At 59.8% G+C, this 56,906-nt stretch carries 54 protein-coding genes and 3 pseudogenes (1 of these 57 cut by a window edge); 29 read left to right on the top strand and 28 right to left on the bottom strand.

Features of this window, described 5'->3' with window-relative positions; all coding sequences use genetic code 11:
- Positions 1-435: 435 nt before the first annotated feature.
- Both PMI01S_RS04905 and PMI01S_RS04910 read right to left on the bottom strand, forming a co-directional pair.
- Positions 436-663: a type II toxin-antitoxin system RelE/ParE family toxin gene (locus PMI01S_RS04905; RefSeq protein ID WP_235864394.1), complete on the bottom strand. Its 228-nt coding sequence runs from the start codon at positions 661-663 to the stop codon at positions 436-438.
- 46 nt (positions 664-709) lie between these two features.
- Positions 710-954: pseudogene (locus PMI01S_RS04910) on the bottom strand (YlcI/YnfO family protein).
- Between the two features lie 502 nt (positions 955-1,456).
- Here PMI01S_RS04910 and PMI01S_RS04915 point away from each other — a divergent pair.
- On the top strand, positions 1,457-1,819 hold the full coding sequence (locus PMI01S_RS04915; protein WP_084318244.1) for a DUF6124 family protein: 363 nt from the start codon (positions 1,457-1,459) through the stop codon (positions 1,817-1,819).
- A gap of 109 nt (positions 1,820-1,928) precedes the next feature.
- On the opposite strand, the gene PMI01S_RS04920 is transcribed toward PMI01S_RS04915, so the two are convergent.
- The 10 genes from PMI01S_RS04920 to PMI01S_RS04965 form a co-directional block, all read right to left on the bottom strand.
- Positions 1,929-2,771 carry an oxidoreductase gene (locus tag PMI01S_RS04920; RefSeq protein WP_084318245.1) on the bottom strand — a complete coding sequence of 281 codons (843 nt, stop codon included), beginning with the start codon at positions 2,769-2,771 and terminating at the stop codon, positions 1,929-1,931.
- Positions 2,772-2,838: 67 nt separating this feature from the next.
- Positions 2,839-3,549, bottom strand: coding sequence for an SDR family NAD(P)-dependent oxidoreductase (locus tag PMI01S_RS04925; protein WP_084318246.1), 711 nt, complete (start codon positions 3,547-3,549; stop codon positions 2,839-2,841).
- A gap of 43 nt (positions 3,550-3,592) precedes the next feature.
- Complete coding sequence (locus tag PMI01S_RS04930; protein WP_084318247.1) at positions 3,593-4,249, bottom strand: DsbA family oxidoreductase; 657 nt, start codon at positions 4,247-4,249, stop codon at positions 3,593-3,595.
- The gene (locus tag PMI01S_RS04935; RefSeq protein WP_008025002.1) at positions 4,246-4,467 is read right to left on the bottom strand and encodes a tautomerase family protein; all 222 of its coding nucleotides are present in this window, start codon (positions 4,465-4,467) and stop codon (positions 4,246-4,248) included. The genes PMI01S_RS04930 and PMI01S_RS04935 overlap by 4 nt, the downstream gene beginning before the upstream one ends.
- Positions 4,468-4,795: 328 nt before the next feature.
- Positions 4,796-5,569, bottom strand: a complete 774-nt coding sequence (locus PMI01S_RS04940; RefSeq protein WP_084318248.1) for a DeoR/GlpR family DNA-binding transcription regulator — start codon at positions 5,567-5,569, stop codon at positions 4,796-4,798.
- Positions 5,570-5,624: 55 nt separating this feature from the next.
- Positions 5,625-6,626, bottom strand: a complete 1,002-nt coding sequence (gene pdxA, locus PMI01S_RS04945; RefSeq protein WP_084318364.1) for a 4-hydroxythreonine-4-phosphate dehydrogenase PdxA — start codon at positions 6,624-6,626, stop codon at positions 5,625-5,627.
- Between the two features lie 5 nt (positions 6,627-6,631).
- Positions 6,632-7,912, bottom strand: a complete 1,281-nt coding sequence (locus PMI01S_RS04950; protein ID WP_084318249.1) for a four-carbon acid sugar kinase family protein — start codon at positions 7,910-7,912, stop codon at positions 6,632-6,634.
- Entirely contained in the window at positions 7,909-8,922 is a 1,014-nt protein-coding gene (locus PMI01S_RS04955; RefSeq protein ID WP_084318250.1) for a 2-keto-3-deoxygluconate permease, read from the bottom strand. The genes PMI01S_RS04950 and PMI01S_RS04955 overlap by 4 nt, the downstream gene beginning before the upstream one ends.
- Positions 8,923-9,216: 294 nt before the next feature.
- Positions 9,217-10,503 carry an OprD family porin gene (locus PMI01S_RS04960; RefSeq protein ID WP_084318251.1) on the bottom strand — a complete coding sequence of 429 codons (1,287 nt, stop codon included), beginning with the start codon at positions 10,501-10,503 and terminating at the stop codon, positions 9,217-9,219.
- Positions 10,504-10,744: 241 nt separating this feature from the next.
- A complete protein-coding gene (locus tag PMI01S_RS04965; protein WP_084318252.1) occupies positions 10,745-11,413 on the bottom strand; it encodes a DsbA family protein in 669 nt (222 codons plus the stop codon).
- A 256-nt stretch (positions 11,414-11,669) separates the two neighbouring features.
- Here PMI01S_RS04965 and PMI01S_RS04970 point away from each other — a divergent pair, with 256 nt between their 5' ends.
- The gene (locus PMI01S_RS04970) at positions 11,670-13,763 is read left to right on the top strand and encodes a TonB-dependent receptor (RefSeq protein ID WP_084318253.1); all 2,094 of its coding nucleotides are present in this window, start codon (positions 11,670-11,672) and stop codon (positions 13,761-13,763) included.
- Between the two features lie 211 nt (positions 13,764-13,974).
- Here PMI01S_RS04970 and PMI01S_RS04975 read toward each other — a convergent pair whose 3' ends face one another.
- From PMI01S_RS04975 to PMI01S_RS04990, 4 genes are all read right to left on the bottom strand, one after another.
- Positions 13,975-14,187 carry a hypothetical protein gene (locus tag PMI01S_RS04975; protein ID WP_084318254.1) on the bottom strand — a complete coding sequence of 71 codons (213 nt, stop codon included), beginning with the start codon at positions 14,185-14,187 and terminating at the stop codon, positions 13,975-13,977.
- 244 nt (positions 14,188-14,431) lie between these two features.
- Positions 14,432-15,538 carry an agmatine deiminase gene (aguA, locus tag PMI01S_RS04980; RefSeq protein WP_084318255.1) on the bottom strand — a complete coding sequence of 369 codons (1,107 nt, stop codon included), beginning with the start codon at positions 15,536-15,538 and terminating at the stop codon, positions 14,432-14,434.
- Positions 15,539-15,542: 4 nt separating this feature from the next.
- Positions 15,543-16,421 carry an N-carbamoylputrescine amidase gene (aguB, locus tag PMI01S_RS04985; RefSeq protein WP_084318256.1) on the bottom strand — a complete coding sequence of 293 codons (879 nt, stop codon included), beginning with the start codon at positions 16,419-16,421 and terminating at the stop codon, positions 15,543-15,545.
- Between the two features lie 314 nt (positions 16,422-16,735).
- On the bottom strand, positions 16,736-19,648 hold the full coding sequence (locus PMI01S_RS04990; protein ID WP_084318257.1) for an aminotransferase: 2,913 nt from the start codon (positions 19,646-19,648) through the stop codon (positions 16,736-16,738).
- A gap of 176 nt (positions 19,649-19,824) precedes the next feature.
- Between PMI01S_RS04990 and rfbB the strand changes: the two genes are divergently transcribed.
- Genes rfbB through PMI01S_RS05025 form a run of 7 tightly spaced genes read left to right on the top strand, consistent with a single transcriptional unit; the run spans position 19,825 to position 26,910 of the window.
- Positions 19,825-20,907 (top strand): dTDP-glucose 4,6-dehydratase, encoded by a 1,083-nt coding sequence (gene rfbB / locus PMI01S_RS04995; protein WP_084318258.1) that lies wholly within the window; start codon positions 19,825-19,827, stop codon positions 20,905-20,907.
- A complete protein-coding gene (gene rfbA, locus PMI01S_RS05000) occupies positions 20,904-21,779 on the top strand; it encodes a glucose-1-phosphate thymidylyltransferase RfbA (protein WP_084318259.1) in 876 nt (291 codons plus the stop codon). The genes rfbB and rfbA overlap by 4 nt, the downstream gene beginning before the upstream one ends.
- Positions 21,776-22,321 (top strand): dTDP-4-dehydrorhamnose 3,5-epimerase, encoded by a 546-nt coding sequence (gene rfbC / locus PMI01S_RS05005; RefSeq protein ID WP_084318260.1) that lies wholly within the window; start codon positions 21,776-21,778, stop codon positions 22,319-22,321. The genes rfbA and rfbC overlap by 4 nt, the downstream gene beginning before the upstream one ends.
- Entirely contained in the window at positions 22,318-23,187 is an 870-nt protein-coding gene (gene rfbD, locus PMI01S_RS05010; protein ID WP_084318261.1) for a dTDP-4-dehydrorhamnose reductase, read from the top strand. Before rfbC ends, rfbD begins: the two co-directional genes overlap by 4 nt.
- A gap of 36 nt (positions 23,188-23,223) precedes the next feature.
- Positions 23,224-25,032, top strand: coding sequence for a sensor histidine kinase (locus PMI01S_RS05015; RefSeq protein ID WP_084318365.1), 1,809 nt, complete (start codon positions 23,224-23,226; stop codon positions 25,030-25,032).
- Positions 25,029-26,414 (top strand): sigma-54-dependent transcriptional regulator, encoded by a 1,386-nt coding sequence (locus tag PMI01S_RS05020; RefSeq protein WP_084318262.1) that lies wholly within the window; start codon positions 25,029-25,031, stop codon positions 26,412-26,414. Before PMI01S_RS05015 ends, PMI01S_RS05020 begins: the two co-directional genes overlap by 4 nt.
- 40 nt (positions 26,415-26,454) lie before the next feature.
- Positions 26,455-26,910, top strand: a complete 456-nt coding sequence (locus PMI01S_RS05025; RefSeq protein ID WP_084318263.1) for a thioesterase domain-containing protein — start codon at positions 26,455-26,457, stop codon at positions 26,908-26,910.
- An 87-nt stretch (positions 26,911-26,997) separates the two neighbouring features.
- Here the strand turns inward: PMI01S_RS05025 and cysQ are convergent, their stop codons facing one another.
- Both cysQ and nudE read right to left on the bottom strand, forming a co-directional pair.
- On the bottom strand, positions 26,998-27,825 hold the full coding sequence (gene cysQ, locus PMI01S_RS05030) for a 3'(2'),5'-bisphosphate nucleotidase CysQ (protein WP_084318264.1): 828 nt from the start codon (positions 27,823-27,825) through the stop codon (positions 26,998-27,000).
- Positions 27,822-28,388 (bottom strand): ADP compounds hydrolase NudE, encoded by a 567-nt coding sequence (nudE, locus tag PMI01S_RS05035; protein ID WP_084318265.1) that lies wholly within the window; start codon positions 28,386-28,388, stop codon positions 27,822-27,824. Before nudE ends, cysQ begins: the two co-directional genes overlap by 4 nt.
- A gap of 89 nt (positions 28,389-28,477) precedes the next feature.
- On the opposite strand from nudE, the gene yrfG reads away from it, so the two are divergent.
- A complete protein-coding gene (gene yrfG / locus PMI01S_RS05040) occupies positions 28,478-29,140 on the top strand; it encodes a GMP/IMP nucleotidase (RefSeq protein WP_084318266.1) in 663 nt (220 codons plus the stop codon).
- Positions 29,141-29,882: 742 nt separating this feature from the next.
- Here the strand turns inward: yrfG and lysM are convergent.
- Positions 29,883-30,323 carry a peptidoglycan-binding protein LysM gene (lysM, locus tag PMI01S_RS05045; protein WP_084318267.1) on the bottom strand — a complete coding sequence of 147 codons (441 nt, stop codon included), beginning with the start codon at positions 30,321-30,323 and terminating at the stop codon, positions 29,883-29,885.
- 136 nt (positions 30,324-30,459) lie between these two features.
- On the opposite strand from lysM, the gene PMI01S_RS05050 reads away from it, so the two are divergent.
- The 4 genes from PMI01S_RS05050 to PMI01S_RS05065 all read left to right on the top strand — a co-directional run bounded on the left by PMI01S_RS05050 (position 30,460) and on the right by PMI01S_RS05065 (position 35,461).
- A complete protein-coding gene (locus PMI01S_RS05050; RefSeq protein ID WP_084318268.1) occupies positions 30,460-31,347 on the top strand; it encodes a LysR family transcriptional regulator in 888 nt (295 codons plus the stop codon).
- A gap of 93 nt (positions 31,348-31,440) precedes the next feature.
- Positions 31,441-32,280, top strand: a complete 840-nt coding sequence (gene fdhD / locus PMI01S_RS05055) for a formate dehydrogenase accessory sulfurtransferase FdhD (protein WP_084318269.1) — start codon at positions 31,441-31,443, stop codon at positions 32,278-32,280.
- Complete coding sequence (locus tag PMI01S_RS05060; protein ID WP_084318270.1) at positions 32,277-34,625, top strand: FdhF/YdeP family oxidoreductase; 2,349 nt, start codon at positions 32,277-32,279, stop codon at positions 34,623-34,625. Before fdhD ends, PMI01S_RS05060 begins: the two co-directional genes overlap by 4 nt.
- A 359-nt stretch (positions 34,626-34,984) precedes the next feature.
- Positions 34,985-35,461: a glycine zipper domain-containing protein gene (locus PMI01S_RS05065; protein WP_084318271.1), complete on the top strand. Its 477-nt coding sequence runs from the start codon at positions 34,985-34,987 to the stop codon at positions 35,459-35,461.
- Between the two features lie 69 nt (positions 35,462-35,530).
- Here the strand turns inward: PMI01S_RS05065 and PMI01S_RS05070 are convergent, their stop codons facing one another.
- From PMI01S_RS05070 to PMI01S_RS05085, 4 genes are all read right to left on the bottom strand, one after another.
- Complete coding sequence (locus PMI01S_RS05070) at positions 35,531-35,962, bottom strand: acyl-CoA thioesterase (protein ID WP_084318272.1); 432 nt, start codon at positions 35,960-35,962, stop codon at positions 35,531-35,533.
- 176 nt (positions 35,963-36,138) lie between these two features.
- Positions 36,139-37,365 (bottom strand): 3-hydroxyacyl-CoA dehydrogenase, encoded by a 1,227-nt coding sequence (locus PMI01S_RS05075; protein WP_084318273.1) that lies wholly within the window; start codon positions 37,363-37,365, stop codon positions 36,139-36,141.
- Between the two features lie 228 nt (positions 37,366-37,593).
- Positions 37,594-39,528 carry a RecQ family ATP-dependent DNA helicase gene (locus PMI01S_RS05080; RefSeq protein ID WP_084318274.1) on the bottom strand — a complete coding sequence of 645 codons (1,935 nt, stop codon included), beginning with the start codon at positions 39,526-39,528 and terminating at the stop codon, positions 37,594-37,596.
- Positions 39,529-39,812: 284 nt separating this feature from the next.
- On the bottom strand, positions 39,813-40,316 hold the full coding sequence (locus tag PMI01S_RS05085; RefSeq protein WP_084318275.1) for a polysaccharide deacetylase: 504 nt from the start codon (positions 40,314-40,316) through the stop codon (positions 39,813-39,815).
- 295 nt (positions 40,317-40,611) lie between these two features.
- Between PMI01S_RS05085 and PMI01S_RS05090 the strand changes: the two genes are divergently transcribed.
- The 8 genes and pseudogenes from PMI01S_RS05090 to PMI01S_RS05125 all read left to right on the top strand — a co-directional run bounded on the left by PMI01S_RS05090 (position 40,612) and on the right by PMI01S_RS05125 (position 45,232).
- Positions 40,612-40,887 carry a hypothetical protein gene (locus PMI01S_RS05090; protein ID WP_084318276.1) on the top strand — a complete coding sequence of 92 codons (276 nt, stop codon included), beginning with the start codon at positions 40,612-40,614 and terminating at the stop codon, positions 40,885-40,887.
- 64 nt (positions 40,888-40,951) lie between these two features.
- Positions 40,952-41,131: a type II toxin-antitoxin system RelB family antitoxin gene (relB, locus tag PMI01S_RS05095; protein ID WP_090473877.1), complete on the top strand. Its 180-nt coding sequence runs from the start codon at positions 40,952-40,954 to the stop codon at positions 41,129-41,131.
- A gap of 171 nt (positions 41,132-41,302) precedes the next feature.
- Positions 41,303-41,599, top strand: a complete 297-nt coding sequence (locus tag PMI01S_RS05100) for a hypothetical protein (protein ID WP_084318277.1) — start codon at positions 41,303-41,305, stop codon at positions 41,597-41,599.
- A 111-nt stretch (positions 41,600-41,710) separates the two neighbouring features.
- A pseudogene (locus PMI01S_RS05105) lies at positions 41,711-41,866 on the top strand (YhfG family protein); the annotation flags it as partial.
- Between the two features lie 88 nt (positions 41,867-41,954).
- Complete coding sequence (locus PMI01S_RS05110) at positions 41,955-42,308, top strand: DUF1493 family protein (protein ID WP_084318279.1); 354 nt, start codon at positions 41,955-41,957, stop codon at positions 42,306-42,308.
- A 204-nt stretch (positions 42,309-42,512) separates the two neighbouring features.
- Positions 42,513-43,007, top strand: coding sequence for a helix-turn-helix domain-containing protein (locus PMI01S_RS05115; protein WP_084318280.1), 495 nt, complete (start codon positions 42,513-42,515; stop codon positions 43,005-43,007).
- Positions 43,004-44,275, top strand: a complete 1,272-nt coding sequence (locus tag PMI01S_RS05120) for a type II toxin-antitoxin system HipA family toxin (protein WP_084318281.1) — start codon at positions 43,004-43,006, stop codon at positions 44,273-44,275. Before PMI01S_RS05115 ends, PMI01S_RS05120 begins: the two co-directional genes overlap by 4 nt.
- Before the next feature lie 102 nt (positions 44,276-44,377).
- The gene (locus PMI01S_RS05125) at positions 44,378-45,232 is read left to right on the top strand and encodes a DMT family transporter (RefSeq protein ID WP_084318282.1); all 855 of its coding nucleotides are present in this window, start codon (positions 44,378-44,380) and stop codon (positions 45,230-45,232) included.
- Between the two features lie 60 nt (positions 45,233-45,292).
- Here the strand turns inward: PMI01S_RS05125 and PMI01S_RS05130 are convergent, their stop codons facing one another.
- Both PMI01S_RS05130 and hslO read right to left on the bottom strand, forming a co-directional pair.
- Entirely contained in the window at positions 45,293-46,834 is a 1,542-nt protein-coding gene (locus PMI01S_RS05130; protein WP_084318283.1) for a phosphoenolpyruvate carboxykinase, read from the bottom strand.
- A 179-nt stretch (positions 46,835-47,013) separates the two neighbouring features.
- Complete coding sequence (gene hslO, locus PMI01S_RS05135) at positions 47,014-47,916, bottom strand: Hsp33 family molecular chaperone HslO (protein WP_084318284.1); 903 nt, start codon at positions 47,914-47,916, stop codon at positions 47,014-47,016.
- A gap of 101 nt (positions 47,917-48,017) precedes the next feature.
- On the opposite strand from hslO, the pseudogene PMI01S_RS31965 reads away from it, so the two are divergent.
- Positions 48,018-48,242, top strand: a pseudogene (locus PMI01S_RS31965) (phosphatase PAP2 family protein); the annotation flags it as partial.
- A gap of 160 nt (positions 48,243-48,402) precedes the next feature.
- On the opposite strand, the gene PMI01S_RS05145 reads toward PMI01S_RS31965, so the two are convergent.
- A complete protein-coding gene (locus PMI01S_RS05145) occupies positions 48,403-48,810 on the bottom strand; it encodes an RNA-binding S4 domain-containing protein (protein ID WP_017335914.1) in 408 nt (135 codons plus the stop codon).
- A gap of 116 nt (positions 48,811-48,926) precedes the next feature.
- On the opposite strand from PMI01S_RS05145, the gene rimA reads away from it, so the two are divergent.
- From rimA to rimK, 3 genes are read left to right on the top strand one after another with little or no spacing between them, the layout of a single operon-like run.
- Complete coding sequence (rimA, locus tag PMI01S_RS05150) at positions 48,927-49,706, top strand: S6 modification regulatory phosphodiesterase RimA (RefSeq protein ID WP_084318286.1); 780 nt, start codon at positions 48,927-48,929, stop codon at positions 49,704-49,706.
- A gap of 16 nt (positions 49,707-49,722) precedes the next feature.
- The gene (gene rimB / locus PMI01S_RS05155; protein WP_084318287.1) at positions 49,723-50,202 is read left to right on the top strand and encodes a retropepsin-like aspartic endopeptidase RimB; all 480 of its coding nucleotides are present in this window, start codon (positions 49,723-49,725) and stop codon (positions 50,200-50,202) included.
- Complete coding sequence (gene rimK / locus PMI01S_RS05160; protein ID WP_007949201.1) at positions 50,199-51,104, top strand: 30S ribosomal protein S6--L-glutamate ligase; 906 nt, start codon at positions 50,199-50,201, stop codon at positions 51,102-51,104. Before rimB ends, rimK begins: the two co-directional genes overlap by 4 nt.
- A gap of 127 nt (positions 51,105-51,231) precedes the next feature.
- Here rimK and PMI01S_RS05165 read toward each other — a convergent pair whose 3' ends face one another.
- Positions 51,232-52,545, bottom strand: coding sequence for an ATP-binding protein (locus tag PMI01S_RS05165; protein WP_084318288.1), 1,314 nt, complete (start codon positions 52,543-52,545; stop codon positions 51,232-51,234).
- A gap of 103 nt (positions 52,546-52,648) precedes the next feature.
- Positions 52,649-53,389, bottom strand: a complete 741-nt coding sequence (gene ompR, locus PMI01S_RS05170; RefSeq protein WP_008032260.1) for an osmolarity response regulator transcription factor OmpR — start codon at positions 53,387-53,389, stop codon at positions 52,649-52,651.
- Between the two features lie 360 nt (positions 53,390-53,749).
- On the opposite strand from ompR, the gene PMI01S_RS05175 reads away from it, so the two are divergent.
- From PMI01S_RS05175 to gshA, 3 genes are all read left to right on the top strand, one after another.
- Positions 53,750-56,074, top strand: coding sequence for a Tex family protein (locus PMI01S_RS05175; RefSeq protein WP_084318289.1), 2,325 nt, complete (start codon positions 53,750-53,752; stop codon positions 56,072-56,074).
- A complete protein-coding gene (locus PMI01S_RS05180; protein ID WP_017335909.1) occupies positions 56,074-56,457 on the top strand; it encodes a PaaI family thioesterase in 384 nt (127 codons plus the stop codon). Before PMI01S_RS05175 ends, PMI01S_RS05180 begins: the two co-directional genes overlap by 1 nt.
- Positions 56,458-56,715: 258 nt before the next feature.
- On the top strand, positions 56,716-56,906 hold the beginning of the coding sequence (gene gshA, locus PMI01S_RS05185) for a glutamate--cysteine ligase (RefSeq protein WP_084318290.1). It continues 1,393 nt past the right edge of the window; the window shows 191 of its 1,584 coding nt (coding positions 1-191); it begins with the start codon at positions 56,716-56,718; the stop codon falls past the right edge of the window.

The following is a 56,906-nucleotide window of genomic DNA, read 5'->3' on the forward strand; positions in this document are numbered from 1 at the left end:
TCTTCAGGCCACGATGCGGAGGCGCGGCATCAAAACGCCATTATTCCATACACCTCGGCGCCAATGGTAGATACTTGATCAGGCCATATAGGAGACGATCGAGCTTCCTTTCACCGGACGACGCGAGACCATCCTTCGTCCGCTCTTGGCTAAGGGAGTCCTCTACCAGCTGCACCTTTGGGTTATCCACAGGAACCAATATTCGAAAGAGTGGCTGCCACGCCTCAAGGAGGCAATTCTTGAGTAAATCTCCTGGCATGAGTGAAAGGTTGGGCTGCCTTTAAAAGGATATTTTTAGAGGTAGAACGGGGAGTAACTTTATAAAAATATATACAGAACATATAGTTAGAGTTAATTTCGACTCCTGGTGCCGCACCATATAAAACGAAGCCCCCGTAAAAATACGAGGGCTTTTTTTGTTTTCGGGGGTCTCTCTTACCACTTGGTACGAGGGCGTTGCCGAGTGTGAAACACACCAAGGATTTGCAGGCGATCACCGCGTACCCGGTACGGAATGAGATAGGACCAGTTGGGTACTGCCCATTCGCGTGTGTTTTTGACTCGACCTTCACGGCCCATGGCTGGAAATTCGACCAGCTTGTCTACGCTGGCAAAGATCGCATTGGAGAAGTCGTCAGCAGCCTTGGGGTTTTCAAGGGCAATTTAGCTAGCTTCGTCTTCCAAGTTTTTGAGGGCTTTTTCCAGCCACTCAACCCGCACTCCTACTACAGCGCCGGGCGCGCATCGCTGCTACTTGATCACATCGGAGGCGAATTTACCCTGATCGGCCTCTTCCACCGCCAGCTTGATCTGTGCGGTCAGTGTCTTCTCGTGTTCGATGTCGTCGCGAAGAACATCCATCGCCAGGTAGCTCACACTTTGGCCATTCATCCTGGCCAGATCGGCGAGAGAGCTCGAAAGATCTTCCGGCAGGTTCAGGGATATTCCGGTCATAGCAGCCTTGATAGGGAGCGTTGGTTGGGCATCTTATACCGTCGTCGCCCAACACGGGGTGCAGCTCAATTAGTGAAAAATCGTCGGAAATTTCCTCGTTGCTCGGTGGAATACTCCCTTGAAAGTCTTGTATGTCGGATGAATGCCTTGCTTAACGATGCTTGTTTAAAAGCATTGCGCGTCACTTCCTGAAAGCTACAAAACCTTGCGGCATTGCCTACAGGTACGCCAGACTCCGCCGGCTTGTGCGGCTTTACCACGAACTCTATCGTTGACCTGCCACTGCTCATCAGTGGTCGGGCTTAGCGGCCCGCGGTATTTCGTTTGCACGTGCATCCATCCCACAGGTGTTTTTTCATGCCTGCGGTTTGATGGTGGCTGTATGCAGGGCGCCTTCGGGCGCACCGGCTTTACGAAGTTCCCCGGTCCGCTAACCTGCGTGCAGCTGCCACCCTTTTCGCTTAGCGGCAGAAAAGGGTTGGCACCCAGTAGGGAACTTCCTATGCGTAAAGTGACCCCTGATCCCCCGGATGCAGATAACGCATCTCCGAACGAAGGCCCCGAAACACAAAAGCGCGACGAAGCGACCAACCGCAACGACGATGATCACCACGCCTCCTTCGCCGACATCCGAGCCACCCCACGCACACCTTGCACGATGTACATCGTCAACCCTGAAGTCGACGTTCAAACGCTGCTGGGCTCTGTGTCCGAATCGCTGGCATCCGCATGCGTAATTACTATGGATCTGGCAGACCGAGAGACGGGGACAAGTCGCAACACGTTGTTGGGCATTTTTGAAATCATCATGCTGGCGGAAATCTCGGTGAACCGGGCACTGGACCAACTCGATCCTATTGAATAGAACGCGACACTTAAAAAGCCACGCTCAAATTCCGTGAAATCCCCAACTGTAGAAAACGGGCATTTCACGGATTTCATTCAATGGGTCGGTGAGCTGTGTCTGTATGAACTCAGTCGAACTCCGTCGATGCGGAAAGGTGTTCCCAGGCATCAATCTCTGCCTGAAGCCGCGCAATCTTCTCCCGCACCAATCTCACCGCATCTTTGCCCAGTAACAAATGAACCGGCGGTTTCTCAGCCGCCACCAGGGCCAACAATGCCTGCGCCGCCTTGTGCGGATCACCCGCCTGCTTACCACTCTTCTCTTCACGCGCCTTGCGCACCGGATCGAACACCGCGTCGTACTCACTAAAAGCGCGACCCGAGCGGGTCATCGAGCGCCCCGCCCAGTCGGTTCGAAACGAGCCTGGCGCCATGGCCGTCACGTGGATTCCCAGACTTTCCACTTCCTTGGCCAGTGCTTCACTGACGCCTTCAAGGGCGAATTTGCTGCCGCTGTAGTAAGCGATGCCCGGCAAAGTGATGAAGCCCGCCATGGAGGTGATGTTGACGATATGCCCGCTGCGTTGTTCACGCATGCCCGGCAAAACCGCCTTGATCATGGCGACCGCGCCAAACACGTTAACGTCGAACTGGCGCTGCATTTCCGCCAACGGCGATTCTTCGAGAATCCCCTCATGGCCATAACCGGCGTTGTTCACCAACACGTCGATCCGGCCCACTTCGCGCAGGATCTCGGCGACCAGCGGTTCTATCGCCGGGTAATCGGTGACGTCGAGCACGAATGCCTTGGCGCGATGGGCGTCCAGCGCTTCGAACGCAGCACGTTCGGATTCGCGTCGCACGGTGCCGGCCACCGTATGCCCCGCCGCCAGCGCCGCTTGCGAAAAGGCCAGGCCGAAGCCGGAGCTGACCCCGGTAATCAGGAAAACCTTGTGAACGTGGGTGTTCATGGTGCGCTCTCCAAATGAAAACGCCGTCGATAGAGATCGACGGCGCTGCGGACAGTCAGGTCAGGTTTTAGTGACCGGCGCTCTGCCCACCATCCACGTGCAGGATTTCGCCAGTGACAAAGTTGGCGCTGTCCAGATACACAACGGCCTGAGCAATGTCGCTGATCTCGCCCATGTGCCCGACCGGGTGCAGAGCGCCCAGCGCTGCGTGGGTTTCTTCGCCGTGCATCGGGGTTTTGATGATGCCTGGGGAAACCGCGTTCACCCGAATCCCGCGCTTGGCGTATTCGATGGCCAGGGATTTGGTCGCCGCGTTCAGACCACCTTTGGTCAGCGAAGCCAGTACCGATGGCACGCCGTCGATGGCGTGATCGACCAGGCTGGTGGTGATGTTGACGACGTGGCCGCTGCCTTGTTTTTCCATCTCGGTGATTGCGAGTTGGGTGATGTAGAAGAAGCCGTTCAGGTTCACCGACAGCACATTGGCGTAGTCTTCAGCGGTGTACTGGGTGAACGGTTTGGCGACGAAGATCCCGGCGTTGTTGATCAGGGTGTCGACGCGGCCGAAACGTGCGATGGCTTCGTGGATGACTTTTTGAGCGACTTCCGGGTTGCCGATGTCGCCGGCCACGGTGAGGATGTCCGGGTCGGTGGATGGTTTGATCGAACGTGAAGTGGCGACGACTTTGTAATCCAGATCACGGAATGCCTTGACCATGCCTGCGCCGAGACCTTGGGAGGCGCCAGTGATAACGATGACTTTTTTCGAATTGCTCATGATGAACCTCTACTGATAAATGATGGTTTGAAAAAGTAATGAATCAGGCTTCGGCGGGTTCCTTCGCCATTTGTCTCAACATCTGTTCGTAGTACTCGACCGACTGTGAACCGGACACCAGGTGACGACCGTTAAGCACCATGGCCGGAACCGAGTTGATGCCGCGTTGCTGGTAAAACGCTTCAAGTTCACGCACTTCTTTGTCGAACGCGCCGGACGCCAACACTTCTTGAGCCGCTGCCGCGTCCAGCCCCGCTTCTGCTGCCAAACGAACCAGCGTCTCGCGATCGCTCGGGTTCTGGCCGTCAGTGAAGTAACCGCGCAGCAGGATTTTCTTCAGTGCAACCTGCCGCCCTTCCTGCAGCGCCCACAACAGCAACCGGTGCGCATCAAACGTGTTGTAGAAGTGGCTGCGCTTTTCCAGATCGAAGGTGAAACCGATGGCCTCACCGCGAGCGATCTGCATGGCTTTGCCCGCGGCGACGTCTTCGGCGGTGCGCCCGTATTTGCGCATCAAGTGCTCGACGGCTTTCTCGCCTTCCGGCGGCATGTTCGGGTTCAACTCGAAGGGCTTGTAGGTCAGCTCCACCGAGACTTCACCGGCCACGTTCGCGATCGCTTGCTCTAACGCCGTCGCGCCCAATGCACACCAAGGGCACACCACGTCGGAGATGAAATCGATGGAGACCGATGCAGTCACGACTTGCCCTCCTTTTCAGCCAGTTGCTTGCGGTACTGGGTGGTGGTGATGCCGGCGTAACCCCAGTTATCGGTGTCGACTTCTTCGATCACGATGTGGGTCAGGTGCGGGTCCTTCTTGAGGACGCGTTCCAGTGTTTCAGTGATTTCAGCGATCACCTGAGCTTTCTGCTCAGAGGTAACGCCATCGCGGGTAATGCGTACGCTTACAAAAGGCATGAGGAAGATCTCCAGTGACCTGCTCATCGGGATGATGGGTAGGTGTTGGAGCTCAATGTAGGAGTTTGGGGGGTGGGGATAAAGGTGGGGGCGGGAACATCATTAGTTACGTGGTGTAATGCATGACTCCGTAACGCGTCGCAATTTTTCACCTTCTGCGACACGAATTGGGAACATGTCGTCGCAGACGACAGGTGGGCGACAGGTGTTACCAAAATAGGCTTTCGGTGACATGAGCGTGGAATCGCTTTTCGTAGGAGCCGGCTTGCTGGCGATGGCGACTTCGAGGGCGCCATCGCCAGCAAGCCGGCTCCTACGGTTCGGTGTTTTAACCGACGGTCACGGTTTCCACGGTGATTTGCTTGAGGGCATGAAACGGTGCGAGAGCAGCTTCATCGGCGGTGGCACCGGTGATCAACCGCCACTCCCGCTCAATCGGCGTCCAGTTTTGCTGGCGGGCGCGGCCGAGTTTATCGGTGTCGGCAAGGACGACGATTTGCGCCGCCCGTTTGATGATGCATTCCTTGAGATACGCCTGCTGCGCGCTCGCCTCGCACAGACCAAATTCCGCGACCACGCCATCCGCACCGAGGAAGGCTTTGTCGACGCTCAACCGGCTCAACGTCAGCTCGGCCAACGGCCCCAGCGTGCTCATGCTCGAACCACGCAGATCACCGCCAATCAAGGTCAGGCGAATACCCGGCGCGTTGGCCAGGGTCATCACGGCGAGCAAGTTATTGGTGACCACATGCACGTCTTGTCGCGAGCATAAATGGTGGGCCAGTGCGGCGCAGGTGGTGCCGCCGTCGAGCAGCACAGTATCGCCGTCCTGGACATGCGCCGCCGCCGCCTGGGCGATCGCATCTTTTTGCTCCCACTGAGACGTCTTGCGTTCTTCGAGGGAGGCTTCCGGTTCATGGACGCCGACCACGGCAGTGGCGCCGCCATAGGTGCGCACCAGGTGCCGCTGTTTGGCGAGCATGGTGAGGTCGCGGCGCACCGTGGCTTCCGAAACCCCGAGCGCCGCGCTCAATTGCTCGACGTTGGCATCGCCAATGCGTACGAGGTCGAGGATGGCGCGGTGGCGTTCGGAGGCTTTCATGGCAGGTCTCGCGTGGGGGACGGTGGTCGATCTTACACGACAGCGCCCGTGCGGCTCATCCCCGTCGCGTGGCCAGCTCGGCACCCTGGCGCAGCGCTTCGAGCAGGCTGCGCTCATCGGCGATGCCTTTGCCGGCAATGTCGAACGCGGTGCCGTGGTCGACCGAGGTGCGGATCACGTCGAGGCCTACGGTGACGTTCACGCCGGCTTCAAGACCGAGCACTTTGACCGGGCCATGGCCCTGGTCGTGATACATCGCAACCACCAGATCGAAATCACCGCGGCCGGCGCGGAAGAACAGTGTGTCGGCCGGCAGCGGACCGGTGACGTCGAGGCCGCGTTCCTGCAACAGCTTCACCGCCGGGATGATTTTTTCTTCCTCTTCGCCATAACCGAACAGGCCGTTTTCACCGGCATGCGGGTTGATCCCGCACACGCCGATGCGTGGACGGGCAATGCCGGCCTTGATCAACGTTGCGTTGCCGCGCTCGATGGTGCGCTGAACCAGGCCCGGCTCGATCTTGCGGATCGCGTCGATGATGCCGATGTGGGTGGTGACGTGAATCACCCGCAGCTGCGGCGCCACCAGCATCATCGACACCTCGTCGACGTTGGTCAGGTGCGCAAGCATTTCGGTGTGGCCGGGGTACTTGTGACCACCGGCGTGCAGCGCTTCCTTATTGAGTGGCGCGGTGCAAATGGCATCAATCTGGCTGGCCTCGGCGAGTTGCACCGCACGGGCGATGTACTGATAAGCAGCATCACCGGCGATGGGCGACAGTTCGCCGAACGGCAGGTCCTCGGGGATCAGGTCGAGGTCGATGCAGTCGATGATGCCGGCCTCGTAACGCGCTTCGGACGCGTCCTTGATGCGGCGCACTTTGGCGTTGCCGCCGACGATGACATTGGCTTGTTCGAGCCGTCGCGCATCGCCGATCACCAGCGGCCGGCATTGTTGATAGACGATGTCGTGAGTCAGGCTCTTGACGATGATTTCCGGACCGACACCCGAGGCGTCGCCCATGGTGATGCCGATGACGGGGAGGTAATTGCTCATGATGTTCATTCGAGTCCTTGGATTCGTGTGCGTTGGGGCGGGGAGCGATCGGCGCTGTCGCTCAGGTGATGCCATGCCGCGTACAAGGCGTTATCGGTGCCGAATGCGCCGGCCTTGGTCACAATGCCGGGGCGATGTCCTTGCCGGGAAACCGTTGGCCGGGCGTAGGCAACCCCGGCTTCGATTTCGGTGAGTAGTTGCAGGCTGTCGATGCCGACGGTGGTCAATATGGCCCGTGCCGTCTCGCCCCCCGTGGCGATCAGGCCGCCGACCTTGGCGAAGTGTGGTTCTACCAATACGGCCAGCATGGTCGAAAGTTGCGCGCCTTCCTGCGGATCGAACGCTTCATCGCGGCCGATGCGCAACAGCAGGTCACTCCAGCCATCCAGTTGCTCGCCGATCCGCGCTTGCCACAACGCCCAGTCGCCATGGGTTGTGCCTTGGCGAAGGACCTGGGGCGGGACGACCAGTTCGCTGACGCCACCACGTTCCTTGAGCAACGCGCATTGCCGCTCGCAGACGCCGGACAGGCTGCCGACGAGGATCAGAATCGGCGCCTGGCTTTTTTCCTGCACGGTCGGTTCGATGGTCGTGAACCGTGCTTCCGAGAAGTCCGGAAGGCTGGCGATTTCCCGCGCCAGACCACCCGAACCGATCCAGAACAGCGGCTGATCCATCGACGCGGTCAGGCGAGCGAGGGTCAGCAGATCGTCTTCGGTTTGTGCATCGACGATCAGCGCCTGCGTGCCGTTGCGGGCGACTTCGGTGATGTGCTGCGCGAGCGCTTTTTCGTTGCCGCGCAAGGTGTCGAGGTCCAGCTTCGCGGTGCTCAGGCCGGCGGCGATGAGCATCGCTTCGACGTCGGCTGGACGATCAGCGTTTTCGAGTTTCCAGGTATCAGTGGTTTCCAGCGGTTGACCGTTCACGAACACCCGACCGCCGCGCAATGTGCGCCCCGTAGCGGGGAACGCCGGGGCAACGATGGCCAGGCCGGCCAAGGGTTGCAGGGCAGCGACTTCCGCCGCCCAGTTGCCGCGCAAGGTCGAATCGATTTTCTTGTACAACCGCTGCCCAGGCTGATGCAGCGCCTTGAATGCAGCGACGGTGCGCTCAGCGGCCCGCGCCGGTGACAGGCGCCGGGTGTCCGTATCGGCGGCAATCACCTGAGCATCGGCCTTGTCATTCAGAGGATCGAGCGTGACGACCGTTTGCATGCCCACGCTCGCAAAGCCGATGGCACAATCCGCCGCGCCGGACAGGTCATCTGCGATGATCAGAATCCTCATCGCAACGCCTCCTGCTTTGGCGGTTCGATCTCCGGCTCGGGGATGACGACGGGGTTACGCTGCTGCACGCGCTTGGCGACGGCGGCGGTGAGTATCGGGGCAAGGATTGCGGTGACCACGACGCAGGCGGCCACCAAAATCGTCGCGCTCTTGGCCGCTTCGGCGTAGACGGGGTTGGCCGCTGCGATCAGCGCCGGAACCGCCGCAGCGTTCCCGGCGGTGGTGGCCGCCGCGACACCGGCGACACCCGTGCCACCGGTCAGGCGGTCGGCGAAGAACAGCGGAATGCCGGTCAGCACAACGACCGCAACACCCATGCCCAGACCCAGCAAACCGGCCTGCCAGACGTTATGCAGGTCCAGGCTGGCGCCCAGTGCCAACGCGAAGAACGGGATCATCACCGGAACGGCCTTGGCCAGAAAGTCGCGCATGTCACGGTCGAGATTACCCAACAACATGCCCAGCGCCAGCGGCAGGATGCTGCCCACCAGCGTCGGCCACGGGAACGCCGACAGACCGGCGATGCCCAGGGTGACCATGGTCAGAAAAGGCCCGGACTCCAGGGACATGACCGAGTAGGCACCGACGTCTTCAGAGCGACCGTACTGACCCATCAGCGCCATGTACAAACCGCCGTTGGTGTCGTTCATCGCGGCGACCACCGCCAGTGTTGAAATGCCGGCGAAGAGTCCTGACGAAATCGGCTGCTCGCCCAGGAAGTGCCCAAGCACGATGCCGATGAGCACAGCGATACCGACTTTGGTGATCAGCAGCGTGCCGCCCTTCTTGAGCAGGTAAGGCGTGGCTTTGATGTTGATGCTCGCGCCCATGCAGACATAGAACACCGCGAGGATAGGTAGCGCCCCGGTGAACAACGCATTGGTGAATGAGCCGAAAAATTTTGGCGTGTCAGGCAGGAAGGTTGCCACCAGCGAACCGATCAGCAGAGGCACGATCATCATGCCGCCCGGGATGCGTTCTATGGTGCGCTTGATAGGAATCTGGGCCACGAGGGTCTCCTTTTATAATTGTTGGGTAAGACGTGTTTCACCTCGAAACTGACTGAACTGATCAGGCAATGATTGATTCAGTCAAATTCATCTTAGGCTCTCGCTTAAAATTGCGCAAACCAATCATTCAAATGATCGTTTTGATCATTTCGATAGGAAAATCTGGCTGTGAAAAGCGGAGCGAGTCGTCCTGCGGTGCTGTCTAGAGCCTTGCAGTGCCCACAAAAAAGCCCCGAACCAGTCGGGGCTTTTCTTTTTCAGCCTTGAATCAGGCTTCGATGCTGCAACCGATCATCAGAAAATGTTGATCGGGTAGTCCACGAACACACGCACTTCGTTGCCGCTGACGTTGTACTCGCTGGATTTCTGCGAAACACGCAGGATCGAGCTGCGCAGTTTCACGCTCAGGTCTTTGGCAGGGCCGCTTTGCACGACGTACTTGAACTGGTTGAAGATTTCGCGCTCGGTACCGCCTTCGCTGGTGGAGGTGGTGATGTTGTCGCCGCGCACGTAAGCCACGTTGTAGCTCAGGCCCGGGACACCGAACGTGCTGAAGTCCAGACCGTAGCCCACCTGCCAGCTGCGTTCGTCTTCGGCGTTGAAGTCGGACCAGTAGGAGTTCGCCAGGTAGATGGTGTTGCCGCCATCGCCGACGCGACCTTGATCTTTCTGGTAGCCGCCGTAGGCGTAGCCCAGGTTGCTGTCGCCAGTGCTGCGCTGGTGCGCAACGGTGAACGAGTGCGGGCCGGTGGCGAAGGTCGCTGCCAGGCTCCAGATTTTGTTGTCGTCACCGGTCGCACCGCTTTCGCGGACGTAGGAATCTTCCAGCTTGGTGCGGTAGCCGTTGAAGTCGAGGGTCAGGGACTGATCCTTGTCGATCGGGAACACGTAGTTGGCGTTCACGTATTGCTTCTTCAGTACATCTTCGACGTCGGACGCGTACAACGCTGCTTTGAACTGTTCGGTGAACTGGTAGCTGCCGCCCAATACGTTGATCGACTTCAAGCCACCGCTGTCACGACCTTCCGCGCTCTTGCGCGATTCGGCGGTAAAGCGACCGGCGTTCAGCTCCAGGCCTTTGATCTCCTTGGAGGTGATCAAGGTGCCGGTGTAGCTTTCCGGCAGCAGGCGCACGTTGTCGTAGCTCAACACCGGCAGGGCCGGCATCTGGTCGCCGTAAGTCAGCGTGGTGCTGGAGAGACGGAACTTGACCGCTGCGCCGCCCTTCGACAGGTCATCAGCCGCGTTGCCGCTGTCGCCCTTTTTGAAGAAGTCGATACCTTGTGCGCCGGTGCGACCCTTGCCGCCATCCAGACGCAGTGCGTACAGACCGAATGCGTCCACACCCACACCGACGGTGCCTTGGGTGAAACCGGACGAGAACGTACCGATAGCCGCCTGGCCCCACTCGGCTTTGTCCGGTCGACCGTCTTTGTAGTCACGATTGATGTAGGCATTGCGCAGCAGCACTTTGAGGCTGCTGTCTTCAACAAAACCCTTGGATTCGGCCTGGTCGTTAGCCATGGCCTGTGTCGCGCTCAACATCCCCAGAGCGATCAGGCTGATTCGCTTGTTCAACATTTTGTTCTTTTCCTTATTACGGGTTGATACGCGCTGCGTCGAACGGCTGAAACGGCGCTATCGCACTCTTTTTTCACCCCGAAACAAAAAGGCCCGCCCACGAAAAGTCGTGGCGGGCCTTTTTATTATTTTGAGTCATGGCGGTTGGCCACAGGCGTTGGGGCGAATCCTAGTCGCGCCCTGAACCCTGTGTCAATTTCATGAATCGTCTGTGAATAGGCGAAAATCGTCTAAGAACTTCCTAATCGCAGCCGTTGAGCCCACAGGTTTGAAGCCCGGATGCAGCCGCATGCGCAGGAAGTGACTGACTCAACCAGGCCGCGAAGGCTTGCGGCTTGCCGAGCCAGGGTCCGATGTCGACCAGCGTGAACTGGCCATCCTCCTCCAGTGCGAAGGTCGGGAAACCATGGCCACCGATGTTGGCCAACAGGTCGCGACTGGCCTTGATGTGGCGATCGGTCTCGGCGTTTTTGAACGCAGCCTGGAAGGCTTCAGGTTCCAGGCCGAGGTCGCGAGCGAGCTCAAACAACACCGCTTGATCGGCAATGCGCCGACCTTCCACGTAATGCGCGCTCTGCAAACGCCCCAATAGCTCCAGTCCACGGCCAGCGACCTGCTCGGCCGCGAGCACGGCGGCAATCGGCGGCGCGGAATCGAACACCGCCGTCTCATCGCGCAGCAAACCTTCGAAATACGCATCGCCGAATGGCTGGGCGGTGTACTCGGCGATACGCCGGTCGTGAGGCATCACGTAGTTGCGCAAGTGTGGCGAGACGTTCTTGCGGTTGGCGCCGGTCATCATGCCGCCGCCATGGGCAATCACCGGCAGAACTGCCTGGGCGGCTTGCACCAGTGGTTTTGCACCGTAGCACCAGCCGCACAACGGGTCGTAAATGTAGTGAAGGATCATTGGAGGCTCCGGCCAGAGGGTAGAAATCTGATGCCGGCAGGTTAGTCCTCCTTCTATTTCTGAAAAACGCCGGAATAGCTTTCAGTCTGTTTCAGGAATCGGTCGAATACCTGAAACAGGCGGTGTAACAACTTGGACATAAATTGAAACAATCAAACCAAGGAACTTTTCAGGAATAATTAACGGAAGCAAATAGCACGCATTATCATTCGCGCCCTACACGCTACACCCCAAAACCCTACGGACGCGTCCTTCAATGCCTGCCCCTTTTCGCCTAACACCCTTCAGTCTTGGCCTCTGCACTTTGCTGTCTGCCGGTTTTTCCTACGCCGCCCCTACAACATTGCCAGAAACCTCCATCAGCGCCGAAGCGGAAGCCGACGACCCACGCGTAAAAGAAACCAGCACCGCGACCCGCACCGCCACACCGGTGCGCTACGTGCCACAAGCCATCGACTCGATAAAAACCTCGAACGTCGTCGATTACGGCACCAATGATCTGGGCACCGCCCTGAGCGGCATTCCCAACGTCAGCAGCGGCGCCGACACCCGCTTCGACAGCCTGCGCATCCGCGGTTTCGACGCCAGTAACGATTTCTATCTGGACGGCATTCGCGACGACAGTCAGTACGTGCGCGACCTGCACAACATCGAACGCATCGACGTGCTCAAGGGCCCGGCAGCGGTGTTGTACGGCCGTGGCAGCCAGGGCGGGATCGTCAACCGTGTCAGCAAGTTGCCGGAGTTCGGGCGCCGCTCCTCCATTGAAGCCCAGGGCGGCAGCAACGATTTGCGCAGCCTTTACGCCGACCTGAGCACCGATCCCAGCGAGAACATCAGCCTGCGCCTGAACATGGGCAACATGGACCAGAACAGCTTTCGCGATGGCGTCAGCGGCAATCGCCAGTTGTTTGCGCCGTCGATGAGCTGGCAACTGACGCCCGACCTGAATTGGTTGGTGCAGTACGAATACAGTCGCTACAACCGTACGCCGGATCGCGGTATTCCCGGTGTAAACGGACGCCCGGCCGACGTCGGACGGGATACGACCTACGGCAGCGATCACGATTTCATCGACGACAAGTCGCAATCCCTGCGCTCGAAACTCAGCTACGACATCAACGAAGACTGGCAACTGCGCCAGACGCTGGGGGTGTTCAAGCTCGACAGCGATTTCGACAACACCTACCTCACCGGCTACACACCGGCGACCAACCGGGTCACGCGCCAGCACTGGCAGCAGGACCTGACCACTCGCAACGTCTACAACAACATTGAGCTGGAAGGCGGTTTCGACACGTTCGGCCTTGAGCATCGCCTGCTGACCGGCGTTGAAATCGGCAGTCAACGCCGTGACCCGAAGCTCTACACAGCGGCCACTACCGGGCCTGGCCGCCAGGCCGTGCCGTCGCTGGATCTGTATAACCCGGATCGGGATTTGCGCCACACCGGGCGCATGCAAGTGTCCAGCGACAACCACACCGAAGTCGAAAGCCGTGCGGTGTACGTGCAGGATCAGCTACGCCTGAATGATCAATGGCAATTGCTGGCCGGCCTGCGATACGACACCTTCGACATCGAGTCGACCAACAAGCTGCGCAACATCTCCGAAGACCGCGACAGCCACAGCACCAGCCCGCGTGCAGGACTGGTCTGGACGCCCCTGCAAAATCATTCCTTCTACGCTTCCTGGACCAAGACCTTTTCGCCGGCCGGCGGCGGTTTGATCGGCATCACCCCGGGCGCTGCCGGCAATACCAACGACCTGAGCCCCGAGCTGACCAAGCAGAAAGAAATCGGCGTGAAGAGTGACTGGCTCGACGATCGCCTGAGTACCACGCTGGCGATCTACGAACTGGAACTCTACAACCGTCGCACCAGTGACCCGCTCAACCCGACCATCACCTTGCTCTCCGGCAAGCAACGTTCCCGCGGGATCGAGCTGACCGGCACCGGCAAGATTGCCGGCAACTGGTACGTGCGCGGTGGCGTGGGCGTGCAGGACGCGACGGTCGAAAAGGACAACAACGGTTTTGAAGGCAAGCGCATCAGCAATGTGGCCAAGCACAACGGCAGTCTGTTCCTGACCTGGAAACCGGAAATGGGCTGGTACGCCGAAACCGGCCTGACCCTGGTCGGCGACCGCTATGCGGATAACCTCAACACCACCGTTCTGCCGGGTTATGGCCGCTGGGATGCATTGGCCGGATTCCGTCAGAAGGACTGGGATTTGCGCGCGGCGCTGAACAACATCAGCGATAAAACCTACTACTCGTCCGCCACCAGCGCTGCGCAGATTCAACCGGGTGAGCCGCGCAGCCTGGTGGTGACCGGGACTTACAGCTTCTAAACACCCCAGACTCCGAGATCACGCTGATCCCTGTAGGAGCCGGCTTGCTGGCGATAGCGGTCTTCCAGTCAATGTCTTTATTGACTGGGTCAGCGCTATCGCCAGCAAGCCGGCTCCTACAGGGGGTCAGCGTCACTCGCATAAAATCATGGCCCATAAAAAAGCGCCGCCTTCCCGGCAGCGCTTTTATCAATCCTTTGTCGTTCTTTTTTTATCCTTCCATCACATCCCACAACGCATCCAGCTCCGCCTCGCTGAATAAACCAGCGGGATAGCGCTCGATCATCATCCGGCGCGGATCAGGCTCCCTGATCTGACGCGTTCCATTGGACTTCAACCAGTGCGCCAGGATCTGGAGCGATTCGCTGTTGACTGCCAGGGGATGCAGTGCCCGCTCGCTCACTACGTTCATTTCGGCGTTCATTTCCGCGCTCTCTCCTGGTTTGTGAGCGGCTAACTTATCCAAGGTTTATGACAGAACATCGAAGTTCTCCCCTCCCTGTTTCTCGTCAGGAGAGATACAAGAGCTGTGCCAATGTGTCGGAACGGTCGACCAGCGGATACAAAAAAGCCCGCAGTCCTGATGGGCTGCGGGCTTCTTGCAAGGCGTCGAAGGAAAACCGTTGTCCGAGTGATTTTCCAGTCAACTCAGGCTGTTACAACTGCACTCACTCTTTGTGCGGTGCAGGCTGCTGTTGGGTAAGGCAGTGGATGTTACCGCCGCCCAGTAACAGTTCGCGGCCCGGCACCATGACGACTTCGTGCTGCGGGAACAGGCTCTGCAAAATCTCTTTGGCCGGGCCGTCCAGTGGATCGTCGAAGCTCGGCGCGATGATGCCGCCGTTGACGATGAGGAAGTTCACGTAGGAACCGGCCAGACGAACGGTCGGATTGCGCTCCTGGGTTCCGTCTACCGGGTCCACGCCGGCGCACTCTTCTTCGGTCGCATACAGCGGCCCCGGAATCGGCATCTTGTGCACCGTGAATGGGCGCCCCTTGGCGTCGGTGCTGCTTTCCAGCACTTTCATAGCCGCCTGGCAGCGCGGGTAGTTCGGGTCTTGCGGGTCGTCGGTCCAGGCCAGCAACACTTCACCCGGACGCACGTAGCAGCAGAAGTTATCCACATGGCCGTCGGTTTCGTCGTTGAACAAGCCATCCGGCAGCCAGATGATTTTATCCACAGCCAGGTTGGCGCTGAGCACCGCTTCGATGTCTGCACGGTTCAGGTGCGGGTTGCGATTGCGGTTGAGCAGGCATTCTTCGGTAGTGATCAGCGTGCCTTCGCCATCAACGTGGATCGACCCGCCTTCGAGCACGAAGCCCTCGGTGCGATAACACGGGCTGCGTTCAATCTCGAGGATCTTGCCGCCGACCTGCGAATCACGATTCCACGGCGAGTACAGGCCACCGTCAAAACCGCCCCACGCGTTGAAATCCCAGTTCACACCACGGACTTCGCCACTGTTATTGATGACGAACGTCGGCCCTGTGTCGCGGACCCAGGCGTCGTCACTGGACATCTCGACCACCCGAATATTCGGTACATCGAGACGGGCACGCGCGTTTTCGTACTGGCCAGCGGAAACCGCCACCGTCACGGGTTCGAAACGTGCGATGGCCTTAGCCACCGCCACGTGTGCGGCTTGCGCCGGTTTGCCACCCAGGCGCCAGTTGTCCGGACGCTCGGGCCAGATCATCCAGGTCTGGGTTTGGGGCGCCCACTCGGCAGGCATGTAGAAGCCGTCGGCGCGCGGGGTGCTGTTTAAAGTGGTCATGCAGTCAGGACTCCAGGGAACCGTCGAGGGTTTTGAGCGCATTGTATAGGTTCGGGCGACGATCACGGAACGAGCCCCACGCGCTGCGAATGTGCTCCAGTTCGTCGAGGTCGAAGCTGTGAACCAGCACGCCTTCTTCGGTTTCATCGAGTTCCTGGACCTTCTCGCCGAACTGGTTGGCGATGAACGACGAGCCGTAGAAGGTGATGTCGTACCCGTCCTGCTCCTCATTGCCGATGCGGTTGCTGGCGATCAGCGGCATCAGGTTGGCGCCGGCATGGCCCTGTTGCACACGCTGCCAATGGTCACGGGACGAGATGGTCTTGTCGTGCGGCTCGCTGCCGATGGCGGTCGGGTAGAACAGAATTTCCGCACCCAGCAACGCCATGCTGCGGGCGCACTCGGGGAACCACTGATCCCAGCAGATGCCCACGCCGATTTTCGCGTAACGGGTGTTCCACACTTTGAAGCCGGTGTCGCCCGGGTTGAAGTAGTACTTTTCGTGGTAGCCAGGGCCGTCCGGGATATGGCTTTTACGATAAATCCCGAGGTTGCTGCCGTCGGCATCGATGATCGCGATGCTGTTGAAACGCGCGCGGCCGGCCCGTTCATAGAAGCTGATCGGCAGCACCACTTGCAGTTCCCTGGCGATTTTCTGGAAATGCTTGATGGCGACGTTCTCTTCCACCGTCGTGGCCAGTTGCAGGTAATCCGGATTGGGTTTCTGGCAGAAGTACGGCGCCTCGAACAGTTCCTGGATCAGGATGATCTGCGCGCCTTTGGCTGCGGCCTCACGGACCAGCCTTTCAGCGGTTTCGAGGTTGGCTTCAAGGTCCCAGGAACAGGCCATCTGGGTGGCGGCGACGGTAACGATACGGCTCATGAATCATCTCCGGGCAAGTGCTTTAAGGTCGAGTGTGGCATCGACCGATGACAGAAAAGGAAGTGGCGGGCGTGATGAGGCACGCCGCGGCAATGGCGACTTTATAGCCGATAAAAATCGGCTTTAAAAGCGATTAATCTTCCTTCCGTCGAAAAAAACAGCACTTAAACCCGATAACAATCGATGTTTTGTCAGTGTTTTTGATGACGCCTTCGCGGGCAAGCCCGCTCCCACAGGTTTCGCGTCGTGCTCATTATCAGCATCCGACATAAAACCTGTGGGAGCGGGCTTGCCCGCGAAAGCGATTTCAGGCCTTACAAACCTTCATCCAACACCTTCGCCATCATGTCGACAAAGAAATCCACACTCTGGCGCGACGTCACCATCGGCGGTTTGATTTTGAGGACGTTCAGATAATCCCCCGTCGGCTGCATGAAGATCCCCAGCTCCCGCAGGCGATCGCACAACGCCGTGGTTTCTTCGGTCGCCGGCTCCAGGGTCTCGCGGTCGCGGATCAATTCAACGCCCAGATAAAAACCGGAACCGTGCACCGCGCCCACCAGCGGATGAAGATCGATCAGCGCCTCAAGACGCTCCTTGAAATACCCGCCCACGACCTGGGCGTTTTCCCAAAGTTTTTCCTCTTCCATCACATCCAGAACGGCCATGCCGATCTGGCAACTGACAGGGCTGCCACCCGCCGATGAGAAGAAATAACCTTCGGCTTCCAGCGCTTCGGCGATTTCCCGGCGGGTGATCACCGCGCCCAGCGGTTGGCCGTTGCCCATGCCCTTGGCCATGGTGATGATGTCCGGCACCACACCCTGTTCTTCGAAGCCCCAGAAGAAGTGACCCATGCGCCCGTAACCGACCTGTACTTCGTCGGCGATGCACACGCCGCCTTGGGCGCGAACCATCCCGTAGACCTGTTTCAAATAACCCGGCGGCAGCGAGATACCGCCGGCATTGCCGTACACCGGTTCGCAAATGAAACCGGCCAGCTGGCGTCCTTGCGCGGCGATTTTCGCCAGGTTGTGTTCGACGCTACGCACATAATCCGGCGCACTGTCCGGGCCCCGGAATTCACCGCGATAGGTGTTCGGTGCCGTCACCGGGTGCACCCAGTCCGGGCGGCTGCTCAAGGCCTTGGGGTTGTCGGCAATCGACGTCGACACCGCGTCCGCGCCCACCGTCCAGCCGTGATAGGCCTCCAGCACGCTGACGATGTCGCGACCGCCGCTGTAGGCCCATGCCAGGCGAATTGCCAGGTCATTGGCCTCGCTGCCGCTGTTGACCAGGAACACCCGGTCCATGCCATCCGGCGACAGCTTCAGCAAACGCTCGGAAAATTCGGCAATCGCCGCGTAGTTGAACCGCGAGTTGGTGTTGAGCAGCGACCACTGACGGCTGGCCACCGCGGCCATGCGTGGATGGCCGTGACCGAGCACCGCGACGTTGTTGAGCATGTCGAGGTAGGAGCGCCCCTGCATGTCGATCAGGTGATTGCGCCAGCCGCGTTCGATGCGGGGCGGGTCAACGTAATAGTGTTTCTGGGTCCGGGCGAAACTGGCATCGCGGCGCGCCAGCAAGGTCTGCGAATCAAGCTCCGCTTCAGCGTCGCACGCCAGCCCCAGCAGCGATGCCGGCGACGGACACAACGCTTGCCAGGCCGCCGCGCGCGAAGGCGTGCAAAACAACGGCGCGTCGAACGAGGCGCCTCGGCACAACTGCACCCGCAACGGACCGCTGACCGCGCCCAACACCTGGCCTTTGACCAACGCTGCGCCGGTGTGCAGCGACGGCGTCACGCCCCACAGCCGCACGCTCAGCTGTGGACCGTCGAGTTGCAACACACCCGGCGACGGTTGATGGACCACACCGGCAAACGGCGATTCGACCGCCGTGCCCTGGGGCACTCGCAACTCGACATGCAGCGGGCACGTGTCCGGTTCGCTGGCACTGTCGGGGCGGGTGCGGGACAAACGGTATTGTCCGTAACGGCTGGCAGCCAGGCCGTGCGCTGCAGCCGCTTCGCTCAACAGGCGCTGATCGATTCCTTCCTGCTCCCAGTTACCGGCCTCGAAATGCGGGCTGAGTACGCCCAGGTCGATCAAGGCGAATTCACGTCCGACCAGGCTCGGCAGCAACGGCGCAAAGCCTTCGCTGCCAATGTCTGGCAGGCTCTGGCCGACAGACGTGAGGATCGCCGCTTCCATCAACGCCAGCGGCACCGAGGTGGCCACGCGGAAAATTTCCCACTCGTGGGTCAGGTTGTCGCGACTGTACTGGTTACCCGGATCGATGCTGACCTGCTGTTCGCCGCTGAGCACCAGCACCGCCGCCCGCGAGACGATCAGCGGCCACAGCGCCAGCAGTTCTTCGTGTTGCAACGGATTGACCGCGTGATAGGCCTGGACCGCCGGCAAGATGTAGAACGGATCGCCGCCGGCATGATGCAGCAGCGCCGCGCAGGTTACCGAGAGGTCGGTGATGCGCCAGGTGCGGATCAGGTCGCCGAAATCGATCACCCCCTGCAGTTGCCACTGGCGTTGCGAATCACGCTGCCAGACCACGTTGTCATCGGTGATGTCCATGTGGATGGCCTGCATCGGCAACTTGTCCACCAGCGGCTGCAAATGCCGCTCGGCCTGTTCGGCCACTTGCGCGATCAAGGCTCGCTGCGCGTCATCTTCAATGACCGGCAGCAAATGTGCGATCAAGGCGTTGGCGTGACGCGCATCCCACTGAAGGGTGCGCTGGAGACCCGGATGGTTGAAATCGGCCAGCGCCTGGTCCATTTCACCGCAGAGCCGGCCGAAACCGGCCACCACGGATCCGGGCAGATGGTCCAGGTGTGTGAGCGATTGGCCCTCGATGTATTCGAGCAGGCGCACATGCACCGCTTGCCCGCCGACTTCAAGTGACAGCAGGTCGGCGCCGTTCTGGGCGGCAATCACTCGCGGCACCGGCACACCGGAGTGCTCGGCCAGATGTTTGAGCCCGGCGTGCTGGGCTTGCAGTTCCAGCGCTGAATAGTCGCCACGGCAGATTTTCAGGACGAAACGCCCATGCTTACTGTCAACGCGGTAGTTGAGATCCTGCTGGCTGCCGAGCGCCTGCAATCGCCCGCTCAGCCCGTAATGCCCCTCGAGCAGCTCTAGCGCTTGCACCGCAGACACCTGCGGGCTGGGCAAACTGGCGCGATGAATCAACGTAGCGAGCGGCATACAACGACCCCTGAAATTTTATTAGGCACCTATATCGCCACTGCGTCGGTCGATAATCAACCCCCGCGCATCCATCAAAATCCAAATAGCCGTCACAACCCTATTGCACCACCCCTCTCCTGCCGACAAGCTATGCTCATTTGCTTCAATCGTCTTACAGATAAAGGCTGGCCAACATGCGTATTCTCATCACCGGCGGTGCCGGTTTCATTGGCTCTGCCCTGGTTCGCCACCTGATTCGGCACACTGAGCATGAAGTGCTCAACCTGGACAAACTGACCTACGCTGGCAATCTGGAATCGCTGACCAGCATTGCCAACGACACACGCTACGAATTCGTGCAGGCCGATATCGTTGATCAGGCCACCGTCAGCGCCGTGCTGGCACGTTTCCAGCCGCATGCGATCATGCATCTGGCGGCCGAGTCCCACGTCGACCGTTCCATCGACGGTCCGTCGGATTTCATTCAAACCAATATCGTCGGCACCTACAGCCTGCTCGAGGCCGCTCGCGCCTACTGGCAGACCCTGGCCGAACCGCAGAAAAGCGCTTTCCGCTTCCACCACATCTCCACCGATGAGGTCTACGGCGACCTGCATGGCGTCGATGACCTGTTCACGGAAACGACCCCGTACGCGCCGAGCTCACCGTATTCCGCCAGCAAGGCAGCCTCCGACCACTTGGTCCGCGCCTGGCAGCGCACCTACGGCCTGCCGGTATTGCTGACCAACTGCTCGAACAACTACGGGCCGTTCCACTTCCCCGAAAAACTGATCCCGCTGGTGATTCTCAACGCCCTCGCCGGCAAGCCGCTGCCTGTCTACGGTAACGGCCTGCAGGTTCGCGACTGGCTGTTTGTCGAGGATCACGCCCGCGCACTGTTCAAAGTGGTCACCGAAGGCGTGGTCGGCGAGACCTACAACATCGGCGGTCACAACGAGCAGAAGAACATCGACGTGGTGCGTGGCATCTGCGCACTGCTCGAAGAGCTGGCACCGAACAAGCCTGAAGGCGTCGCGCACTTCGCCGACCTGATCACTTTCGTCCAGGACCGTCCTGGCCATGACCTGCGCTACGCGATCGACGCCAGCAAGATTGAGCGCGAACTCGGCTGGACGCCCGAAGAAACCTTCGAGACCGGCCTGCGCAAAACCGTCCAGTGGTATCTGGAAAACCTGGAGTGGTGCCGCCGTGTTCAGGACGGCAGCTATCAGGGTGAACGACTGGGCGCCATCAATACCAAGGAGTTGATCGCATGATGAAAGGAATTGTGTTGGCCGGGGGTTCGGGCACACGCCTGCACCCGATCACGCTGGGCGTGTCCAAACAGCTGCTGCCGATCTACGACAAACCGATGATCTACTACCCGATCTCGGTCCTGATGCTGGCCGGCATCAAGGAAATCCTGGTGATCTCCACCCCGCAGGACCTGCCGCAGTATCGCAATCTGCTGGGGGATGGCAGTCAGTTCGGCGTGCATATCAGCTACGCCGAACAGCCTTCGCCGGATGGCCTGGCCCAGGCCTTTCTGATTGGTGAGGAATTCATTGGCAAGGATCCGGTGTGCCTGATCCTCGGCGATAACATCTTCCATGGTCAGCGCTTCAGCGAACAGTTGAACAACGCCGTCAATCGCCCTTCTGGTGCCACCGTGTTCGGTTACTGGGTCAAAGACCCGGAGCGCTTCGGCGTGATCGATTTCGACGACGAAGGCCGCGCCCTGTCGATCGAAGAAAAACCGACAGTACCGAAATCCAGCTACGCCGTAACCGGCCTGTACTTCTACGACAACGATGTGATCGACATCGCCAAGGCCGTGAAGCCCTCGCCTCGCGGTGAGCTGGAGATCACCGACGTCAACAATGCCTACCTCAAGCGCGGCGATCTGCAGGTCGAGCGCTTCGGTCGCGGTTTCGCCTGGTTGGATACCGGCACTCACGACAGCCTGCTCGAAGCGTCCCAGTACGTGCAGACCATCGAGCATCGCCAAGGGCTGAAAGTCGCCTGCCTCGAAGAAATCGCTTACGAAAAAGGCTGGATCGACCGCGAGCATTTGCTCGAGCGCGCCAAGTATTTTGGCAAGACCGGTTATGGTCAGTACCTTTACAAACTGGCTGAGGGTGGACAATGAATGTGATTGAAACCGCGCTGCCCGGTGTGTTGATCCTTGAACCCAAGGTCTTCGGCGACGAGCGCGGCTTTTTCTACGAGAGCTTCAATGCCAAGGCGTTCGAAGAGGTCACCGGCCTGAAGAGGCAGTTCGTTCAGGACAACCACTCTCGCTCGCAAAAAGGCGTCCTGCGGGGCCTGCACTATCAACTGGAAAACACCCAGGGGAAACTGGTGCGGGTAACGGTTGGCGAAGTGCTTGATGTCGCGGTGGACGTTCGTCGCAGCTCAGCGAATTTCGGCAAATGGGTGGCGGTGCGTCTGTCCGCGCAAAACCGTCACCAACTCTGGGTACCCGAAGGTTTTGCCCATGGGTTTGTCGTGTTGAGCGATGTCGCCGAGTTCCTCTACAAGACCACGGACTATTACAACCCGTCCGCCGAACGTTGCATTCGTTGGGACGACCCGACGCTCGCCATCGATTGGCAGCTGGATGAAGCACCCCAGCTTTCGGCCAAAGACCAACTAGGCAAAACCTTGCAAGAGATCGATCTGTTTCCATGAGAATTCTTATCAGCGGTCAACATGGACAGGTTTCAAGTGAGTTGCAGAAACGCCTGAAGGTTTTGGGGGAGCTGGTGGTTCCAGGTCGCGATCAGCTTGACCTGGCTCAACCGGAGCAGATTCGTCGGCAGGTGCGGCACGTTCGTCCCGACCTGATCATCAACGCCGCGGCTTATACGGCGGTCGACAAGGCTGAAAGCGATGCCGCAGCCGCTTTCGTCGTCAATGCGCAGGCCCCGGGTATTCTGGCTGAAGAAGCTGCGGCGCTTGGCATCCCGTTGATCCAATACTCCACCGATTACGTGTTCGACGGCCGCAAAGGCGCGCCGTACACCGAAACAGATGCGACCAACCCGCTTGGCGTTTACGGTCAGAGCAAACTGGCCGGTGAACAGGCGATCACAGCAGTACAGGGCAAGCACCTGATCCTGCGCACCAGTTGGGTCTACTCGGCACACGGCCACAATTTTCTGCTGACCATGCAACGCCTGCTGCAGGAAAAACCGGAGTTGCGCATCGTCGCCGACCAGATCGGAGCCCCCACCTGGGCCGGCACGATCGCCAACAGTACCCTCGCCCTGATCGAACGCTGGCAGGCTGGCGAGACTGGCGCCTGGGGCACTTATCACCTGACCGCGCAGGGTGAAACCTCGTGGTTCGGTTTCGCCCAGGCCATCGGCGAAGCGCTGCGGGAACAGGGAAAGCCGTGCGCAAACCTGCTGCCGATAACCACCAGCGACTACCCGACACCCGCCACCCGCCCGCTGAACTCACGACTCGATTGCAGTCGCCTGCAGCGCGAATGGGGCGTCAGTCAGCCTGACTGGCAAACTGCGCTGCGCGAGTGTCTTGCCGGACAAGCCTAGGCATAATGCGCCTGTACCCACAGGCGCCTGATGCTCATGAACTCGACCCTTCCCCGCCGACCCCGCTGGCGCAGCCTGGCCCTGCTTGCGCTGTGCCTGGCGCCATTGCTGTGGCCGCTGGAGCATCTGGCCGAGCGTTACTACCGCAGCGAACTGGCCGGACAGAACCGTCAGACCCTCGACCTGTACGTCGCCAACCTGCTGGGCACACTGCATCGCTATGAAGTGATGCCACAGATTCTTGGCGACCTGCCGGCCCTGCGCGCTGACCTGTCTGCACCGGACGACGGCGTAACCCAGGGCAACGCCAACCGACTGCTGAAGAACATCAGCGCCCAGACCGGTGCCGAAGTCATGTACCTGATGGACACCACGGGCAAGACGCTCGCCGCCTCCAACTGGGACAAGCACGACAGTTTCGTCGGGCGCAATTTCGCCTTTCGGCCGTATTTCAGTGAGGCCATGGCCGGGCGTCTGGGGCGCTTTTTCGGCCTGGGCACCACGTCGGCCAAACGCGGTTACTTCTTCGCGGCAGCGGTCCGTGATCGCGAAAAAATCATCGGTGTGCTGGTGGTCAAGGTTGACCTGGACCATACCGAAAGCCTCTGGGGCAAAACCCCGGAACAACTGCTGGTGACCGACCACAACGGCGTGGTCATTCTCACCTCGCGGCCCGAATGGCGGTTTCGCGCGACCCGTCCGTTGAGCGACGCCGAGCGTGAGGCGATCACCGCGATTCAGCCCTACCCGACCCGCGACCCCAAGCCTTTGAACCTCGATCCGGACGCGTGGCTGACCCAGACCCGGCAGATCGACGAAACCGGCTGGAGCGTCAGCATCCTTGCGCCGCGCACCCTGATCGACCGCCCGGTGCGCACGGTGGTCGCCATCGGTGGCGCGACGCTGCTGGTGTTGATGCTGCTGCTCGGCCTGATGATGCAGCGCCGTCGTCACTACCTCGATCGAATCGCCTTCGAAGCCAAGGCCCGTCGGGAACTTGAAGGCCGTGTCGCCGAACGCACCAGCGACCTCGAAGGCCTCAACCGTCGGCTGAAACAGGAAGTGCTGGAGCGTGAACATGCCCAGCAGGAACTGGTGCGTGCCCAGGATGATCTGGTGCAGGCCGGCAAGCTGTCAGCGCTGGGGACCATGTCGGCGAGCATCAGCCACGAACTCAATCAGCCGCTGGCAGCGATCCGCAGCTACGCGGAAAACGCCGAGGTACTGCTTGATCACGAGCGCACCGACGATGCGCGTGGCAACCTCAAGTTGATCAGTGAACTGACCGGGCGCATGGCCTCGATCATTGCGCACCTGCGGGCCTTTGCCCGACGTGATCGCCACGCCCCGGAAAGTGTCGCGCTGCAACCGGCGCTGGATGACGCGCTGGCGCTGTTGGCCAAGCGCCGGCGGAGCATGGAGGTCGAGCTGATCCGCGACTTGCCGGCCGCCACGCTGTGGGTCGAAGCCGGGGAAACCCGATTGCGCCAGGTGCTCGGCAACCTGCTGGCCAACGCGCTGGACGCGCTGACGGAAAAAGGTCCGCCGCGTAAACTCTGGTTGAGTGCCCAATCCACCGCCGACGGCGTCATTCTGTACATTCGCGACAACGGCCCCGGCTTTTGCATGGAAGCCCTTGGCCGCGCCAGCGAGCCTTTCTACACCACCAAGACCCGCACGCAGGGGCTGGGTCTGGGGCTGGCGATTTGCGAGACCCTGATGCGCGCCTTCGGCGGTGAACTGTCGTTCGCCAACCACAAGGAAGGCGGCGCCCTGATTACCCTGAAACTGCGCGCAGGCGCACCGGGCGTGAGCCTGCAACCGTCCGAGGACCGAAGTGCATGACCATCGACAACCGCATCCAGGTCGTGTTGATCGACGACGATCCCCATTTGCGTCAGGCCCTGAGCCAGACGCTGGACCTGGCGGGCCTGAAAATCCTGCCGCTCGCCGAAGCCAAGGGCGTGGCCGGGCAACTGGAGCGCGACTGGCCGGGGGTGGTGGTCAGCGATATCCGCATGCCGGGCATGGACGGTCTTGAGTTGCTGACCGAACTGCACGCGCAAGACCCCGAGCTGCCAGTGCTGCTGATCACCGGCCACGGCGACGTGCCGCTGGCGGTGCAAGCGATGCGCACCGGCGCTTATGACTTCCTGGAAAAACCCTTCGCCAGCGATGCCCTGCTCGACAGCGTGCGCCGCGCATTGGCCTTGCGCCGGTTGGTGCTGGATAACCGCAGCCTGCGCCTGGCCCTGAGCGACCGCAATGAACTGAGCGCGCGACTGGTCGGGCAATCGGCACCAATGCTGCGCCTGCGCGAGCAGATCGGCGCATTGGCGGCGACCAAGGCCGACGTGCTGATTCTCGGCGAAACCGGTGCCGGTAAAGAGGTCGTGGCCCGGGCGCTGCACGATTTGTCGAGCCGGCGTAACGGCCCGTTCGTGGCGATCAACGCCGGCGCCCTGGCCGAGTCGGTGGTGGAAAGCGAACTGTTCGGCCACGAGCCGGGCGCTTTTACCGGCGCACAAAAGCGCCGCATCGGCAAGTTCGAATTCGCCAACGGCGGCACGCTGTTCCTCGATGAAATCGAAAGCATGAGCCTGGACGTGCAGGTGAAGTTGCTGCGCTTGCTGCAAGAGCGGGTGGTCGAGCGCCTGGGTGGCAATCAACTGATCCCGCTGGACATCCGCATCATCGCCGCGACCAAGGAAGACCTGCGTCAGTCCGCCGATCAGGGGCGCTTCCGTGCCGACTTGTATTACCGTCTCAACGTCGCGCCGCTGCGCATTCCACCGCTGCGCGAACGTGGCGAAGACGCGCTGATGCTGTTCCAGCATTTCGCCGATGAAGCCAGTGCCCGCCATGGTTTGCCGCCCCACGAACTGCAACCGGGACAGCGGGCGTTGCTGCTGCGTCACACTTGGCCGGGTAACGTGCGGGAGTTGCAAAACGCCGCCGAACGTTTTGCCCTGGGCCTGGAACTGGCGCTGGACAACAGCGCGCCGGAGGGCGGGGCGAGCACATCGGTTGAAGTAGTCAGTGGCGGGTTGAGCGAGCAGGTGGAAAACTTCGAGAAATCGCTGATTGCCGCCGAACTGGCGCGCTCTCACAGCTCGGTCCGCAGCCTCGCCGAAGCCCTCGGCATCCCGCGCAAGACCTTGCACGACAAACTGCGCAAGCACGGGCTGAACTTTGCCGACCATCACCCCACCGACGAACTCGATTGAGCGACCGTCAATCCTTCCTCTTCAAGCAAAAGGCCCCTTCATGAACCGCGACAGTCGTCACCTGGAATCAGTCCTCCACCGCGACATTCCCCTGACGCAGGCCATGGGCGTCAAAGTGCTCGACTGGCACGACCAGCAGTTGCGCCTGTACTTGCCGCTGGAAGCCAACGTCAATCACAAGAGCACCATGTTCGGCGGCAGCCTGTATTGCGGCGCAGTGCTGGCGGGTTGGGGCTGGCTGCATTTGCGCTTGCGCGAAGAAGGGATTGAGGATGGGCACATCGTGATTCACGAAGGGCAGATCAGCTATCCGCTGCCGGTGACCACGGACGCCACAGCGATTTGCCAGGCGCCGAGTGCGGCGGTGTGGAAGAAATTTCTGGCGATGTATCAGCGTTATGGAAGAGCACGACTGACGCTGCATTCACGGATTGTGAATGCCGATAGCGGTGACGATGCAGTGACGTTTACCGGGCAGTACGTCCTGCACCGGTAAACCTCTGTGGGAGCCGGCTTGCTGGCGATCCAGGCGACGCGGTGAAACTGATAAACCGCGCTGCCTGGATCGCCAGCAAGCCGGCTCCTACAGATTAGCGAGAGTCAGCAGTTTTTCACGCCAAGCCGCTTTGGCCGGCAGCGCCAGGAAGAACTCGTTCCGCAAAGACTCCCGCGCCGGATAGCTGAACGGTACACCGCTCAACTCCAGCACTTCGCCGCCCGCACCTTCGAGAACGCCTTGCGCAGCCGCCGTATCCCACTGCGAAGTGGGCGCCAGACGCGGATAACAATCCGCCGCCCCTTCCGCCAGCAGGCAAAATTTCAGCGAACTACCGATATTCGCCAGTTGCAGCTCACCGAGACTGTCACTCAATCCGGCCAGCAAACGTTCCTGCTCCGGGCTTGAATGCCGACGACTGGCGACGACCGTGAAGGCCTCGCCCGGGGCGGGCACGGTGCGAACCTGAATCGACAATGGCTCGGCGCCTTTATCGCCACGCCACGCGCCCAGCCCTGCACCACCGACGTAGAAACGCCCGTTGGTCGGCATCGACACCACACCAAACACCACGCGACCTTGCTCGATCAGCGCGATGTTGACGGTGAACTCTTCACTGCCCGAGATGAATTCCTTGGTCCCGTCCAGCGGATCGACCAGCCACCAGCGCTGCCAGCCGGCACGCACGCTCTGGGGGATGTTGGCATCTTCTTCGGACAACACCGGAATGCTCGGGTCCAGCGCGGTCAGCCCGGCCAGAATCAGATGATGAGCGGCCAGATCGGCTGCAGTGACCGGTGAATCGTCGGCCTTGGCGGTCACCGCTGTGCCGGTACGCCAGAACGGCAGGATCGCGTCGCCAGCCTTCAATGCCAGTTCGACCACCGGCGCCATCAATGGATGCGGAAAATTCATGGCAGGAACACTCCTCGCTGAGTCAGCAGATCACGGGCCAGGTAGAGCGCCGCCAAGGCACGGCCCTCAGTGAATCGCGGGTTCTGGGCCAGGCCGGACAGTTCGCGCAGATTGATCTTGTCCACGCCCATCGGCTCGGGCTCGTCGCCCTCCAGTCGCTCTTCGTACAGGTCGGTGGCGAGCACCACCTGGATTTTCTGGCTCATGTAACCCGGGGACAGGGACAACTCGGTCAGGTGTTCCAGCTGTCGCGCGCCATACCCGGCTTCTTCCTTGAGCTCACGCTCGGCCGCCGCCAGCACGTCTTCACCCGGCTCGACCAAGCCTTTGGGCAGCGACAGCTCGTATTCATCGGTGCCGCCGCAATATTCCTCGACCAACACCGCGTGGTCCGAATCGATCATCGCCACGATCATCACCGCGCCATACCCGGCGCCTTTGCCGACCAGTCGCTCATAAGTGCGCTCCGCGCCATTGGAGAAGCGCAGTTTCAGCTCTTCGACGCAGAACAAACGGCTGGTGGCGACAATCTCGCGGGCGAGGATGGTGGGTTTCTGGCGCATGAGCGGCTCCTTGACGATAGCGGGTTACTATACCCGGCCTATCCTGATTGTTGACCTCGGATATTTTTTTACCGTTGGAGAAGTTTTTTATGTCACTGCTGCCGTGGCGCGACATCGACACCGTTCTGCTGGACATGGACGGCACGCTGCTGGACCTGCACTTCGACAATCATTTCTGGCTGGAGCACTTGCCCCAGCGTTACGCCGAGTTGCACGGGGTGAGCCGGGCCATGGCCGAGATGGAATTGCAGCCGCTGTTCGAACGCAACGCCGGTCAGTTGCAGTGGTATTGCCTGGATTTCTGGAGCGCCGAGCTGAAGCTGCCGGTGCGCGAGCTGAAACTGGAAACCGCCCACCTGATCGCGTTGCGCCCCGATGCGGACACGTTTCTGGAGGCCATCAGGAAGGCCGGCAAACGTGTGGTGATGATCACCAATGCGCACCGTGATTCGCTGTCCCTGAAACTGGAACGAATTGAACTGGCGCCGTACTTCGAGCGGTTGATCAGCTCTCATGACTACGGCTTCCCCAAGGAGAATCCGCAGTTTTGGGAGGCATTGCAGGCGGACATCGGCTTCGATCCGGCGCGCAGTCTGTTTATCGACGATACGTTGCCAATCCTGCGCAGTGCGCGGGATTTCGGTGTGACGCATTTATTGGCAGTGAGTGAGCCGGACAGTCGCAAGGGGCCAAAGGATACGGCGGAGTTTGCAGCGGTGGTCGATTATCGGGAGTTGATTGCCGGGCTTTAGGCCGAGGCGTCTGTATCGCCAGCAAGCCGGCTCCTACGGGGTTTGTGTCGTTCACAAATAATGCGTACGACTCAATCTGTAGGAGCCGGCTTGCTGGCGATGGTCATCACACGGTCCTGAGCCTTACTCAGCAATCCGCAACGACTGCCCCGGATAAATCTTGTTCACACCCTTGATGGCCTCGAAGACTTTTTGCCGGGCTTTAGACCGAGGCGTCTGTATCGCCAGCAAGCCGGCTCCTACGGGGCTCGTGTCGTTCACAAATAATGCGTACGACTCGATCCTGTAGGAGCCGGCTTGCTGGCGATGGTCATCACACGGTCCTGAGCCTTACTCAGCAATCCGCAACGACTGCCCCGGATAAATCTTGTTCACACCCTTGATGGCCTCGAAGACTTTTTGCCGGGTTTTAGACCGAAGCGTCTGTATCGCCAGCAAGCCGGCTCCTACGGGGTTTGTGCCGTTCACAAATAATGCGTACGACTCAATCTGTAGGAGCCGGCTTGCTGGCGAGGGTCATCACACGGTCCTGAGCCTTACTCAGAAATCCGTAACGACTGCCCCGGATAAATCTTGTTCACATCCTTGATGGCCTCGAAGACTTTTTGCCGGGCTTTAGACCGAGGCGTCTGTATCGCCAGCAAGCCGGCTCCTACGGGGTTTGTGTCGTTCACAAATAATGCGTACGACTCAATCTGTAGGAGCCGGCTTGCTGGCGATGGTCATCACACGGTCTTGAACCTTACTCGGGAATCCGCAACGACTGCCCCGGATAAATCTTGTTCACATCCTTGAGCATCGGCTTGTTGGCCTCGAATATTTTTTGATACTTGTTGGCATCGCCATACACGCGCAAGGAGATCGCACTGAGTGTGTCGCCCTTCACCACCGTGACAAAGGTTGCGGCCTTCACCACCGGCCCGGTCACCGTAATCTGGTCATCCACGCTACCGACCCCGGCGATATTGCCCACCGCCAGCAGGATCTTTTCCTTCTCTTCCTGGCTCGCCACTTCACCGGTCACCGTGACCTTGTCGCCATCCACTGTCGCCTGCACATTCGGGTTTCCCAGGCCGACCTTGCTGATGTGTTCCTTCAACTGCTCGCTGGCATTGGCGTTGCCGGGCGTCAGCAGGTCGATAAGCTTTTCACCTGCTTCTTTCACAAAGCTAAAAATACTCATGGTGCACTCTCCTTGGTTTTCAGATTCCAGACGCAAAAGCCTAGACCAAGGTTGCAACCCTCGGTTCCCACCCGACCAATGACGCCGCTTGCCCCCAAGGGCTAGAATCCCGACCTTCCCGCGCCCTGGAGCGAAGATGGACATCAAGCAGCTGAAATTCCTCATCGCCCTCGATGAAACCCGCCACTTCGGCCAGGCCGCCGCACGTTGTCACATCACCCAGCCGACCCTGTCCATGCGCCTGCGCAGCCTCGAAGAAGAGCTGGAGTTGCCATTGGTCAACCGGGGCCAACGCTTCGAAGGCTTTACCGCGCCGGGCGAGCGGGTGCTGGCCTGGGCGCGCACCGTGCTGGCGGCCTGTGACGGTTTGCAGGCCGAGGCCGCTGCCTGTCGCGGCAACCTGGTGGGTACGCTGCGTCTGGGCGTGGTGCCATTGTCGAGTTTCGATCCGCTGCCCTTGCTGCAACGCCTGCACGCCGAACACCCGAACCTGCGGTTCGAACTCTCGGCGCTGAGCTCCGAGCAGATCCTCGAACAACTGGCGAACAATCGCCTGGACCTCGGCGTGTCGTACCTGGAACGCCTGGACGCCGAGCGCTTCGATTCCCTGACCTTCAGCGAAACCCGCATGGGCCTTCTCTACGATCAGCGCTTTTTCACGTTCGGCGAGGCGCCGCTGAGCTGGGAATCGTTGATCGAACTGCCGCTGGGCATGCTCACCAGCGGCATGCATTTCCGTCAGTCCATCGATCACAATTTCCACAGCCGCGGCCTCACCCCGCAGCCGCTGTTGCAAACCGATGCCGTGCATCAACTGTTACAAGCTGTGCACGGTGGTTTGTGTTGCGCCGTGATGCCGCTGGATGGCGGGCTGGAAAACCTAACCGATCATCTGCGTTTACAACCGATCGAAAACGCGCAGACCCTCGGCCAACTGGGGCTGATCATGCGTCGCAGCGCACCGCGGTCGGCGCTGGCGGAAGCCTGTTTTGCGATCTATCAGAAATCGCCAACCATCTCTTGATCGACGCCATCTATCGGCAGATCAGTAATAGCGATTAGACGCGACAACTTGACGCGCATAGGCTTAAACCTGACCAAACCGTCGGTGATGCTCATGAACGCCAAGCGTCCTGTTTGTGCGGCGCCAGCCCTCGAAACGCCCGCGCCCTCCGCCAGCCAAACGTACAGTTACAGCGATCTTCAATACGTCGAATCGGCCAGCACCGCGCTGGCGGAAGAAGTTGCGCTGGCGATTGCCTATAACGGCATCAGCCAGGCGGTGATGCTGGTGACACCGACAGACCTGGAAGACTTCATCGTCGGTTTCAGCCTCGGCAGCGGCATCATCCAGGACGCTTCCGACATTTATGACCTGCAACTCAGCGGCTCGGGGTCGGCGCAATACGCGCAAGTGACCATCGCCAACCGCGCCTTCTGGAACCTCAAGCAGCAGCGTCGGCAACTGGCCGGCACCAGCGGTTGCGGGCTCTGTGGCGTGGAAGCGGTCGAGCAGGCCTTGCCGGATCTCGAGGTGTTGCCCGGCGCGCCCCTTCCGCCCGCCGAATGGCTCGACGGCCTGCGCCAGCGCATCGGCGCGTTCCAGCCACTCGGTCAGCATTGCGGCGCCGTGCATGCGGCAGTGTTCATGAACGCCAATGGCGAATTGCTGCTGGGTCGCGAAGACATTGGCCGACACAACGCCCTCGACAAGCTGATTGGCGGGCTGATCCGGCAAAAAATACCAACCACCGGCGGCCTGGCGATTGTCACCAGCCGTTGCAGCCTGGAACTGATCCAGAAAGTGTTGCGCGCAGGCATCCAGACCCTCGTCAGCCTGTCGGCGCCCACCGGCCTTGCCGTGCAATGGGCCCGTCGTCACAACTTAAACCTTATCCATTTGCCACAGAAGAATGCGCCGCGGGTCTATAGCCCAGCGTTGGAGAATCAAGCGTGAGTCAACACCGTCAAGCCGACCAGACACCCGTCCCCCGTTACAAGCCCTACAAAGGCCCGGCCGGTGGCTGGGGCGCGCTGATCAGCGTTGCCCAGGCCTGGTTGACCAGCGACAACGCGCTGAAAAACCTGCGCATGATGCTCAAGACCAATAAGAACGGCGGGTTCGACTGCCCCGGTTGCGCCTGGGGCGATTCCAATGAAGCCGGCATGGTGGCGTTCTGCGAAAACGGTGCCAAAGCGGTGAACTGGGAAGCGACCAAACGCCGTGTCGACGGCAAGTTCTTCGCCAAACACAGCGTCACTCAGTTGCTGGAGCAGAGCGACTACTGGCTTGAATATCAGGGCCGCCTGACCGAGCCATTGAGGTACAACGCCGAAACCGATCGCTACCAACCGATCAGCTGGGATGATGCGTTTGCCCTGATCGCCAAGCATCTGCGCGGTTTGTCGAGCCCGAATCAGGCCGAGTTCTATACCTCGGGGCGTGCCAGCAACGAAGCGGCGTACCTCTATCAGTTGTTCGTGCGCGCCTATGGCACCAACAACTTCCCCGACTGCTCGAACATGTGCCACGAGGCCAGCGGTGTCGCGTTGGCGCAGAGCGTTGGCGTCGGCAAAGGCACCGTGACCTTCGACGACTTCGAACACGCCGATGCGATTTTCGTCTGGGGCCAGAACCCCGGCACCAACCACCCGCGGATGCTCGAACCGCTGCGTGAAGCGGTCAAACGTGGCGCACAAGTGGTGTGCATCAACCCGCTGAAAGAGCGGGGGCTGGAGCGTTTCCAGCACCCGCAACACCCGATCGAAATGCTCACCAATGGCGACAAGCCGACCAATACCGCGTACTTCCGTCCGGCACTGGGCGGCGACATGGCGATCATGCGCGGCATGGCCAAGTTCCTGCTGCAATGGGAGCGCGATGCGCAGAAGGCGGGTGAGCCTGCGGTGTTCGACCACGACTTCCTCAATGAACACAGCGTCAACGTGCTGGACTACCTGAGCATCGTCGACGACACGTCGTGGGAACAGATCGTCGAGCAATCCGGCCTGCCCCTTGTCGAGATCGAAAAAGCTGCGCGCATGTACGCCAAGGGCAAGAACGTCATCATGTGTTGGGCCATGGGCATTACCCAGCATCGTCATTCGGTGGCGACCATCCAGGAAATTGCCAACCTGATGCTGCTGCGCGGCAACATCGGCCGGCCGGGCGCAGGCCTGTGCCCGGTGCGGGGCCACAGTAACGTGCAGGGCGACCGGACCATGGGCATCAACGAGCGTCCGCCGGTGGCGTTCCTCGACGCCCTGGAACGTCGCTTCCAGTTCAAGGTGCCGCGTGAAAACGGCCACAACGTGGTTGAAGCGATTCACGCCATGGCCGAAGGTCGGGCAAAAGTGTTCATCGCCCTGGGCGGCAACTTCGCCCAGGCCACCCCCGACAGTCCACGGACCTTCAAGGCTCTGAGCAATTGTGACCTGACCGTGCAGATCAGCACCAAGCTCAACCGCAGCCACCTGGCCCACGGTAAAGACGCGCTGATCCTGCCGTGCCTGGGCCGGACCGACATCGACCGGCAAACCGAAGGCCCTCAGGCAGTGACCGTCGAAGACTCGTTCAGCATGGTCCACGCCTCCAATGGCCAGTTGGAGCCGCTGTCGAACCAGATGCGCTCGGAGCCAGCGATTCTTGCCGGTATCGCGGCCGCCACGCTGGGCAGCCACCCGGTGGACTGGAACTGGCTGGTGGCGGACTACAGCCGCATCCGCGACCTGATTGCCGACACCATTCCCAACTTCAAGAACTTCAACGAGAAGATCAAGAACCCTGGTGGTTTTTACCTCGGCAACAGTGCCGGTGCGCGTAAATGGAACACCGCGTCAGGCCGGGCCAATTTCCGACCGAACGTATTGCCCAAGGACCTGGTGCACGAGCGCACTCGCGCCACTGGCGTATTGCCGGACCTGATCCTGCAGTCGATGCGTTCCCACGATCAATACAACACGACCATCTATGGCCTGAATGACCGTTACCGCGGTGTGAAAGGTCAGCGCGACGTGTTGTTCGTCAACGAAGCCGACATCATTCGCCTGGGCTTCAAGCCTGGCCAGAAGGCCGACATCGTGTCGATCTGGGACGATGGCGTTGAGCGCCGGGTGAAGGGCTTCACGCTGCTGGCGTTTGATATTCCTGCTGGGCAGGCTGCCGCGTATTATCCGGAAGTGAACCCGCTGGTGCCGCTGGAGAGCACCGGGGACGGCAGCCATACGCCGACGTCGAAGTTTGTCGCGATTCGGTTGGAAGCGGCGAGTGAGACTGGGTTGATCATGGCGAAGTCGGCATAATGCTTCGCCTGATCTGACGCAATCGCGAGCAAACCCGCTCCCACAGGATTTGTGTGTTGAACACAATAACTGTGACCCACAGAGATCTCTGTGGGAGCGGGCTTGCCCGCGAAAGCGTTTGACCTGCCAACTCTTATCTCGACACTGTTCCAGCACTTTCCAAACGCCCACAAAAAAGGCCGTTTTTTCACAAAAACGGCCATTCCGAAGTAGCTAAAGACCGGCGAAAAACACTTAAGTTCCAGCCAAAAAACAGCAACTTAGGTATATTTTCTGAAGTCGTGTCATTCGTCGGATATCGATTGTAAGCACCGCGCCTCAGCCTCAGGATCGCGCCGTCATCCCCTTGAGGTTCCTCTATGAAGTTCTCCTCGATTCTCTTGTTGTCCCTTGGCCTGGTCAGTGGCTTCGCTTCTGCCGGAGGCACCACCGAAGCAGGTGTGGGCGGCGCATTGGGCGGGGTTTTGGGCTCGGTCGTCGGTCAATCGTTAGGCGGCAACACAGGTTCAACCATTGGCGCAGCCCTGGGCGGCGCGGGTGGTAGCGCAGTCGGCGCAGACAAACGCAGCCGTGGCGAAGCAGCCATTGGCGGTGCGTTGGGCGCAGCGGGCGGTAACGTGGTCGGCCGCAGCATGGGCGGCACCACCGGCAGCCTGATCGGCTCCGCAGCAGGCGGCGGCGCCGGTGGCGCGCTGGGTAACTACATGGGTAACAAGAGCGATGACTACGATGATGATCGTCGTGGCCGTGGCGATCGCCGTTACTACCGTGATGGTCACCATGATCGTGGCCACCACTACGGTCACCGCAAGCACAAGCATCGCTATCGCGACTGAGGCTTGAATCGCCTCGCTTACCGGTAGATCAAAAAATCGCAGCCCTCGGGCTGCGATTTTTTTTGCCCCTCAAACCACCAACCGCTCCAGCGCCCCGCGTAAACCGACAGGAATCGCCACCGGCTGATTCGACGTCCGATCCACAAACACATGCACGAAACGCCCCGCCGCACAGGCTTCGTCTTCGCCGGCCTTGAACACCGCCAGCTCGTATTGCACAGAGCTGTTGCCCAACTTGCCCACCCGCAAACCGATCTCGATCCGGTCGGGGAAAGCGATGGAGGCAAAGTAATCACACGCCGAACTCACGACAAAACCCACGACTTCGCCGTCATGAATATCCAGGCCGCCGACTTCGATCAGATAAGTGTTCACCGCTGTGTCGAAGAAGCTGTAGTAGGTGACGTTGTTGACGTGACCGTAGGCATCGTTGTCGTGCCAGCGAGTGGTGATGGGCTGGAAATGCGGGTAATCGGTGCGTTGGGGCGTCGGGTTGGACATCAATGTCGGTTCCTTGAGTGGGACTGCGAGTTTAAGGCGAAAACCGCGTTATCGTTCTTCGCGAGCAAGCCCGCTCCCACAAGGGATCGTGGTTCATCCACAAACTCTGTGTTCACAGAAGATCAACTGTGGGAGCGGGCTTGCTCGCGAAGACGCCGGCACAGGCGCTGGGCCAATCACCTGTCAGCAAACCCCTTCCCCACCGCCGCCAACTCCCCAATCAACCGCGCCGGCTGCCAGTGATCGCCTTGCCGGGTTTCAAGCGCCAACAACCGCTGATGAATATCCGCCAACCCCTGCTGATCCGCCCAGGCCATCGGCCCGCCCTTGTCCGCCGGAAAGCCATAGCCGTTGAGGTACACCAGGTCGATGTCGTGCGCCGATTCGGCAATCCCTTCCTGAAGAATCTTCGCCCCCTCGTTGACCAGTGCCAGCAAACAGCGCTCCAGAATTTCCTCAGGCCCGATCTCGCGACGCTGGAAGCCCAATCCTTCGCTGACTGCCAGCACCAGCGCATCCACCTCCACATCGTGCTCAGCCTGGCGACTGCCCGCTTCGTAGTGGTAATAACCGTTGCCACTCTTCTGGCCGAAACGCCCCAGTTCGCACAGGCGATTATCCACCTGAACCTGCGGCGCATCCTGCCCGACACCGGCCAGTTCCCGCGCGCGCCATTGCAGGTCGATACCGACCACATCGAACATGCGAAACGGCCCCATCGCGAAACCGAAGCCCTGCAGCGCCGCATCCACCTGATAGGGATAAGCGCCCTCAAGCAGCATCTTGCGCGCTTCGAGCACATAGGTATTGAGCATGCGATTGCCGATGAAGCCCTCGCAGTTGCCCGACACGACGCTGACCTTGCCCATGCGCTTACCCAGTTCCAGCGCGGCATCCAGCACTGCCGGCGCAGTCTGTGCGCCACGAACGATTTCCAGCAATTTCATGATGTGCGCCGGGCTGAAGAAATGCAGGCCCAGCACTTGTTGCGGACGGCGAGTGGCCGCGGCGATCGCGTCGATATCCAGCGCCGACGTGTTGCTGGCGAGAATGGCTTCGGGCTTGAGCAGGCCATCCAGTTCGCGGAATATTTTCTGCTTGAGCTCAAGGTTTTCGTACACCGCTTCAATCACCAGATCGACATCGCGGATCGCCGCGTAATCGGCAGCCGCCGAGATCCGTGCAACACGAGCGTCGGCCTCGGCCTGATCGATCCGCCCCTGACGCACGTTGTGCGCGCAGGTCTCGGCCACGGTGGCCAGAGCCTGCTCAAGCATCTGCGGATTGTTATCGACCCACTGCACCGGCACCCCGGCGTTGGCCAGGCACATGACAATGCCACGGCCCATGGTGCCCGCCCCGATCACGGCGGCGCGCTGAATGTTGAACGGTGTCTGGCTCATGGTTGTTCTCTTGTTGGCGATCCAAAGACAGCCCTCACCATAGTCAGCCACCGGGCTTTTTAGAAATTTATTCCTGTGATGGGGGACATTCAGCGGATGGATGCGCCTCAGCCAGACACTGAGATCCCTGTGGGAGCGGGCTTGCTCGCGAAAGCGGTGTATCAGCCGTCATCAATGTTGAATGAAAAACCGAATTCGCGAGCAGGCCCGCTCCCACAAGGTCACCGTTCATTTGGGTAAATGCGCTTCAGCCCACCCTCGCACTTCGCCATACGGATAATCCTCCAGCACCCCAAACCCCGAAATCGAGCGTACCTTGAGCTTGGTAAACAGCGGCACACTGATCCCGCACAAAAACCGCGTCACGCGCTCGGCTGAGGGAATACTGCCGACGTGCTGTTCATGCTTGTGGATAAAATCACCGCACAGCGCCTCGAAGTTTTTATCCACAAGCGCCGGTAACTCGGGTGGTGCGGGCAATCGCGCCACGTTCCCGTGACACACCGAACAATGCCCGCACTGCTGCGGCGCGTTTTCGTCGCCGAAATACTCGGCCAAGCGATAACCCAGGCAGACGTCAGTGGCGAACAGATCCAGCATGGCGTGGATCCGCGCGATCTCGGTGCGTTCGTGCTGGGTGAAACAGGCATGCAGTTCGGCACTCAACGCCTGACTGTCGAAGTCCGTTTGCAACAGGCTGTAGACCTCGGTCATCTGCTTGCTTTCCAGCTCGACCCAGCCTTTCTCCTGGAAATAATCCAGTGCCTTGACCACCCGATCGCGCTCGGCCCGATGCTGCTCGTACAACGCATCGAAATTAACCGTGGCCCAGGTCCGCGCCCGAGTGGACGTCTGGATGATTGCCGCCACGAAGTCCTTGCGCTCACCTTCGAAGCGGGCGAGCACGTCTTCCGGCTCCTGCAAATACTTGAAACGGTATTCGGCGTAATAGGCGTAACGCGGGGCGATGATTCCACGCAGCTCCAATTGCACCAGCAAGGTCTTTAGCGGTAGCTGGCGGATGTTGCTCTGGTCCGCCAACGGCCCCAGCAGAAACTCCCATTGCCCCTCAGGCGCAGTGGCTTGCAATTCGTCGAGCACGTGACGGATGCCGTCCCGTTCCGGCGTGTCGCCGTAGACGAAGTTTTCCAGCACGTTGAGGCTGTCGCGGTTGGCCAGTACCAGGCAGTCCGATGGCTGTCCGTCACGCCCGGCGCGACCGATTTCCTGACTGTAGTTTTCGATGGATTTGGGCAGGTCGAAATGCACCACGTTGCGGATGTCACTCTTGTCGATGCCCATGCCAAACGCGATGGTCGCGACGATGCAATTGGACTGTCCGCCCATAAAGCGCTTTTGAATCGCTTCCCGTTGTTCATGGGGCAAACCGGCGTGATACGCCTCGGCCTGCACGCCGTTACGCCCCAAGTGTTCGGCGATGTGCTCGGCGGTTTTCTGCAGGGTGACGTAGACGATACTCGGCTGGCCGGGACGTTCACGCATCCATTCGACCAGGCGTCGGCGTTTGTCGGGACCGCGCACCGGCTCCACCAGTAAATTGAGGTTCGGCCGATAGAAGCCGGTGGTGACCACGTCTTCAGGGGCGATGGCGAATTTGGCCTGCATATCCGCGATCACTTTCGGGGTCGCAGTGGCGGTCAGCAGCAACGCTTGAGGGATGTTGAACTGACGCTGGTAGTCCGGAAGCTTGAGGTAGTCGGGGCGGAAGTTATGGCCCCACTCCGAGATGCAATGCGCCTCATCCACCACCAACAGTGAGATCGGCACTTGCTGCAAGAAATTGCGAAAGCGCTCGTTCTTCAGACGCTCCACGGAAATCATCAGAATCTTCAACTCGCCGGACTTGGCGCGGGCCATCACATCGCTGGCGTCGTCGCGGCTCTGGGCCGAATCGATACTGCCCGCCGCGATACCGTGTCGCTGCAGAAACGCCAATTGATCCTGCATCAACGCCAGCAGCGGCGAGACCACCAGCGTCAGGTGCGGCAGCAACACCGCCGACATCTGGTAACACAGGGACTTGCCTGAACCCGTGGGAAAAATCGCCGCCGCCGAGCGCCCGGCCAACACCGCGCTGATCGCCGCCTCCTGGCCGGGCCGAAACTGTGGATAACCGAAAACCTGTTCCAGGGTGTTGTGCATAAGCTGTCACTCCGTTGACCGCTGCGAAGCCCAAAGCCTAGCCGGCGATCGCAGCGAGTCGAGAAAAGGTCGGGGTCAAAAACGATACGGGATGATACAGCGGATGGTGCGGGGGGATGGCGGGGCTTGAGGAATTGGGCGATGGGCTGGCCTCATCGCGAGCAAGCCCGCTCCCACAGGTGATCTTCAGTGAACCCGGGGGTTGTGTACGACCCAAAACCCTTGTGGGAGCGGGCTTGCTCGCGAAGAGGCCAGCAAAAACACTGCAAAAACATCGGGCAAACTCAGGGCACCAACACCGCCACCCGCAGCTGCTCATTCAACGCCTGCTCATGAAACACCTGACTCTTGCTCGCCCAAGCCGCATGAGCCGGGCTGATTTCGCCAGTGAACGCCGCCGCCAACTGACGCAAATCAGCGACGCTTCGCACACGCGGGCAGAACGGTTCGCCGTCGCAGTTCTGGCTGGCGTTACGGTAGGTGGTCAGCAATCGATCCCACAAGCCATCACGCACCTGTCGCACAGACTTGAGCTTAACCGCCTGCACGCCCAGACGCTGCTTCAGACCCTGTTCGTCCAGCGCTTCACTGGCCAGCAGCGCCTTGCCGAACATCAACACATCGGCGCGGGACGCGGTGTCCATGTTCGCCTGAGTGGTGAGGGCGTCCGGCCAGCCGGTGCGGTCCATGTTGGCCAGCACCATCGAGTTACCCGCGTCAGCCGCGCCCGTCAAACGACAAACACCCGCCCATAACAACAAAACCGAGGCCATACGTAGCCACTGCATACCTAATTCCCTTTAAGTGCTTAACCAGGCATTTTCGAAATGCCCTACAGATTCTGGCGCGCACGATACAGAGGTTTGCTGCGCTGCGCCTGACAAACACGTAGGAAAATTCACCAGTAAGGGTTTTGATTAAAAAAACCTCGGGAAACGCGTAGGGCGAATGCCCGAAGACCAGTAAATCCCCTACAAGCTGTGTCGATTGCGCCCGTATTGCCGCATCGCGTCGTCCGCTTCATAGTTTTCGGCGCGGCTGAAACAGTGTCGGCCTGCCAGACTTCCTACAGGACTGACCCAGATGCAAGACCGCTATTGCCCACTCAAAAGCCGCTACAGCGACACCCCGATCCTGGTCATTGATACCGAGGCCGACCCACACGAAATCCTCGACGCCGCCCGCCAACGCATCCGCGCCGCCAGCGACCTGCTCGAAACGCTGTACTGCCTGTGCTTCAAACAGGCGGACGCCAGCGACATCCCCAACATCGTCAACGCGCTCTACCTGCTGACCCAGGACGGCAACGAACTCCTCGAAATCGCCCGCCAACGCCTCCCGAAAATCACCACTGGTTAATGCCCTACCACCTACCCCTGTGGGAGCGAGCCTGCTCGCGATGAACGATAACGCGGTGAACCTGATGAAAACCAAAATCCCCGAAACTCAACTATCGCCAGAAGAAAAAGCAGCCTACGACGCATGGTTCCGAGCCCAGGTACAAGCCAGCCTCGACGACCCACGTCCAAGCGTTTCAAATGAAGAAGCCAAGCGACTAATGGCGGCCAAACGAGAGAAAATTAAGAAAGCGATAAGTCCGTAGGCAACGCCCTATCAAAGCTTCGTCCCGGTCCTACAACAGAAGACACCTTGTCGCCTATCGCCAACTGGAACTCGTATCTATAGTCGGACTGTCGCTGCCAATTCAGCCGACTCGGGCTTGGTCACCCGAAAAGAGAGAGCTCACTTTCCCATTACGTTGAGGTGTTCTTCAGTGACCACATTAAATCCGTTTCCAAGCCGCTACCGCCCACTCAAAACAAACCTGACCGATACCCCGGCGCTGATCATCGACACAGAGGCCAACCCCCAAGACCTCCTCGAAGCAGCCCTCCAGCGTGTCCGAGCCTCCAGCGAACTACTCCGAACCCTGCACTGCCAATCCTTCGAACAAGGCGATCTCGAAGACATCCCGCATATCACCCACGCGCTCTACCTGTTGGCCCAAGACGGCTGCGACCTGCTCACGGTCGCCCAACAACGAATGATGGGCTGGAAAGCTCCTGCCTGACGCCCAGCACCAACAGGCAAGCCGCGCCCTTGTGGGAGCTGGCTTGCCTGCGATGAACACGACGCATAATTTCGGCCCAGAACAGGCCAGCTAGCAGCACGGAAAATCGTGATGAGCGAACTAACCTTCAAACAAAAACAAGCACACTACGAAAACGTCCGCCGTTCAAACTACTTGGCGAGCCTACGGCTCGCAGGATTCGACACGTCGCCAGCAGATCTCAACCAACCACTTCCGACACGAAAAGAAGTGCTCGCCAAATATCGACAAGACGAGCCGTCAAAATTTGCTCCCGTCCTTCCCCCCAAACCTGACGACCAATAAGATCCGCCCAAGCCCAACCGGACGCACCCGAATGATCCTCGCCCCCAACTTCCCCGACGACCACACCATGCACCTGCTCATGCAGTTGCTACACGAAGAACTCGGCCTGCCCGAACGCAAAACCATCAGCCTCGCCACCTCGATCAACTTCGATTTGAGCTGCGACGGCGCTGACGCCCGGCAACTGATGGAAGCGCTGGAAGAACAGTTCGGTATCGACTTCGTGGACTACGATGCCTATCGCTACTTTCAGCCGGAAGGGTTCGATGTGCTTCTCAAGCGAAGGGCAAAGGGTCGCGGCGAGAAAGTCCCACTAACCATTGGCATGCTTTACCAAGCCGTAAAGTCGCAACGCTGGGATACCCAAACGCTTGAAGGCCTCTAGCGGAGCGCATAAGTAGCATTATTCTGGCTGTTTATCGAAAATTTAGTTGGAATAATGGCAGTTTCAATAAACTGCCTTCCTTGCGTGTCGGCAGCACCGTATGACCAGACAGCACCTTGAAACTCATTGAGGCAGTCCAGCAAATCACCACACAAGTGCTATTATTCTGGCAGTTAACTTCTAAAAGCGAAGGAATAATGGCACATGGCTAAGAAAACAGCGCCCCTGCTGCCAGCCTCATCCAGACTGCTCGCAGAGTTTGGCGAACGACTGAAACTCGCTCGATTACGTCGCAGGCTGACAGCCAAGCAAGTCGCTGAGAGAGCAGGCATGTCACTGACAACGCTTCGCTCCCTTGAGTCCGGCGGCTCAGGCGTGACGATGGGGGCCTATGTTTCTGTGATGCAGGTCCTCGGCCTTGAGAAAGACTTGAGCAAGCTCGCCGAAGCGGATGAGTTGGGACGCCAACTGCAAGATGCGCAATTGATTCCCCGAGCGAACGCAGCAACCAGTAAACGCCAACGAGTGCGCAACGTGATTTCAACGAAAGCGCCGTCCCCCATCCGCGACAGGACGACTGAAGCACTGGAAAACCCTATCTCCGAATTGGATATCGAGGCTGATTTCCCATTGAACACCCAGTCCTTTTCCAGTTTGTTTGACGATAAAAAATCCAGACCCAAGACGGAGAAAAAATGACACTGATCGCGGTGTATGCCGATTGGGAATCGCTGAATGGGCCAAGGCGCCTTGGGTTCCTGCATGCCACTAAGGCTCGCGCTACCAACGTGTTCGAGTTTGAGTACGACACTGCCGCATTGACCGATCCCGAGTTGAACTTCACGACGCTGGATCCCCGCATCAGGCTCTTCGAAGGGCGACAATTCCCTGGACAGCGCCAAACCCGCTTCGGTGTTTTTGCCGACTCAAGCCCGGATCGCTGGGGGCAATTGCTGATGAAGCGCCGACTGGAGCGGGACATTCGCGACGGCTTTGTGCCCAAGGGCAGCAAGCTGTACGAGTCGGACTTCCTGTTAGGTGTTCATGACCTCTATCGAGTCGGTGCTATCCGCTACAAGCTCAATGACGAAGGCCATTTTCTGGATGATCGAGATGGGTTGGCAGCGCCACCCTTTATCGAACTGCGTACGCTGGAGCAGGCAAGTCGAGCGTTGGAAAACGACCCGGACAACACCTCACTCGATGGGCGCGAATGGCTGAGAATGTTGATCGCCCCCGGTGGCTCACTGGGCGGTGCCAGGCCGAAGGCCAGCGTTGCTGACAAAAATGGTCACCTGTGGATCGCCAAGTTTCCGAGCACCCGGGACGACTATGACGTCGGCGGATGGGAATTCGTGGTGAATGTCCTGGCGAATCAATGCGGTCTGCGAGTGGCGAACGGTCTTGCGCAACGCTATGCAAGCGACCATCACTGCTTCATGGTCAAGCGCTTCGACCGCACCGCAACCGGTGGCCGGCTACATTTTGCCTCAGCCATGACCATGACCGATCGCGTGGACGGGGACGACGCATCCGTAGGTGCCAGCTATCTGGAGCTGGCAGAAGTACTCATGAAACACGGCTCGGAAACCGACAAGGATCTTCGAGAGCTGTGGTCGCGCATCGTGTTCAACATCCTGGTCTCGAATACCGACGATCACCTGCGTAACCATGGATTCCTCCTGGATCCCGGTCGTGGCTGGCGACTGTCTGATGCTTACGACATGAACCCTGTGGCACACGCTGATGGGCTGAAGCTCAACATTACCGATGCCGACAATGCTTTGGATCTCGAACTCGCTCGCGAAGTGGCCGAGTACTTTCGGGTTGGCCGCGATGATGCGACAGAGATCATTGAGCGTTTCCAGGGGGTGGTGAGCCAGTGGCCAAAAGTGGCCAACGCAGTGGGGCTGTCGAAGCGCGAGCAGGACAATATGGCGCCTGCATTCCGACTTTCGGGAAATTAATTTTCTGTGGCCATCAAGGCCGAACGCTGGAACACTCCGATGGCTGGAAGCGCCTCTGGCTTCTGCAGCACACACCTATAAGGACATAGCGTGGACGTACTGATGGGTTTACTCGCCGCCTTGCTGTGGGGTGGCACGGATTTTCTGGTGGGTTTGAATGCCCGCGCAGTGGGCGTCAAACGCGCGGTGTATTTCGGTCAGGCGCTGGGATTCAGCATCATGAGCCTGCTGCTGATGGCCTTCCCCGCGTTCATCCTCAAATCGATGTCGGCGCCACTCACTGTCTGGCTGATCGGCATTGTCGCCGCCGTGCTGACCGTGTCAGGTGCCCTCGCCTTATCCAAAGCGTTTGCCCTTGGCAAAGCGTCTATTGTTGCGCCACTGGTGACCTCTTACGGGGTAGTAACGACGTTGCTGTCCTGGGCCGGCGGTGAACAGATCAGCCTGATTCAACTGCTTTGCATTGCTCTGTGCGTGATCGGGGTCATTCTCTCCAGCATTCATTCCGACTCGAAGATTCCACACACGACTCAAGCCACCAGCTCCATTATCTATGCGCTGTTGGCCGCTGTTTTCTACGGCGCCAGCTTCTGGCTGCAAGGTCACTTCGTACTTCCAGTGCTTGGACCGGTGACGATGCTTTGGCTCGCGTATCTGATCGGACTGATCGTGCTGGTGGTCATGGTTCTGAAGATCGAGGATGGTCTGAAAATTCCGCCGTTGAAAAACTGCATGACGCTGACCGGCGCCAGCCTGATGAACCTGGGAGGATTTTCTTCATTCGCCTGGGGCGCGGTGGCTGGATCGGTTTCGGTAGTAACAGTGATCAGCACGCTATCCGGGGGAATCGCGGCGATCCTCGGATATGTGTTCTTCAAGGAGAGACTGGCGAAGATACAGGTGCTTGGCGTGGTTCTGGTATTGGTCGGCGCGTTCGTTTTACATCTGAAAACATGAATCCCGCCCACAAAAAAGCCGCCCTTAAAGGACGGCTTTTTCATTTCGCTAAACCAAGCCTTACAACTTCGGCCCAGCAGCCTTGATCGCGTCGCTCACGTCGAACTTCTTGAAGTTCTCAACGAACAACCCGGCCAGTGCTTTAGCGGCTTCATCATAAGCAGCCTTGTCAGCCCAGGTATTACGTGGGTTCAACAGGCCAGTCTCAACGCCCGGTACGGCCAGTGGCACGTCGAGGTTGATGGTGTCGAGGTGTTCGGTCTCGACACCGATCAACGCGCCGCTCTGGATCGCTGCGATCACGCCGCGCGTGGTCGGGATGTTGAAGCGTTTGCCGACGCCGTAGCCGCCGCCGGTCCAACCGGTGTTGACCAGGTAGACCTTGGAGCCGAAACCGCGGATGCGCTTGATCAGCAGTTCTGCGTATTCGCCGGCCGGACGCGGGAAGAACGGTGCGCCGAAGCAGGTGGAGAAGGTGGACTTGATGCCGCTGCCGGAACCCATTTCGGTCGAGCCCACCAGTGCGGTGTAGCCGGACAGGAAGTGGTAGGCCGCTTGTTCTTCGCTGAGGATCGACACTGGCGGCAGTACGCCGGTCAGGTCGCAGGTCAGGAAGATCACAGCGTTTGGCTCGCCACCGAGGTTTTTCTCGGAACGCTTGGCAACGTGTTCCAGCGGGTAGGCGGCGCGGCTGTTCTGGGTCAGGCTGACGTCGGCGTAGTCGGCGTGCTTGGCCTCGTCGAGCACGACGTTTTCCAGGACGGCGCCGTGCTTGATGGCTTTCCAGATGACCGGCTCGTTCTTCTCGGACAGGTCGATGCACTTGGCGTAGCAGCCGCCTTCGATGTTGAAGACAACGCCTTCGCCCCAACCGTGTTCGTCGTCACCGATCAGGTAACGGCTTTCGTCAGCGGACAGGGTGGTTTTACCGGTGCCGGACAGGCCGAAGAACAGGGTCACGTCGCCCGCTTCGCCGATGTTGGCGGCGCAGTGCATTGGCAGTACGTCGGCAGCCGGCAGCAGGAAGTTCTGCACCGAGAACATGGCTTTTTTCATTTCGCCGGCGTAACGCATGCCGGCGAGCAGCACTTTCTTCTGGGCGAAGTTGATGATCACGCAGCCGTCGGAGTTGGTGCCGTCACGCTCTGGTACGCATTCGAAGTTGGCAACGTTGAGCACTTGCCACTCTTCACGGCCAGCCGGGTTGTACTTTTGCGGGTTGATGAACAGGCAACGACCGAACAGGTTCTGCCAGGCAGTCTGGGTGGTCATCTTCACAGCCAGGTAGTGGTCTTCAGACGCACCTACATGCACGTGGGAAACGAAGTGGTCTTGCGCGTTGTTGAACGCCTCGACGCGAGCCCACAGGGCATCGAACTTGTCGGCCGGGAACTTGCGGTTGATCGGGCCCCAGGCAATGGCGGCCTGGGTGGTCGGCTCTTCAACGATGAAACGATCGACTGGCGAACGGCCGGTACGGTGACCGGTGCGAACAACCAGCGCGCCGGTATCGGCAAGCTCGCCTTCACCGCGATTCAGGGCTTCTTTAACCAGATCATCAACACTCAGATCGGTGTACACGGCGTTATTGGCTTGCGTCATGAGGTTCCCCGTCGGCCAGTGGCCGAGTGCTCCAAACGTTTTGTAGTAGAAAGTCGTGCACTACTACCGCGAAAAAAGTGGGCCGGATTATGCCAGAAAAGCCCAAAAAAAGTAGGGCCCTCCCGTCGTAACGGCGTTATTCCGGCACTATCCAGTGAATTTACCTGCGCTGAACCGTTTTAGTGACGGGTATCTGACGGCGTCTCGACACCCGCGCCAGCGAACAATTGACTGATATCGGCGGCATCGAACAGGTAACGCTGATTGCAGAACTGGCAATCGATCTCGATGTGACCACCGTGTTCGATGACCAGTGCCTGGGCATCTTCCTGACCCAAACTGACCAGTGCATTGGCAGAACGTTCGCGCGAGCAACTGCAACGGAAGCGTAGCTTCTGCACATCGAACAGCCGAACCTGCTCCTCGTGGTAGAGGCGATGGAGCACGGTTTCGTTGTCCAGGCTAAGCAATTCATCGGCCGTCAGGGTGCCGGCCAGTGCAGTGACATGCTGCCAACTGGCGGCGCGCTCTTCTTCGTCTTTCAGACGGTCGGCGGGCAATTGCTGCAGCAACAGGCCGCGGGAGCGACGGCCATCGGCGTACAGCCAGAAACGCGTGCCTACCTGCTGGGACATGACGAAGTAATTAGTGAAACACTCCGACAGGGTTTCGCCATCCAGGTCGACGATGCCCTGATAGCGCTGGCCCTGGGTCGGGTCGACGGTCAGCGCCAATACGCCGTTGGGCATCAGGTCGGCGAGGGTCGCATCGGGGGCGATCTGGTCGGCCTCGTAGCGGGCCAGGCCTCGGATTTCGCGCTCGCTGGAACATTCGATCATCAACAGTGGCACCGGGCCGTCGGAGCGGGCCTGGAGAATCAGCAAACCATCGAACTTCAAGGTGCCGACCAGCAACGACGCCGCGGCCATCAGTTCGCCGAGCAGTTGTTTTACCGGCTCCGGGTAAGCGTGTTTGGCGAGAACTTCGGCGTAGCTGCGCTCCAACGACACCAGCTCGCCGCGGGTGTCGCTGTCATCGAAGATGAAGCGTTGGGTGTAGTCGGTATCCGGTAGCTCGGTCATAGGTCTGGGTATCTGAAGTGATGACAAATAATTGCAAAACGTGAAATTTCGCCTCCACGGCACCATTTCGGTGCGCGATGTTCAGCCAAGGGAGGCATTTTATGAACAATCCGGGTTTGTTCCAAGCAAGGTGGAATGCCCGCCGGTTGGCGTTCTGCAATGTTGTGCCTCTCGCACTGCTGGCCTTCTGTTTATGGCCTACGGGTCAGAGGCAGTGTGTGTTTTTCGACGGGTGGCTGTTTCACCCACTCAATTCGCCGCTGGCGACTAACCCGATATGGCTGCACATCTGGGCAATTGCAAGTCTGCGACCTTTCGATGCGGTCGGCCGATGGTTTCGCGGATGAGGGCGGTGTAGCGCTTCAGCTGGTGACGCGGTGATCCTGAAAGATCGCAGCCTTCGGCAGCTCCTGCATGGGAATGCGTACACCCATAGAAGCTGCCGAAGGCTGCGATCTTTTTGCAGGCAACACACATCTGCCAGCCCTACTCGTCGTTACTGCTCCCACGGAATTTAAACAAGTCCCGCCGCTGTTTCTTGCTCGGCTTGCCATCGGTGCTCACGCCCAACGAACCGGCCTTGCGCATGGCAGCGGCAGCTTCGCGCTTGGCGATGCTGGCTTCGGTTTCGGCGTACAACGCCTGAGCCTCCGGCGCGCCACGACGCACGATCGACAACGCCTGGACCACCACCGTGCGTTCTTCGAACCCGGTACGAATCTGAAACTCGTCACCGATCCGCGGCTCCTTGCCCGGCTTGCAGCGCTCGCCCCGGCAATGCACCTTGCCGCTTTCAATCGCGGCCTTGGCCAAGGCGCGTGTTTTATAAAAACGCGCGGCCCACAACCATTTATCGAGACGGACCTTGTCGTCCTCTTCCTGTTTTTGTGCCACTTGAATTCCTCTTTCCGCCAATAGTCGGAACTGTACTACCGTTTCTGTCGGGCGCAACAACTCGGCCCTCCAGATAGAATGTGATCAAGGCCGGCTCACCGGCATGGAGTGATCGAGTGACTATATTTCCGGCTTCATTGACCTCGCCTCAGGGCAGTTGCCTGGGCTGTCAGCAAAGCGAGCCGCTGGGCTTCGATTTTGCCTTTGCCTACCAACCGATCGTCGACTTGCGGGATCAGTCGGTTTTCGCCCACGAAGCCTTGGTACGCGGTATTGCCGGGGAAGGCGCACTGTCTGTGCTTGATCAGATTACAGAGGCGAATCGCTACCGCTTCGACCAGCTCTGCCGGACTCGAGCCATTGAAGGAGCGGCTCTTCTAAACATGCAGACACACTTATCGATCAACTTCATGCCCAACGCTGTGTACCGCCCGGAACTTTGTATTCGCAGCACGCTGGAGGCCGCGAAAACACACAACTTCCCCATCGAACGCCTGATTTTCGAAACCCTGGAAAGCCAGCACGTAGATAACTATCGCCATTTGACTAATATTCTGCGTGAATACCGCGAATTCGGCTTCAAGACCGCCATCGACGATTTCGGCGCGGGCTACTCGGGGCTCAATCTGCTGGCTGATTTCCAACCGGACCTGATCAAACTCGACATGGCACTGATCCGCGATGTCGACCGCGATCGTGTTCGTCAGGCTATCGTTCGGGGGGTTGTCACAATCTGTGCGGAGTTGGACGTTACAGTCATCGCCGAAGGCATTGAAAGCGCCGGAGAACGGGATTTCCTGGCGGACTGTGGAATTTTTCTGATGCAGGGTTACTGGTTCGCCAAACCTGCATTCAAAGCGTTGGCTCAGGTATCGCCTGAAGCCTGGACGCGATAATCGCCGGTTTTTCCTATTGAAGACATTTGACCATTTGACCGTTATCGGTCTGCGCGAGTGGGTGGCGCTCCCTGATCTGGGGGTCGCGGGCCTGCGGGCAAAAATCGACACCGGCGCCAGCACTTCCAGCCTGCATGCCACCGACATCGAGCCGTTCGAGCGCGAGGGCGAGCGCTGGGTGCGCTTTACCGCGCACCTGGGCACGGTCGTGCAACTGCGGCACCGCCGCTGCGAAGCACCGCTGGTGACGATGAAATCCATCAAAAGCTCCAACGGCCAGGCGCAGAAGCGTTACGTGGTCAGCACCACCCTGGCCCTCGGTGATCGGGTCTGGCGGGTCGAATTCACCCTCGCCTGCCGCAAGTCCATGCGTTATCGCCTGTTACTCGGTTCCAAAGCCCTGATCGACGGCCAGCTGGTGGTCAATCCGGGCATTAAATATGTACAAGACAAGCCGGTGTTCCCGGTATCTACCTCTTCCACAGGTGTTGCATGAAGATCGCTGTGCTGTCGCGGAACCCGCGTCTGTATTCCACTCGTCGTCTGGTCGAAGCCGGTACCGAGCGTGGCCATGAAATGGTGGTGATCGACACCCTGCGCGCCTACATGAACATTGCCAGCCACAAGCCGCAGATCCACTACCGCGGCAAACCGCTGGAAGGCTTCGACGCGGTAATCCCGCGGATCGGGGCGTCGGTGACGTTCTATGGCTGCGCAGTGTTGCGCCAGTTCGAAATGATGGGGGTGTTTCCGCTCAACGAATCGGTGGCCATTGCCCGCTCGCGGGACAAACTGCGTTCGCTGCAATTGCTGTCACGCCGTGGAATCGGTTTGCCGGTCACCGGATTTGCGCATTCCCCGGACGACATTCCCGACCTGATCGACATGGTCAACGGCGCCCCCCTGGTGATCAAGGTGCTGGAAGGCACCCAGGGCATCGGCGTGGTGCTGTGTGAAACGGCGACGGCGGCGGAATCGGTGATCGAGGCGTTCATGGGCCTCAAGCAGAACATCATGGTTCAGGAATACATCAAGGAAGCCGGCGGTGCGGACATTCGCTGCTTCGTGGTGGGCGACAAGGTGATTGCGGCGATGAAGCGACAGGCCAAGCCTGGGGAGTTTCGCTCCAACCTGCATCGCGGCGGCAGCGCCAGTCTGATCAAGATCACGCCGGAAGAGCGCATGACCGCGCTGCGTGCGGCAAAGGTGATGGGTTTGGCGGTGGCGGGCGTGGATATCCTGCGTTCCAATCACGGGCCGCTGGTAATGGAAGTGAATTCTTCGCCGGGGCTGGAAGGGATTGAAACCACCACCGGGAAGAATGTGGCGGGGATCATCATTGAGCATCTCGAGAAAAATGGTGGGCCGAATATGACGCGGACCAAAGGCAAGGGTTAAACCGGAGATTGATGGCGGTCGAGAGGCCGCCTTCGCGAGCAAGCCCGCTCTCACATTAGACCGCGTATCCCTGTGGGAGCGGGCTTGCTCGCGAAGAGGCCATCAGCCCCACCGAAAATCCCAGTTGCTAAACCGCATCCCGCGGCAACATCAACCCAAGCGGCAACCGCACCCGCGCTTCCAGCCCGCCACCAGACCGATTGCGCAACTCAACATTGCCGCCATGCATCGAAGCAATCCGCTTCACGATGGCCAATCCCAATCCAGTCCCTTTACCACCGCGAGCACGATCTCCCCGGGTAAACGGATTGAAGATCGCTTCCAGCTCCGACGGATCGATCCCCGCCCCACGGTCCATGACGCTCAGCACCACATACGGCGCGCTCACGTCCCCGGACACATAAGCCGCCACTTCGACCCCACTGCCAGCATGATGCAGTGCGTTACCGATCAGGTTGTTCAGCAGCCGCTTCATCGACACGCGACGCAACGGAAACGGCTGAATCGGCTCCAGTCGCAGGCGGACTTTCTCTTCGTTCTGGTTGTAAGGCGCGGCGACTTCGCGGACCAGATCGGTCAAGTCCACCTCTTCCACCGATTCATCGCGGCCATCGCGAATGAACGCGAGGAACTGGTCGAGAATCGCGTCCATGTCTTCGATGTCACGCACCATGTCGTCCGTCAGGTCGTTGTGGTCGCCCATCAGTTCCAGTGACAGCCGCAATCGCGTCAGTGGCGTACGCAAGTCATGGGACACCCCGGCCAGCATCAGCTCGCGCTCGCGGCCAGCCTGTTCGACGTCTTCAGCCATCTGGTTGAAGGCGCGATACACCTCGGTCATCTCGCTTGGTGTATCGCTGATCGGCAGGCGCACGCTACGGCCCTGGCCAAGTTGCCTTGCGGCGTAGACCAGGCGTTTCAGAGGTTGATTGAGCTGACTGACGAAGATCCACGCCGAGGCGGTGGAGAGCAAGCCGATGGCAAGGAACCAGCCCAGCACGTTCCAGATTTTCTGGCCGCGCAACGGATGCGGGTACAGCGGCACTTTCAGCCAGCCATCACCCAGGCTCGGCGCCCGAACCCACAGCGCCGGCGGTGAGTGCATGCGCAATCGCACCTCGGTGTCGGCACCCAGCTCTGCCCGCATCTGCCGCTGGTAGATTGCGCTGTAGGGCCAGTGCTGTTCACCTTCCGGCACACCCGTGCCCACCACCCGGATCAGGGTCGCGGCTTCGGCAATCTTGTCGCGGTTGTTTTCATCCGCCGCCCAATAGGCACGCAACGTCAGGGCGACGCCGTGGCTGTATTGGCGATCCACCAGCACGTCTTCGTTCATCAACAGATAAACCAGGGTCAGCGCCTTGGAGAACAGGACGACGATCAGCACCAGCCACAGGGTGCGGGAGAAAAAACTCTGGGGGAACCAAACGGGGGTTTTCATGGATAACCGCTACACACTTGCAGGAGCGAGCGATGCTCGCATATTGCGGATCGCGAGTCTGCGGACACCCTCATCCGCACGACCCGCTCCTACAAATCGCCGATCACTTGGTGGCGGCGCCATCCGGAACGAACACGTAGCCCACGCCCCAGACGGTCTGGATGTAACGCGGCTTGGACGGATCGGGTTCGATCATCCGGCGCAGACGGGAAATCTGCACGTCAATGGAACGCTCCAGAGCATCCCACTCGCGGCCACGGGCCAGGTTCATGAGTTTGTCACGAGTCAGTGGCTGACGCGCGTTCATGACCAACGCCTTGAGCACCGCGAACTCACCGGTGGTGAGCATGTGCACTTCGTCGCCGCGTTTCAGTTCGCGAGTCGCCAGCGACAATTCGTAGTCACCGAACGTCACGCTTTCGTCTTCGCTGCCCGGCGCGCCCGGCACCGGAGCGGACTGACGACGCAGGACGGCTTTGACACGCGCCATCAGCTCGTCCGGGTTGAACGGCTTGGCCAGGTAATCGTCGGCGCCCAGTTCCAGGCCCTTGATACGGCTCAGCTCGTCGCCCTTGGCGGTGAGCATGATGATCGGAATCTGATTGTTCGCGCCGCGCAGGCGGCGGCAGGCGGTCAGGCCGTCTTCGCCGGGCAGCATCAGGTCGAGGACGACCAGGTTGAACACTTCACGCGCCAGCAGGCGGTCCATTTGTTCCGTGTTCGGTACGGCGCGGGCACGGTAGCCCTTGCTGACGAAAAAGCGTTCCAGCAGGCTGCTGAGCCCCGGATCGTCGTCAACGATAAGAATTTTTTCGCCTTCAGCAATGTTTGCAGTGCTGCTCATTGGATGCTCCTTTGATCTCGGCGCGCATTATGGCGTAGCTGCCGTTATACGCACCGTGTGCATTGTTAGCAGATTTTTCCTTCACCGCCAGAAATCCGGGCATTGTGCCTACAGCCCGTGATGCCCCCGAATGACAGAACGCTGGTTATAATGCGCGGCCTTTTGTGTCAGGCAACGTCTGATCGTTACCTAAGTTGCGGCTTTTTATTTTCATCGCCGCGGCAGTAATTGTTCGATTTCACGGGTCAACGGGATGCCTGTTGATTCAGGTAGCGGCGCAGGCCAGGCCGCTCAACCAGACTCGCCGAGCCTTTATCTCTGGGCTTGCGAGCCTGCTTTCACAATTTGTCAGGTGGTTTTATGGACAGCATCAACAGCCGCATCGCCGAGGAACTCGGCGTACGCCCACAACAGGTCGAAGCGGCCGTCGCGCTACTCGATGAAGGCTCTACCGTTCCCTTCATCGCCCGTTACCGGAAAGAAGTGACCGGCAGTCTCGATGACATTCAGTTGCGTCATCTGGAAGAGCGTCTGCGCTACCTGCGAGAACTCGACGAACGGCGCATCAGCATCCTGGCCAGCATCCAGGAGCAAGGCAAGCTGACCCCGCAACTGGAACGCGACATCAAGCTCGCCGACACCAAGACCCGCCTCGAAGACTTGTACCTGCCGTACAAGCAGAAGCGCCGCACCAAGGGCCAGATCGCCCTGGAAGCTGGCCTCGGCGAGTTGGCCGACGGCCTGTTCAACGACCCGACCCTGAGCCCGGAAACCGAAGCCGCACGCTTCGTTGATGCCGAAAAAGGCGTCGCCGATGTGAAGGCGGCTCTCGAAGGCGCCAAGTACATCCTGATGGAACGCTTCGCCGAAGACGCCGGCCTCCTGGACAAGCTGCGCAACTACCTCAAGCAGGAAGCCACCCTCAGTGCCCGCGTGATTGCCGGCAAGGAAGAGGAAGGCGCCAAGTTCCGCGACTATTTCGAACACGATGAACCGCTGAAAAGCATGCCGTCGCACCGTGCGCTGGCGATTTTCCGTGGCCGCAACGAAGGCATTCTCAGCTCCGCGCTGAAAGTCGGCGATGAACTGCCGGGCACCATGCACCCATGCGAAGGCATGATCGGCCAGCAGTTCGGCATCCAGAACCAGAACCGCGCTGCCGACAAATGGCTGGGCGAAGTGGTGCGCTGGACCTGGAAGGTCAAGCTCTACACCCACCTCGAAACCGACCTGTTGGGCGAGCTGCGCGATGGCGCGGAAACCGAAGCGATCAATGTGTTTGCGCACAACCTGCACGACCTGCTGCTGTCGGCTCCGGCCGGCCCGCGCGCCACCCTGGGCCTCGACCCGGGCCTGCGCACCGGTTGCAAGGTTGCCGTGGTCGACGCCACCGGCAAGCTGCTGGATCACGCCACGGTTTACCCGCACGTGCCGCACAACAAGTGGGACCAGACCCTGGCGATTCTGGCTGCTCTTTGCGCCAAGCACTCGGTAGACCTGATCGCCATCGGCAACGGCACCGCCAGCCGCGAAACCGACAAGCTCGCCGCTGAGCTGATCAAAAAATACCCAGCGATGAAGATGACCAAAGTCATGGTGTCCGAAGCGGGTGCATCGGTTTACTCGGCGTCGGAACTGGCGTCCAAGGAATTCCCGGACCTGGACGTGTCGATCCGTGGCGCGGTGTCTATCGCCCGTCGCCTGCAGGACCCGCTGGCCGAGCTGGTGAAGATCGATCCGAAATCCATCGGTGTCGGCCAGTACCAGCACGACGTGTCGCAGCTGAAACTGGCACGTGGCCTGGACGCGGTAGTCGAGGATTGCGTGAACGCCGTGGGCGTGGACGTGAACACTGCTTCCGTGGCGCTGCTGGCCCGCATCTCTGGCCTCAACGCGACCCTGGCGCAAAACATCGTCAGTCACCGCGACGAGCATGGCGCGTTCAAAACCCGCGCGGCGTTGAAGAAAGTTGCGCGTCTGGGCGAGAAAACCTTCGAACAGGCCGCTGGCTTCCTGCGTGTCATGAACGGCGACAACCCGCTGGATTCGTCTGCGGTTCACCCGGAAGCCTATCCGCTGGTCCAGCGCATCGCCGCTGAAACCGACCGTGACATTCGCTCGCTGATCGGCGATGCGAGCTTCCTCAAGCGTCTTGATCCGAAGAAGTACACCGACGAAACCTTCGGTCTGCCGACGGTCACCGACATCCTGCAAGAGCTGGAAAAACCGGGCCGCGACCCGCGTCCGGAGTTCAAGACCGCCGAATTCCAGGAAGGCGTCGAAGACCTCAAGGACCTGCAACTGGGCATGATCCTCGAAGGTGTCGTGACCAACGTGACTAACTTCGGTGCATTCGTCGACATCGGCGTGCATCAGGACGGTTTGGTGCACATCTCTGCGCTTTCGGAGAAGTTCATCAAGGACCCTCGCGAAGCGGTTAAGGCCGGTGACGTGGTGAAAGTGAAGGTCATGGAAGTCGACATCCCGCGCAAACGCGTCGGCTTGTCGATGCGCATGAGCGACACACCAGGCGAGAAAATCGACGGTGCCCGTGGTGCGCGTCCGGGGTCGGCACCGCGCCAGTCCCAGAACACCGCACCGCGCAAGGAAACCACGGCGGCGGCCCCGGCCAACAACGCCATGGCTTCGCTGTTCGCTAACGCCAAGCAGTTGAAGAAACGCTGATGGACATTCCAGCCGGGCTGACCGAAAGCGCTTTTTTCAAGCTGCTGGGGTGTCGCTTGCACAGTCTGGAGGCCGGGGTGGCGCAAGTCGCCCTGGCGCTGGAACCGGAACTGCGTAATCGCGGCGGCAAGTTGCACGGCGGGGCCTTGTTCAGTCTGGTGGACATTGCCATGGGGCTGGCCTGTTCCAGCACCCACGGCTTTGACCAGCAGAGCGCGACCATCGAATGCAAGATCAACTACATCCGCGCCGTCGCCGACGGTGAGGTGATGTGCACGGCGCGGGTGATCCACCCGGGCCGCCGCACGCTGGTGGTCGAAGCCGACGTGATGCAGGGCGACAAACTCGTCGCAAAAGCACAAGGCACGTTCGCTGTCCTGTAGCTAGCCGTCATCGATTTGAGTTAATTTCAGCGCTGTGACCGCAGCGCTGAAATTCCCTGTGGGAGCGGGCTTGCTCGCGAAGGCGGTGTATCAGGCAATTTATTTGTTGACTGACACTGCCTCTTCGCGAGCAAGCCCGCTCCCACATTGATTGCGGCAAGTTCCAAAACCAGGCGAAAACGCCAGTTTCAACTTCACCCTTGTAGACCGTCTTGCCCACCCCCATATTGGGGCGACTGACGCGTGAAGGAATCCAACTTGAGCGAACTTCTCAACCGCCGCCTGGCTCTGCTCGGCGAGCGCGCTAACCTCTCTCTGCTCGAACAGTGCCTTCACGGCATCGAACGTGAATGCCTGCGCGTGACCGGCGAAGGTCGCCTGGCGCAAACGCCGCACCCGGAAGAATTGGGTTCCGCGCTGACCAACGAACAAATCACCACCGACTATTC

Origin of the sequence: Pseudomonas migulae NBRC 103157 (assembly GCF_002091715.1) — a bacterium.
In the GTDB taxonomy this organism is placed as follows: Bacteria; Pseudomonadota; Gammaproteobacteria; order Pseudomonadales; family Pseudomonadaceae; genus Aquipseudomonas; species Aquipseudomonas migulae_A.

Coding starts and splice junctions, on each gene's coding strand:
- yrfG (WP_084318266.1), top strand. CDS start 28,478: ATGTCACTGCTGCCGTGGCGCGACATCGACACCGTTCTGCTGGACATG.
- ompR (WP_008032260.1), bottom strand. CDS start 53,389: ATGAGCAGCACTGCAAACATTGCTGAAGGCGAAAAAATTCTTATCGTT.
- aguB (WP_084318256.1), bottom strand. CDS start 16,421: ATGAGCCGTATCGTTACCGTCGCCGCCACCCAGATGGCCTGTTCCTGG.
- rfbD (WP_084318261.1), top strand. CDS start 22,318: ATGAGAATTCTTATCAGCGGTCAACATGGACAGGTTTCAAGTGAGTTG.
- rfbC (WP_084318260.1), top strand. CDS start 21,776: ATGAATGTGATTGAAACCGCGCTGCCCGGTGTGTTGATCCTTGAACCC.
- aguA (WP_084318255.1), bottom strand. CDS start 15,538: ATGACCACTTTAAACAGCACCCCGCGCGCCGACGGCTTCTACATGCCT.
- PMI01S_RS04925 (WP_084318246.1), bottom strand. CDS start 3,549: ATGAGCAATTCGAAAAAAGTCATCGTTATCACTGGCGCCTCCCAAGGT.
- rfbB (WP_084318258.1), top strand. CDS start 19,825: ATGCGTATTCTCATCACCGGCGGTGCCGGTTTCATTGGCTCTGCCCTG.
- fdhD (WP_084318269.1), top strand. CDS start 31,441: ATGAACGCCAAGCGTCCTGTTTGTGCGGCGCCAGCCCTCGAAACGCCC.
- relB (WP_090473877.1), top strand. CDS start 40,952: ATGAAAACCAAAATCCCCGAAACTCAACTATCGCCAGAAGAAAAAGCA.
- pdxA (WP_084318364.1), bottom strand. CDS start 6,626: ATGAGCAATTACCTCCCCGTCATCGGCATCACCATGGGCGACGCCTCG.
- PMI01S_RS04965 (WP_084318252.1), bottom strand. CDS start 11,413: ATGATCCTTCACTACATTTACGACCCGTTGTGCGGCTGGTGCTACGGT.
- nudE (WP_084318265.1), bottom strand. CDS start 28,388: ATGCGCCAGAAACCCACCATCCTCGCCCGCGAGATTGTCGCCACCAGC.
- PMI01S_RS05180 (WP_017335909.1), top strand. CDS start 56,074: ATGGACATTCCAGCCGGGCTGACCGAAAGCGCTTTTTTCAAGCTGCTG.
- PMI01S_RS04920 (WP_084318245.1), bottom strand. CDS start 2,771: ATGAACACCCACGTTCACAAGGTTTTCCTGATTACCGGGGTCAGCTCC.
- PMI01S_RS05015 (WP_084318365.1), top strand. CDS start 23,224: ATGAACTCGACCCTTCCCCGCCGACCCCGCTGGCGCAGCCTGGCCCTG.
- PMI01S_RS05075 (WP_084318273.1), bottom strand. CDS start 37,365: ATGAGCCAGACACCGTTCAACATTCAGCGCGCCGCCGTGATCGGGGCG.
- PMI01S_RS05065 (WP_084318271.1), top strand. CDS start 34,985: ATGAAGTTCTCCTCGATTCTCTTGTTGTCCCTTGGCCTGGTCAGTGGC.
- PMI01S_RS04960 (WP_084318251.1), bottom strand. CDS start 10,503: ATGTTGAACAAGCGAATCAGCCTGATCGCTCTGGGGATGTTGAGCGCG.
- cysQ (WP_084318264.1), bottom strand. CDS start 27,825: ATGAATTTTCCGCATCCATTGATGGCGCCGGTGGTCGAACTGGCATTG.
- PMI01S_RS05120 (WP_084318281.1), top strand. CDS start 43,004: ATGACACTGATCGCGGTGTATGCCGATTGGGAATCGCTGAATGGGCCA.
- PMI01S_RS04970 (WP_084318253.1), top strand. CDS start 11,670: ATGCCTGCCCCTTTTCGCCTAACACCCTTCAGTCTTGGCCTCTGCACT.
- PMI01S_RS04935 (WP_008025002.1), bottom strand. CDS start 4,467: ATGCCTTTTGTAAGCGTACGCATTACCCGCGATGGCGTTACCTCTGAG.
- PMI01S_RS05020 (WP_084318262.1), top strand. CDS start 25,029: ATGACCATCGACAACCGCATCCAGGTCGTGTTGATCGACGACGATCCC.
- PMI01S_RS05125 (WP_084318282.1), top strand. CDS start 44,378: ATGGGTTTACTCGCCGCCTTGCTGTGGGGTGGCACGGATTTTCTGGTG.
- PMI01S_RS05175 (WP_084318289.1), top strand. CDS start 53,750: ATGGACAGCATCAACAGCCGCATCGCCGAGGAACTCGGCGTACGCCCA.
- PMI01S_RS05070 (WP_084318272.1), bottom strand. CDS start 35,962: ATGTCCAACCCGACGCCCCAACGCACCGATTACCCGCATTTCCAGCCC.
- PMI01S_RS05080 (WP_084318274.1), bottom strand. CDS start 39,528: ATGCACAACACCCTGGAACAGGTTTTCGGTTATCCACAGTTTCGGCCC.
- rimK (WP_007949201.1), top strand. CDS start 50,199: ATGAAGATCGCTGTGCTGTCGCGGAACCCGCGTCTGTATTCCACTCGT.
- PMI01S_RS04915 (WP_084318244.1), top strand. CDS start 1,457: ATGCGTAAAGTGACCCCTGATCCCCCGGATGCAGATAACGCATCTCCG.
- hslO (WP_084318284.1), bottom strand. CDS start 47,916: ATGACCGAGCTACCGGATACCGACTACACCCAACGCTTCATCTTCGAT.
- PMI01S_RS04950 (WP_084318249.1), bottom strand. CDS start 7,912: ATGAGGATTCTGATCATCGCAGATGACCTGTCCGGCGCGGCGGATTGT.
- PMI01S_RS05025 (WP_084318263.1), top strand. CDS start 26,455: ATGAACCGCGACAGTCGTCACCTGGAATCAGTCCTCCACCGCGACATT.
- PMI01S_RS05115 (WP_084318280.1), top strand. CDS start 42,513: ATGGCTAAGAAAACAGCGCCCCTGCTGCCAGCCTCATCCAGACTGCTC.
- PMI01S_RS04990 (WP_084318257.1), bottom strand. CDS start 19,648: ATGCCGCTCGCTACGTTGATTCATCGCGCCAGTTTGCCCAGCCCGCAG.
- PMI01S_RS05050 (WP_084318268.1), top strand. CDS start 30,460: ATGGACATCAAGCAGCTGAAATTCCTCATCGCCCTCGATGAAACCCGC.
- PMI01S_RS05090 (WP_084318276.1), top strand. CDS start 40,612: ATGCAAGACCGCTATTGCCCACTCAAAAGCCGCTACAGCGACACCCCG.
- PMI01S_RS05130 (WP_084318283.1), bottom strand. CDS start 46,834: ATGACGCAAGCCAATAACGCCGTGTACACCGATCTGAGTGTTGATGAT.
- PMI01S_RS04940 (WP_084318248.1), bottom strand. CDS start 5,569: ATGAAAGCCTCCGAACGCCACCGCGCCATCCTCGACCTCGTACGCATT.
- PMI01S_RS05110 (WP_084318279.1), top strand. CDS start 41,955: ATGATCCTCGCCCCCAACTTCCCCGACGACCACACCATGCACCTGCTC.
- rfbA (WP_084318259.1), top strand. CDS start 20,904: ATGATGAAAGGAATTGTGTTGGCCGGGGGTTCGGGCACACGCCTGCAC.
- PMI01S_RS04975 (WP_084318254.1), bottom strand. CDS start 14,187: ATGAACGCCGAAATGAACGTAGTGAGCGAGCGGGCACTGCATCCCCTG.
- PMI01S_RS05085 (WP_084318275.1), bottom strand. CDS start 40,316: ATGCAGTGGCTACGTATGGCCTCGGTTTTGTTGTTATGGGCGGGTGTT.
- lysM (WP_084318267.1), bottom strand. CDS start 30,323: ATGAGTATTTTTAGCTTTGTGAAAGAAGCAGGTGAAAAGCTTATCGAC.
- PMI01S_RS05165 (WP_084318288.1), bottom strand. CDS start 52,545: ATGAAAACCCCCGTTTGGTTCCCCCAGAGTTTTTTCTCCCGCACCCTG.